The 56,371-nt window shown below is 70.4% G+C and carries 57 protein-coding genes (1 of these 57 cut by a window edge); 33 read left to right on the top strand and 24 right to left on the bottom strand.

The genetic code is table 11. The annotated features are described in order from the left end of the window. The first annotated feature begins 343 nt into the window (after positions 1-343). A complete protein-coding gene (upp, locus tag AB0H93_RS35925; protein WP_358579364.1) occupies positions 344-967 on the top strand; it encodes a uracil phosphoribosyltransferase in 624 nt (207 codons plus the stop codon). Between the two features lie 304 nt (positions 968-1,271). Next, positions 1,272-2,624 carry a glycoside hydrolase family 18 protein gene (locus AB0H93_RS35930; protein WP_358579366.1) on the top strand — a complete coding sequence of 451 codons (1,353 nt, stop codon included), beginning with the start codon at positions 1,272-1,274 and terminating at the stop codon, positions 2,622-2,624. Between the two features lie 92 nt (positions 2,625-2,716). Here AB0H93_RS35930 and AB0H93_RS35935 read toward each other — a convergent pair whose 3' ends face one another. Then, positions 2,717-3,307, bottom strand: coding sequence for a TetR/AcrR family transcriptional regulator (locus AB0H93_RS35935; RefSeq protein WP_358579368.1), 591 nt, complete (start codon positions 3,305-3,307; stop codon positions 2,717-2,719). Between the two features lie 53 nt (positions 3,308-3,360). Between AB0H93_RS35935 and AB0H93_RS35940 the strand changes: the two genes are divergently transcribed. Both AB0H93_RS35940 and AB0H93_RS35945 read left to right on the top strand, forming a co-directional pair. Further along, the gene (locus AB0H93_RS35940; protein WP_358579371.1) at positions 3,361-3,567 is read left to right on the top strand and encodes a type II toxin-antitoxin system VapB family antitoxin; all 207 of its coding nucleotides are present in this window, start codon (positions 3,361-3,363) and stop codon (positions 3,565-3,567) included. 14 nt (positions 3,568-3,581) lie between these two features. Further along, positions 3,582-3,962, top strand: coding sequence for a death-on-curing protein (locus AB0H93_RS35945; protein WP_358307401.1), 381 nt, complete (start codon positions 3,582-3,584; stop codon positions 3,960-3,962). 184 nt (positions 3,963-4,146) lie between these two features. Here AB0H93_RS35945 and AB0H93_RS35950 read toward each other — a convergent pair whose 3' ends face one another. The 5 genes from AB0H93_RS35950 to AB0H93_RS35970 form a co-directional block, all read right to left on the bottom strand. Further along, positions 4,147-4,482 carry a hypothetical protein gene (locus tag AB0H93_RS35950; protein WP_093266989.1) on the bottom strand — a complete coding sequence of 112 codons (336 nt, stop codon included), beginning with the start codon at positions 4,480-4,482 and terminating at the stop codon, positions 4,147-4,149. 375 nt (positions 4,483-4,857) lie between these two features. After that, entirely contained in the window at positions 4,858-5,310 is a 453-nt protein-coding gene (locus AB0H93_RS35955) for an NAD(P)H-dependent oxidoreductase (protein ID WP_093266990.1), read from the bottom strand. Positions 5,311-5,312: 2 nt separating this feature from the next. Beyond that, positions 5,313-6,944: a phospho-sugar mutase gene (locus AB0H93_RS35960; protein ID WP_358579373.1), complete on the bottom strand. Its 1,632-nt coding sequence runs from the start codon at positions 6,942-6,944 to the stop codon at positions 5,313-5,315. A 122-nt stretch (positions 6,945-7,066) separates the two neighbouring features. After that, positions 7,067-7,876, bottom strand: a complete 810-nt coding sequence (locus AB0H93_RS35965) for a purine-nucleoside phosphorylase (RefSeq protein WP_132485241.1) — start codon at positions 7,874-7,876, stop codon at positions 7,067-7,069. Between the two features lie 72 nt (positions 7,877-7,948). Beyond that, positions 7,949-9,637, bottom strand: coding sequence for a serine/threonine-protein kinase (locus AB0H93_RS35970; RefSeq protein WP_358579376.1), 1,689 nt, complete (start codon positions 9,635-9,637; stop codon positions 7,949-7,951). Positions 9,638-10,077: 440 nt separating this feature from the next. On the opposite strand from AB0H93_RS35970, the gene mbhE reads away from it, so the two are divergent. The 11 genes from mbhE to AB0H93_RS36025 all read left to right on the top strand — a co-directional run bounded on the left by mbhE (position 10,078) and on the right by AB0H93_RS36025 (position 20,470). Then, positions 10,078-12,456 (top strand): hydrogen gas-evolving membrane-bound hydrogenase subunit E, encoded by a 2,379-nt coding sequence (gene mbhE, locus AB0H93_RS35975; RefSeq protein WP_358579378.1) that lies wholly within the window; start codon positions 10,078-10,080, stop codon positions 12,454-12,456. Beyond that, complete coding sequence (locus AB0H93_RS35980; RefSeq protein ID WP_358579380.1) at positions 12,453-12,998, top strand: MnhB domain-containing protein; 546 nt, start codon at positions 12,453-12,455, stop codon at positions 12,996-12,998. Before mbhE ends, AB0H93_RS35980 begins: the two co-directional genes overlap by 4 nt. Next, complete coding sequence (locus AB0H93_RS35985) at positions 12,995-13,411, top strand: Na(+)/H(+) antiporter subunit C (RefSeq protein ID WP_358579383.1); 417 nt, start codon at positions 12,995-12,997, stop codon at positions 13,409-13,411. Before AB0H93_RS35980 ends, AB0H93_RS35985 begins: the two co-directional genes overlap by 4 nt. Continuing rightward, on the top strand, positions 13,408-14,943 hold the full coding sequence (locus tag AB0H93_RS35990) for a Na+/H+ antiporter subunit D (RefSeq protein WP_358579385.1): 1,536 nt from the start codon (positions 13,408-13,410) through the stop codon (positions 14,941-14,943). The genes AB0H93_RS35985 and AB0H93_RS35990 overlap by 4 nt, the downstream gene beginning before the upstream one ends. Beyond that, positions 14,936-15,487 carry a Na+/H+ antiporter subunit E gene (locus tag AB0H93_RS35995; protein ID WP_358579387.1) on the top strand — a complete coding sequence of 184 codons (552 nt, stop codon included), beginning with the start codon at positions 14,936-14,938 and terminating at the stop codon, positions 15,485-15,487. Before AB0H93_RS35990 ends, AB0H93_RS35995 begins: the two co-directional genes overlap by 8 nt. A gap of 2 nt (positions 15,488-15,489) precedes the next feature. Beyond that, positions 15,490-15,756, top strand: a complete 267-nt coding sequence (locus AB0H93_RS36000) for a monovalent cation/H+ antiporter complex subunit F (protein ID WP_132485253.1) — start codon at positions 15,490-15,492, stop codon at positions 15,754-15,756. Beyond that, entirely contained in the window at positions 15,753-16,100 is a 348-nt protein-coding gene (gene mnhG, locus AB0H93_RS36005; RefSeq protein WP_358579390.1) for a monovalent cation/H(+) antiporter subunit G, read from the top strand. Before AB0H93_RS36000 ends, mnhG begins: the two co-directional genes overlap by 4 nt. Positions 16,101-16,270: 170 nt before the next feature. Beyond that, entirely contained in the window at positions 16,271-16,534 is a 264-nt protein-coding gene (locus AB0H93_RS36010) for a hypothetical protein (protein WP_358579392.1), read from the top strand. Between the two features lie 486 nt (positions 16,535-17,020). Then, positions 17,021-18,271, top strand: a complete 1,251-nt coding sequence (locus AB0H93_RS36015) for a M20 family metallopeptidase (protein WP_358579394.1) — start codon at positions 17,021-17,023, stop codon at positions 18,269-18,271. Positions 18,272-18,429: 158 nt separating this feature from the next. Beyond that, the gene (locus AB0H93_RS36020) at positions 18,430-19,659 is read left to right on the top strand and encodes an amidohydrolase (RefSeq protein ID WP_358579396.1); all 1,230 of its coding nucleotides are present in this window, start codon (positions 18,430-18,432) and stop codon (positions 19,657-19,659) included. 142 nt (positions 19,660-19,801) lie between these two features. Continuing rightward, positions 19,802-20,470, top strand: a complete 669-nt coding sequence (locus tag AB0H93_RS36025; RefSeq protein ID WP_358579398.1) for a hypothetical protein — start codon at positions 19,802-19,804, stop codon at positions 20,468-20,470. Between the two features lie 11 nt (positions 20,471-20,481). Here the strand turns inward: AB0H93_RS36025 and AB0H93_RS36030 are convergent, their stop codons facing one another. Beyond that, entirely contained in the window at positions 20,482-21,957 is a 1,476-nt protein-coding gene (locus tag AB0H93_RS36030) for an FGGY-family carbohydrate kinase (protein WP_358579400.1), read from the bottom strand. 158 nt (positions 21,958-22,115) lie between these two features. Between AB0H93_RS36030 and AB0H93_RS36035 the strand changes: the two genes are divergently transcribed. Then, positions 22,116-22,829 (top strand): HAD family hydrolase, encoded by a 714-nt coding sequence (locus AB0H93_RS36035; RefSeq protein ID WP_132485263.1) that lies wholly within the window; start codon positions 22,116-22,118, stop codon positions 22,827-22,829. 34 nt (positions 22,830-22,863) lie between these two features. After that, entirely contained in the window at positions 22,864-24,306 is a 1,443-nt protein-coding gene (locus AB0H93_RS36040) for an FGGY family carbohydrate kinase (protein ID WP_358579403.1), read from the top strand. Here the strand turns inward: AB0H93_RS36040 and AB0H93_RS36045 are convergent, their stop codons facing one another. After that, positions 24,307-25,107, bottom strand: coding sequence for a nuclear transport factor 2 family protein (locus AB0H93_RS36045; protein WP_358579406.1), 801 nt, complete (start codon positions 25,105-25,107; stop codon positions 24,307-24,309). A gap of 64 nt (positions 25,108-25,171) precedes the next feature. Between AB0H93_RS36045 and AB0H93_RS36050 the strand changes: the two genes are divergently transcribed. After that, positions 25,172-26,149 (top strand): YafY family protein, encoded by a 978-nt coding sequence (locus AB0H93_RS36050; RefSeq protein ID WP_358579408.1) that lies wholly within the window; start codon positions 25,172-25,174, stop codon positions 26,147-26,149. Between the two features lie 10 nt (positions 26,150-26,159). On the opposite strand, the gene AB0H93_RS36055 is transcribed toward AB0H93_RS36050, so the two are convergent. Further along, on the bottom strand, positions 26,160-26,945 hold the full coding sequence (locus tag AB0H93_RS36055; protein WP_358579410.1) for a DeoR/GlpR family DNA-binding transcription regulator: 786 nt from the start codon (positions 26,943-26,945) through the stop codon (positions 26,160-26,162). Between the two features lie 80 nt (positions 26,946-27,025). Continuing rightward, a complete protein-coding gene (locus AB0H93_RS36060) occupies positions 27,026-27,478 on the bottom strand; it encodes a gamma-glutamylcyclotransferase (RefSeq protein ID WP_132485273.1) in 453 nt (150 codons plus the stop codon). 224 nt (positions 27,479-27,702) lie between these two features. On the opposite strand from AB0H93_RS36060, the gene AB0H93_RS36065 reads away from it, so the two are divergent. From AB0H93_RS36065 to AB0H93_RS36075, 3 genes are all read left to right on the top strand, one after another. Beyond that, entirely contained in the window at positions 27,703-29,106 is a 1,404-nt protein-coding gene (locus AB0H93_RS36065) for an NAD(P)H-quinone dehydrogenase (protein ID WP_358579412.1), read from the top strand. A 135-nt stretch (positions 29,107-29,241) separates the two neighbouring features. Beyond that, positions 29,242-29,640: a DUF393 domain-containing protein gene (locus AB0H93_RS36070; RefSeq protein WP_358389687.1), complete on the top strand. Its 399-nt coding sequence runs from the start codon at positions 29,242-29,244 to the stop codon at positions 29,638-29,640. Positions 29,641-29,875: 235 nt separating this feature from the next. After that, positions 29,876-30,904, top strand: coding sequence for a tetratricopeptide repeat protein (locus tag AB0H93_RS36075; RefSeq protein ID WP_358579415.1), 1,029 nt, complete (start codon positions 29,876-29,878; stop codon positions 30,902-30,904). Between the two features lie 47 nt (positions 30,905-30,951). On the opposite strand, the gene AB0H93_RS36080 is transcribed toward AB0H93_RS36075, so the two are convergent. Together AB0H93_RS36080 and AB0H93_RS36085 are read right to left on the bottom strand one after the other, a co-directional pair. Further along, on the bottom strand, positions 30,952-31,629 hold the full coding sequence (locus AB0H93_RS36080; RefSeq protein WP_358579417.1) for a flavin reductase family protein: 678 nt from the start codon (positions 31,627-31,629) through the stop codon (positions 30,952-30,954). Positions 31,630-31,680: 51 nt separating this feature from the next. Continuing rightward, positions 31,681-32,367 (bottom strand): MBL fold metallo-hydrolase, encoded by a 687-nt coding sequence (locus tag AB0H93_RS36085; RefSeq protein WP_358579420.1) that lies wholly within the window; start codon positions 32,365-32,367, stop codon positions 31,681-31,683. A 412-nt stretch (positions 32,368-32,779) separates the two neighbouring features. On the opposite strand from AB0H93_RS36085, the gene AB0H93_RS36090 reads away from it, so the two are divergent. From AB0H93_RS36090 to AB0H93_RS36135, 10 genes are all read left to right on the top strand, one after another. Continuing rightward, positions 32,780-33,964 carry a macrolide family glycosyltransferase gene (locus AB0H93_RS36090; RefSeq protein ID WP_358579422.1) on the top strand — a complete coding sequence of 395 codons (1,185 nt, stop codon included), beginning with the start codon at positions 32,780-32,782 and terminating at the stop codon, positions 33,962-33,964. A gap of 358 nt (positions 33,965-34,322) precedes the next feature. Beyond that, on the top strand, positions 34,323-35,648 hold the full coding sequence (locus AB0H93_RS36095; RefSeq protein ID WP_358579424.1) for an L-fuconate dehydratase: 1,326 nt from the start codon (positions 34,323-34,325) through the stop codon (positions 35,646-35,648). Further along, entirely contained in the window at positions 35,641-36,390 is a 750-nt protein-coding gene (locus AB0H93_RS36100) for an SDR family oxidoreductase (RefSeq protein WP_358579426.1), read from the top strand. The genes AB0H93_RS36095 and AB0H93_RS36100 overlap by 8 nt, the downstream gene beginning before the upstream one ends. Before the next feature lie 13 nt (positions 36,391-36,403). Next, on the top strand, positions 36,404-36,730 hold the full coding sequence (locus tag AB0H93_RS36105; RefSeq protein ID WP_358579428.1) for an L-rhamnose mutarotase: 327 nt from the start codon (positions 36,404-36,406) through the stop codon (positions 36,728-36,730). Then, the gene (locus AB0H93_RS36110; protein WP_358579430.1) at positions 36,727-37,716 is read left to right on the top strand and encodes an aldo/keto reductase; all 990 of its coding nucleotides are present in this window, start codon (positions 36,727-36,729) and stop codon (positions 37,714-37,716) included. The genes AB0H93_RS36105 and AB0H93_RS36110 overlap by 4 nt, the downstream gene beginning before the upstream one ends. Before the next feature lie 103 nt (positions 37,717-37,819). After that, entirely contained in the window at positions 37,820-38,653 is an 834-nt protein-coding gene (locus tag AB0H93_RS36115) for an NAD(P)H-binding protein (RefSeq protein ID WP_358579432.1), read from the top strand. 54 nt (positions 38,654-38,707) lie between these two features. Continuing rightward, positions 38,708-39,472: an arginase family protein gene (locus AB0H93_RS36120; RefSeq protein ID WP_358579434.1), complete on the top strand. Its 765-nt coding sequence runs from the start codon at positions 38,708-38,710 to the stop codon at positions 39,470-39,472. A 475-nt stretch (positions 39,473-39,947) separates the two neighbouring features. Continuing rightward, on the top strand, positions 39,948-40,400 hold the full coding sequence (locus tag AB0H93_RS36125; RefSeq protein ID WP_358579437.1) for a L,D-transpeptidase: 453 nt from the start codon (positions 39,948-39,950) through the stop codon (positions 40,398-40,400). A 667-nt stretch (positions 40,401-41,067) separates the two neighbouring features. Beyond that, a complete protein-coding gene (locus AB0H93_RS36130) occupies positions 41,068-41,868 on the top strand; it encodes a GNAT family N-acetyltransferase (protein WP_358579439.1) in 801 nt (266 codons plus the stop codon). Positions 41,869-41,990: 122 nt separating this feature from the next. Continuing rightward, positions 41,991-42,728 carry an AAA family ATPase gene (locus AB0H93_RS36135; RefSeq protein WP_358579442.1) on the top strand — a complete coding sequence of 246 codons (738 nt, stop codon included), beginning with the start codon at positions 41,991-41,993 and terminating at the stop codon, positions 42,726-42,728. A gap of 54 nt (positions 42,729-42,782) precedes the next feature. Here AB0H93_RS36135 and AB0H93_RS36140 read toward each other — a convergent pair whose 3' ends face one another. The 3 genes from AB0H93_RS36140 to AB0H93_RS36150 form a co-directional block, all read right to left on the bottom strand. Beyond that, a complete protein-coding gene (locus AB0H93_RS36140) occupies positions 42,783-43,232 on the bottom strand; it encodes a hypothetical protein (RefSeq protein ID WP_358579444.1) in 450 nt (149 codons plus the stop codon). Positions 43,233-43,434: 202 nt separating this feature from the next. Then, positions 43,435-44,940: a glycerol kinase GlpK gene (gene glpK, locus AB0H93_RS36145; protein WP_358579446.1), complete on the bottom strand. Its 1,506-nt coding sequence runs from the start codon at positions 44,938-44,940 to the stop codon at positions 43,435-43,437. Between the two features lie 31 nt (positions 44,941-44,971). Then, on the bottom strand, positions 44,972-45,718 hold the full coding sequence (locus AB0H93_RS36150) for an MIP/aquaporin family protein (protein ID WP_358579448.1): 747 nt from the start codon (positions 45,716-45,718) through the stop codon (positions 44,972-44,974). Positions 45,719-46,152: 434 nt separating this feature from the next. On the opposite strand from AB0H93_RS36150, the gene AB0H93_RS36155 reads away from it, so the two are divergent. Both AB0H93_RS36155 and glpD read left to right on the top strand, forming a co-directional pair. Beyond that, entirely contained in the window at positions 46,153-46,980 is an 828-nt protein-coding gene (locus tag AB0H93_RS36155; protein WP_358579450.1) for a DeoR/GlpR family DNA-binding transcription regulator, read from the top strand. Positions 46,981-47,086: 106 nt separating this feature from the next. Further along, a complete protein-coding gene (gene glpD / locus AB0H93_RS36160; RefSeq protein ID WP_358579512.1) occupies positions 47,087-48,814 on the top strand; it encodes a glycerol-3-phosphate dehydrogenase in 1,728 nt (575 codons plus the stop codon). Positions 48,815-48,865: 51 nt separating this feature from the next. On the opposite strand, the gene AB0H93_RS36165 is transcribed toward glpD, so the two are convergent. From AB0H93_RS36165 to AB0H93_RS36205, 9 genes are all read right to left on the bottom strand, one after another. After that, on the bottom strand, positions 48,866-49,663 hold the full coding sequence (locus AB0H93_RS36165) for an ESX secretion-associated protein EspG (protein WP_358579452.1): 798 nt from the start codon (positions 49,661-49,663) through the stop codon (positions 48,866-48,868). Beyond that, positions 49,660-50,520 carry a PPE domain-containing protein gene (locus AB0H93_RS36170; protein WP_358579454.1) on the bottom strand — a complete coding sequence of 287 codons (861 nt, stop codon included), beginning with the start codon at positions 50,518-50,520 and terminating at the stop codon, positions 49,660-49,662. The genes AB0H93_RS36165 and AB0H93_RS36170 overlap by 4 nt, the downstream gene beginning before the upstream one ends. A 5-nt stretch (positions 50,521-50,525) precedes the next feature. Then, the gene (locus AB0H93_RS36175; protein ID WP_093267047.1) at positions 50,526-50,900 is read right to left on the bottom strand and encodes a hypothetical protein; all 375 of its coding nucleotides are present in this window, start codon (positions 50,898-50,900) and stop codon (positions 50,526-50,528) included. Between the two features lie 317 nt (positions 50,901-51,217). After that, positions 51,218-51,880 carry a DUF3558 domain-containing protein gene (locus AB0H93_RS36180; protein WP_358579456.1) on the bottom strand — a complete coding sequence of 221 codons (663 nt, stop codon included), beginning with the start codon at positions 51,878-51,880 and terminating at the stop codon, positions 51,218-51,220. Then, positions 51,844-52,278, bottom strand: coding sequence for a DUF1707 domain-containing protein (locus tag AB0H93_RS36185; protein ID WP_358579458.1), 435 nt, complete (start codon positions 52,276-52,278; stop codon positions 51,844-51,846). Before AB0H93_RS36185 ends, AB0H93_RS36180 begins: the two co-directional genes overlap by 37 nt. Before the next feature lie 133 nt (positions 52,279-52,411). Then, complete coding sequence (locus AB0H93_RS36190) at positions 52,412-53,740, bottom strand: dicarboxylate/amino acid:cation symporter (RefSeq protein WP_358579460.1); 1,329 nt, start codon at positions 53,738-53,740, stop codon at positions 52,412-52,414. Between the two features lie 153 nt (positions 53,741-53,893). Beyond that, entirely contained in the window at positions 53,894-53,974 is an 81-nt protein-coding gene (locus AB0H93_RS36195; protein ID WP_350942021.1) for a putative leader peptide, read from the bottom strand. A gap of 88 nt (positions 53,975-54,062) precedes the next feature. Beyond that, positions 54,063-54,698, bottom strand: a complete 636-nt coding sequence (locus tag AB0H93_RS36200; RefSeq protein WP_358579463.1) for a nucleoside triphosphate pyrophosphatase — start codon at positions 54,696-54,698, stop codon at positions 54,063-54,065. A 161-nt stretch (positions 54,699-54,859) separates the two neighbouring features. Then, positions 54,860-56,371: the 3' portion of a Xaa-Pro dipeptidyl-peptidase gene (locus AB0H93_RS36205; RefSeq protein ID WP_358579514.1), read on the bottom strand. 345 nt of this gene lie beyond the right edge of the window; only the last 1,512 of its 1,857 coding nucleotides appear in the window; its start codon lies beyond the right edge, outside the window; it ends in the stop codon at positions 54,860-54,862.

Below are 56,371 nucleotides of genomic sequence, written 5' to 3' on the forward strand. Positions count from 1 at the left end.
GGCTCTGCGGAAGATGATCTTGTGGTGAGACCTCTTCTACCAGGACCCCACGCCCACACCTCTTCACCCCCCCCAGCACACACCACCTCACGACCCCAGCCCCCAGCCCACTGAGATCACCTCATTGAAATTGCGGGAGTTGTCCACATCCCCCGGTGTGTCGGGTCACGACGCACTGGCGACTGTGGACAACCCGCAAGTTCCATTGAAATCGAACCTTCGATTTCAATGGAACTTGCGGGAGTGTCGGAGGGCTGCCGCCCGGCTGCGGCCGTGCGACCGGCGACACGTTGTTGAGCAGCGGCAACGTGCTTCGCGATGCGGGCGGTTACTGTTGTCGGTCATGGACGTTCGGGTCGTGGACCACCCCCTCGTGAAGGCAAGGCTGTCCACAATGCGCGATGCGCGCACCAACAGCGCCGCGTTCCGCGCCGCGCTGCAAGAGCTCACGCTGATGCTCATCTACGAGGCGACGCGGGACGCCGAGGTCGCGGTGGAGCCGATCCACACCCCGGTGGCGCGCACCAACGGCTACCGGCTGGCGAACCCGCCGCTGCTGGTGCCGGTGCTGCGGGCGGGGCTCGGCATGGCCGACCAGGCGCACCGGCTGATCCCCGAGGCGCAGATGGGCTTCGTCGGCCTGGCCAGGGACGAGGCGACGCTGCAGCCCACGCCGTACCTCGAATCGCTGCCCGCCGACCTGTCCGGCCGCCCGGTGCTGGTGCTGGACCCGATGCTGGCCACCGGCGGCTCGATGGTGCACACGATCAGCCTGCTGACCGACCGCGGCGCCACCGATGTCACGGCGATCTGCACGCTGGCCGCCCCGGAGGGCGTGCGCCGGCTGGAGGAGTCCGGCCTGCCGGTGCGGGTGGTGACCGCGAGCGTGGACGAGCGCCTCAACGAGTCTGGATTCATCGTCCCCGGCCTCGGCGACGCGGGGGACCGCGAATACGGCGCGGTGTAGCTCCACCGGAGCCGGACGCCTCCCGAATTCGCCTGGAATTGCAACGATCTTCGCCGGGTCGCAGCGGGGAAATTCCCGATTTTGCCTGAAAACGGGAGTCCCGCCGCGGCCCGGTTCGTCGTGTTGACCACCGGTTCTACCTGGACATGTGCGGGGTGCGCGGGCACCCCGGCGACGCCTCGGGCTCCTGCGTGAACTGCCCGCAGCAGCGTTATTGGGCCGAACAGGCGCTACCTGGTCTAGACCTGACCCGAATATGGTCTATACCACATTGAGCGATCCCCCCGATGACGCAGGAGTCGCCATGTCCGTTCGACGACGCAGCTTCCCGTTCCGACTGCCGGTGCTGCTCGCCTCGATCCTCGCCCTGGGGCTGCCCGCGCTGGCCGCCCCGGCCGGGGCCTCCGACACCCCGGCCGACCCCGAACCCCAGGCCGCCGCCCGCAAGGTCGGCTACTTCACCCAGTGGTCGATCTACGACCGCAACTACTTCGTCAAGAACCTCGACACCTCCGGCGCCGCCGGTCAGCTGACCCACCTCAACTACGCCTTCGGCAACCTCGACGCTGGCGGCAAGTGCTTCCAGATCAACCAGGCAGGCGAAGGCGACGCCTGGGCCGACTACCAGCGCCGCTTCACCGCCGAGCAGACCGTCAACGGCACGGCCGACGCCTACGACCAGCCGCTGGCGGGCAACCTCAACCAGCTCAAGCAGCTCAAGGCGAAGCACCCCGGGCTGAAGGTCTACATCTCCTTCGGCGGCTGGACCTGGTCGAAGAACTTCCACGCGGCCGCGGCGACCCCCGAATCCCGTGCCGCGCACGTCAAGTCCTGCATCGACATGTGGATCCGCGGCAACCTGCCGAAGATCGGCGAGCCGCAGGGCGGGGACGGCGTCGCCGCGGGCATCTTCGACGGCGTCGACCTCGACTGGGAGTGGCCCGCCTCCGAGGGTGGCCCCGGCAACGTCGTCGACCCGGCCGACAAGCAGAACTACACCGCGCTGCTGCAGGAATGGCGCACCCAGCTCGACGCCGCCGGCCAGGAGCTCGGCAAGACCTACGACATCAGCGCGTTCCTGCCCGCCGACCCGAAGAAGATCGAGGCCGGCTACGAGGTGCCGAAGGTCTTCGACCTGCTCACGTTCGGCACGATCCAGGGCTACGACCTGCACGGCGCCTACGAGCCGACGACGAACCACCAGTCGGCGATCTACAGCCCGGAGGGCGACCCGTCGCCGGAGAAGTGGAGCATCGACCAGACGATCAACGCCTGGCGCACCGCCGGGGCGCCGAACGACAAGATGGTGCTCGGCGTGCCCTTCTACGGCCGCGGCTGGACCGGCGTGCAGAACCAGAACAACGGCCTGTTCCAGACCTCGACCGGTCCCGCCCCGGCCAAGTACGAGGCGGGCATCGAGGACTACAAGCTGCTCAAGGCCAAGGCCGGTTCGTTCGCCCTGCACCGCGACGAGAAGGCCGGTCACGCCTGGATCTACGACGGAACCACGTTCTGGACCTTCGACGACGCGACCGAGATCACCCGCAAGGTCGAGTACCTCAAGCAGCAGGGCCTCGGCGGCGCGATGGTGTGGTCGATGGACGGCGACACGCCTGAAGGCGAGCTGATGACCGCCATCCACAAGGCCCTCGGCTGAGGGGTTCCCCGAAGCAGTCGTGGGTGGTCATGGCCGCCAGTCAAGGCCGCGCACGACGCGCTGGCCCCGAGGAAACCCCCCGTCGCTCGGGGTCAGCGCCTCCAACCCGCGAAACCGTTGCGCAGCGCCCGCTCATAGCGGGCGCTGCCTTCGTCTCCGGCCGGTGCCGAACCGCTCAGCTCCAGCGAGACCAGGCCGTGCACCAGCGCCCACGCGGCGAAGACGACCTCCGCCGGATCGGCGTCGATCAGCTCCCCGGCCTCGATGCCCTTGGCGATCGCCTCACGCAGCGGCTCGATGCTGCGCAGCGCCTGCTCCCACGCCTGCTCGTCGGGCGTGAAGTCGGGTACCGCGTGCCCGAACATGATCGAGTAGAAGTGCCGGTTGGTCAGTGCGCTGTCCCGGTAGGCGTGGCCCAGCGCGGTCAGGTCCTGCGCCGCATCTCCGGTGCGCGACACCCGCTCCATCCGGTCGCACAGCCGCTGGAAGCCCTCCACGTACAGCTCGCGGACCAGCCCCGGCTTGCCGCCGAACAGCGAGTACACCGCGGTGGTCGAGGTGCCCACGTCCGCGGCGAGGCGCCGCAGGCTCAGCCCCTCCGGGCCGTGCGCGGACAGCAGCTCGCCGGCCCGGTCCAGCAGGCGGGTGCGGAGGGCTTCGTCGTGCGCTCGCGGTCTCGCCATTGACCGAAAGTAGCGCCTTTATCGGGTGGTATCAGCGCGATACCATCTACCGCATGGCCATGACCTTGCGTCTGACCGAGGAAGAGAACCGGCGGCTCGCCGAGCTGGCGGCGGTCGAGGGGCGGTCCAAGCAGGAGGTCGTGCGCAGTGCGCTGGCCGAACGCTGGGCGCGCCAGCAGAAGGAGCAGCAGCTGGACGACGTGATGCAGCGCGTTCTGCCGCGATACCGGGGATTGTTGGACAAGCTCGGCCCTTCATGATCGACTATTGAGCGGTGACCGTATATCTCGACACGTCCGATCTGCTCCTGCTCGCGACCGCGGTTTCCGACGGCGACCTGCTGGTGCGGGACAGCGGATTGCTTGACGCGGCGGCGTACCGGCCGCGCGCGGAGGTCCTCGGGGTGCCGGCGTACGAGACCCTGTGGCTGAAGTCGGCGGCGCTGCTGGATTCGATCGTGCGCACCCGGCCGCTGGCCGGCGGCAACTGGCGGCTGGCCTGGGTGGCCGCGGTGGCGATGTGCGACGTGAACGGCTGGTGGGTGGAGGCCGACGACGACGAGGCGCTGGTGCTGGTGCGCGAGGTCGGCCGCGACCAGCGGGAGCTCCCCGAGGTGGCGGATCACCTGGAGCGCTGGGCCAAGCCCAAGATCTGACCCGCCCGCGCCGCAACCCTTGGTGTGCGGGGAGATTCGCGGCGGCGGACCCGGAACGGCGATGGCCCGCCCGGGAGTCCGGGCGGGCCATCGCGCTCAATTCGTTCGGGCTTCGGCCGAGGTCGTTGTTCAGGCACTTGCTCGCGGTGGTCGGCCGACCACGCGGGAGTGCCGCTACCAGGCCCTAGCCGACGGCTCCGCTCTCGAGCTTCCTCATGGCAATCGGTGCGCCTGCCAGATCCTCTTCGTTGCAGAGCAACTTGAGGTCGTAGTAGGGCGAACCTTCGCGATCGTCGTAGTCCAGGTGGACTGCGATGACATCGATGGGTTCACCCAGCCAGTTCTGGGCCTCGCGAAGCCATTGGGCGGACCGCTCCAAGGCGGCTGGTAGGTCGTCGTCGCGGAACTCGACAGGTCGGTACGGAACGCCCTGAACCTGATCCTGTGGACCGGAGGGCTGTGGGAGATCCACGGAGACGCCGGAGTCGTCGAGTTCGAGTCGGATCGCTTCCTCACTCACTGTCGCAGGGTAACCCCTCCGGCGGTCCAAATGCTGCCGGAGGGCCTGCTCAGTTCGCTCGGATCGGGCTGCTGAGCTGGTCGGACCGGTCGGCCGACTACCATGCGCAAGGTGCGGGGCGCCCTGGGCATCGCACGTTGATGAGGGAAGGCGGGCTTTGCCCAGGGCGCCCAGCTGCCGTCAAGGGGCGCGCCCCGACGACACGATCAGGTTACTCCGGTCGTGTCGACCAAGATCAACTGGGGTTGGTCGCGGAGCACGCCGTTTTCGCGCGAAACCGTCACCTCCCACGCGTGGCGAGTGCTGTTTTGGCGCGAAAACGCTGCTCGGCCACCCCGGCTGAGCGTCACCCTCCGCGATGGGCGGATACGCCGTTCAGGGCATCAGTCCGGCCGCGACGGTCGCCCCGAGCTCCCAGCACGCCTCCAGTGCGTCCTTGTCCGGCTGGCCGAGCACGGTGACCGGTTCCGCGACCTGCTGCCACGACAGGCCGGTCGTGATCGACCGGATCGCGCGCAGCGCGCCCTCCACGCCCTCGTTGCCGTGCACGTAGCAGCCGTACGGCCGGCCGATCGTCGAATCCAGGCACGGGTAGTAGATCGTGTCGAAGAAGTGCTTGAGCGCGCCGCTGATGTAGCCGAGGTTCGCCGGCGTGCCGAGCAGGTAACCGTCGGCTTCCAGGACGTCGCTGGCCGTGGCGCTCAACGCCGGTCGCCGCACCACTTCGACGCCCTCGATCTCGTCGGTCGTGGCGCCCGCGACGACCTTCTCGAACATCGCCTGCATGCCCGGCGACGGCGTGTGGTGCACGATCAGCAGCCTCGGCATCGTCAGTCCTCCCGCACCAGGTCGGAAACCGCCTGCTTCAGCGCGTCGAGCCGGTCCGCGGCCCGCTGCTTCGCCGCCGCCAGCGGGAGTTCGCCGGCGTGCTCGACGACCTGCAGGTAGCACTTGAGCTTGGGTTCGGTGCCGGACGGGCGGATGACGACCCGGAGCCCGCCCGCGCCGGTGATCACCAGCGCATCGGTGTCCGGCAACAGGTCCTCGACGTCCACAGTGGTCGCCGCGAGGCTGGCCGGCGGCCGCTCGCGGAGCCGCCGCATGATGCGCGGGATCACGCCCAGGTCCGTGACGCGCACGGAAACCTGGCCGGTCTGATGCACGCCGTGCTTCGCGGACAGCGCGTCGAGCAGCTCCGGCAGGCCGCTCCCGGACGCCTTCAGGGTGGCGGCCAGGTCGCTGCCCAGGACGGCGGTGGAGATGCCGTCCTTGTCGCGCACGGCATCCGGGTCGACGCAATGCCCGAGCGCCTCCTCGTAGGCGTAGACCAGGCCGGTTCCGGCGCCGTCGCCGGCGCGCACGAGCCACTTGAAGCCGGTCAGCGTCTCGTCGTAGCGGACGCCGAACTCCGCGGCGATCGAACGCAGCATGGTCGCGGACACGATCGTCGTCGCCACCAGCGGATCGGCCGACCTATCCACAGTGGACAAGATGTGCTGGGCGAGCAGGACGCCGGTCTCGTCGCCGCGCAGCATCCGCCAGGCACCGTCCTCCCGGACGCCGAGCGCGCACCGGTCGGCGTCCGGGTCGAGCGCGATCGCCAGGTCCGCGCCGATCTCGGCGGCCAGCGCCAGCAGCTCGTCGGTCGCCCCCGGTTCCTCCGGGTTCGGGAAGCCGACGGTGGGGAAGTCCGGGTCCGGTTTCTCCTGGGACGCAACGAGATGCACGTCGTCGAAACCGGCGCGATGCAGCGCCTGCCGCAGCGTCTTCGCGCCGACGCCGTGCAACGCGGTCGCCGCGATCCGCAGCGTTCGCGCGTTGCCGCGCGGCAGCGTCGCAACCCGCGCGAGGTAGTCATCCAGGGCGGAGTCGTGGATCGACCAGCTTTCCTTGCGCGGCACCGCGTTCGCCGCCGGAGTCGCGGCGATCGCCGCCTCGATCTCGGTGTCGACGGGGCTCACCAGGTGGATGCCGCCCCGCAGGTACAGCTTGTACCCGTTGTCCTGCGGCGGATTGTGCGAAGCGGTGATCTGGATGCCCGCGACGGCGTCCAGCGCGCGTGCGGCGTGCGCCAGCACCGGCGTCGGCAGCGGCTCGGGCAGCATCCGCACGTCGAAACCGGCGGCCGCCAGCACCCCGGCGGCGTCGGTGGCGAAGTCCTCCGAGCCGTGCCGCGCATCGCGGCCGACCACGACGACACCGCCGCCGTGACCGCGCTCGGTCAACCAGGCCGCCACACCGGCGGTCGTGCGCACGACCACGGCGCGGTTCATCCCGTTCGAGCCCGCGCGCACCGCCGCGCGCAGGCCGGCGGTGCCGAACTGCGGCATGCCGGACATCCGGTCCGCGAGCTCCGGGTCGTCGGCGTCGAGCAGCGCCTGCAGCTCGGCCTGGGTCCGCGGGTCCACGTCGCCGGCGATCCACTGCCGGGCGGCCTCGCGCGGCTGCGCGTCGAGCGTCACTTCGCCTCCTGAGCTCCGTCGCGTCGTGAGCGGTTTTCGTCGCTGCAGCAACCGAAACCGCTCACGACCACAATCATCACGCCGACTTCAGCAGCTGGCCACGCGCGAGGCAAGAGCCGCGCTCACGCCGCCTCGACCAGCGAACGCAGCAGCTTGCCCATCCGGCTGGCCGAGGCGCGACCGGCGTCCAGGACCTCCTGGTGGTTCAGCGGCTGCCCGCTCAACCCGGCGGCCAGGTTCGTCACCAGCGACAGCCCGAACACCTCGGCGCCCTCGGCGCGGGCCGCGATGGCCTCCAGCACGGTCGACATCCCGACCAGGTCGACGCCGAGCCCGCGCAGCATCCGGATCTCCGCCGGCGTCTCGAAGTGCGGGCCCGGCAGGCCGGCGTACACGCCTTCCTCCAGCGAGGGATCGATGCTGCGGGCCAGTTCCCGCAGCCGCGGCGAGTACAGATCGGTGAGGTCCACGAAGTTCGCGCCGACCAGCGGCGACCGCGCGGTCATGTTGACGTGGTCGCTGATCAGCACGGGCTGACCGACCTGCATGCCCTCGCGGATCCCGCCGGCGGCGTTGGTGAGCACGACCGTCCGGCAGCCGGCGGCGATCGCGGTCCGCACGCCGTGCGCCACCGGATCGATGCCCTTGCCCTCGTACAGGTGCGTCCGCCCGAGCATGACCATCGCCCGCTTGTCGCCCACCTGCAACGACCAGATCTTGCCGCTGTGCCCGATCGCGCCCGGCGCGGCGAAGCCCGGCAGGTCGGACATGCTCAGCTCGGTGGTGGGCCGGCCGATCTCCTCGGCGGCGGGTTGCCAGCCGGAACCGAGCACGACGACCAGGTCGTGGCGGTCGGTGCCGGTGATCTCGGCGAGCTTGGCGGCGGCCGCCTGCGCAGCGGCGGAAGGATCGGAAGCAGTCGTAGAGGTCACGGCCGCGCAGCTTAGTCCGTACCAGGCCAGGACGAAGCCCGTTCAACACCGCGCGAGCACGTGGAACCACGGCTAGCTGGTCTGCAGGCTGCCCTGGATCTGGTCGAGTTCGCCGTTCGGCGCGTGGCTGCCCGGCACGGTCACCCGCACGATCCACAGGTCGTTGCCGTGGCGGCTCAGTTCCGCCGCGGTGCTGAGCTGCCGCTCCGGGGCCAGCTGGCTGAACTTGGACTTCTCGACCGTCGTGTACGCCAGCCGCTGCCGGTTGCTGCCGTCGGGGGAGCTGGACTGGACGGTCACCTCGTGATCCTGGCCCGCACCGGACTTCCGCAGCTCGTTCTCGTAGTCCGAGAACTCGTAGCCGGCGCCGAAGAAGCTGCCGTAGCGCTGGACGGCGATCTCGGTGGCGCCGTCCGGGGACACGAAGGACACGACCGCGCTGTTGGCGAAGTCGTTGCGCTCGCTGATGAACAGCCGCCAACCGGGATCGCTCGGAGCCATGATGGTGAACTCGCCGCCGCTCGGCGCGGCGGTGTGCTTCGCGACGTTACTGTGCTCGGCCAGGTTCAGGTGCACCGCCGGCGGTGCGGGCTCGACCCCCGGGCTCGCTTCCGGCAGCACCGGCTTGCCCGCGATCAACCGGGTCGCGGCGAATCCGCCGGCCAGCGCGGCGGCGAAGAGCACGACCGCGGCGACGCCGAGCGCGAGCACCGCCAGCGGCGACCTGCGGCGCGGCTGCGGCGGCGGCTCCTTCAACGCGAACGGTGGCAGGCCGGGATTGCTGGCCAGGGGAGCCGAATCCGGCGCGGTTGCGGGCTTCGGCGCCGGCGGGGGCGACACCTGGTGCCGCACCTTCACCGTCGGCGCGTCCGGGTCCAGCAGCATCGAGAAGGGGCGGACGCCGGGCTCGGGCAGCAGGCGCTGGATCCGGCGGCGAGCCTCGGTCAGCGGCATCCGCTGCGACGGGTCCTTGACCATCAGGCCGCGGATGATGTCGCCGATCGGGCCGGGCCGGGTGGCCACCGGCACGGGGCCGCGCACCACCTCGGTCACGGTGGCCAGCGGGTCGTTGCTGACGTCGTAGGGCGTGCGCCCCTCGGCCGCGGCGAACATCGTCGCGCCGAGCCCCCACAGGTCGGCGGCGGCGGTCACGCCCTGGCCCGCGGCGACCTCCGGGGCGATGAACGCCGGGGTGCCGAGCAGGATGCCGGTGCTGGTGAGGGTGTGCTCGGCGATGTTGCGGGAGATCCCGAAGTCGCTGACCTTGATCCGGCCGTCGTCGCCGATCAGCACGTTCCCGGGCTTGACGTCGCGGTGCACGATGCCCGCCCGGTGCGCGGCCTCCAGCCCGGAGGCGACGCCGTCGGCGATCACCGCCAGCTGGTGGTCGTCGAGAGCACCGTGCTTGCTGAGGATCGCGGCGAGGCTCTGCGACGGTACGAGCTCCATGACCACGAACGGCTCGCCGTCCTCGCGCGCCACGTCGTAGAGCGTCACGACGTTGGGATGCGACAGGACGGCGATGGCGCGGGCCTCCCGGAGCGCGCGCTCGCGCAACTCGGCGGCCTCCTCGTCCGGCATCCCCGGCGGGAGTTTGACCTCCTTGACCGCCACCTGCCGCCGCAGCAGCTCGTCCGTGCCGGACCACACGGTGCCCATCGCACCGCCGCCGAGCTTGCTGTCCAAGCGGTACCGGTTCCCGATCAACCGCCCGGCGCCGGCCAGGGTGTTGGGTTCGTAGCTATCCGTGGGCACGGCCATATTTTCCATGGTCGACGGCGCGGCATTGGCGGAACCGGTGAGGATCGTTGCTCAGCTGCGATGATTACCGGACTCGCCGAGACGATCACCCGCGGTATTCGTATCGGCGTTACGAAAAGTGAACAATCCCACGCCGACGGTCGCCCCGGCGGCACCCCCGATGCCGCCAAAGGTCATTTCGTCGCAACGAAAAACGGCCTCCCATCGGCCAATATGCCGTCTGGAGCTGACTGGCCCGAACTCGTGCGTTTCGGATAAGTTGGGCTCCGATCGGACCTCGCTGTACATCGGTGGCCCGAGCCTTCCTCAAGCCGATACGCGCAGCGGTTGCACTGCCGCGACGTCGATCGTCGCGGTGCGCCTGCGTAAACGGTGACGAACAATCCCGGTGGTCGGGAGTCGGCGGGTCCGGGTGACCGCGATCAATCGTCGTCGAGGAGGTGCCCTTGCTCGCGTTCGTCATCGTGCACCTGCTGGTTGCTCTGGCGCTCCCGTTCCTCGCGCGGCGCAGCACCCGAGCCGCGTTCCTGACCGCGGCCGTCCCACCGGCCGCAGCGCTGGTCTGGGTGCTGGCGCAGGCGCAACCGGTGCTGACCGGGCAGGTGATCACCGAGACGGTCGCGTGGGCGCCGCTGATCGGGCTGGAGCTCAGCTTCCGGCTGGACGCGCTCGGGCTGCTGATGACGGTGCTGGTCGCCGGCATCGGCTCGCTGGTGCTGATCTACTCCGACGCGTATTTCAGCCGCGGCGGGGGCGACGCGCGGCGGTCCGCGCCGCTGCTGCTGGCCTTCGCCGGCGCGATGCTGGGGCTGGTCTTCGCCGACGACCTGATCACCGTCTACGTCTTCTGGGAACTGACCACGATCTGCTCGTTCCTGCTGGTCGGGCAGGCCGGGATCAGCCGCGAGTCGCGGCGGTCCGCGCTGCAGGCCCTGATGATCACCAGCCTGGGCGGACTGGTGATGCTGCTGGGCTTCGTCGTGCTCGGCGAGTCCGCGGGCACCTACCGGATCTCCGAGCTGATCGCGAACCCGCCCGGCGGCACGCCGGTCGCGGTGGCCGCGGTGCTGATCCTGGTCGGCGCGTTCACCAAGTCCGCGCAGGTGCCGTTCCACAACTGGTTGCCCGCCGCGATGGTGGCGCCGACGCCGATCAGCGCCTACCTGCACGCCGCGTCGATGGTCAAGGCCGGTGTGTTCCTGGTGGCCCGGCTGGGACCGGTGTTCGCGGGCGTGCCGCAGTGGTGGCTGCCGACCGTGGTGTTCGGCCTGGCCACCATGCTGATGGGTGGCTGGCGGGCGCTGCACGAGTACGACCTGAAGAAGCTGCTCGCCTACGGCACGGTCAGCCAGCTCGGCTTCCTGATGGTGCTGCTCGGCACCGGCACCTACACCGCGGCGGTCGCCGGGACCGCGATGCTGCTGGCCCACGGCCTGTTCAAGGCGACGTTGTTCCTGGTCGTCGGCATCATCGACCACCAGGCCGGCACCCGCGACATCCGGGAGCTGTCCGGTCTGGGCCGCCGGATGCCGTGGCTGGCGATGATCGCCACGCTGGGCGCGGCGTCGATGGCGGGGCTGCCGCCGATGCTCGGCTTCGTCGGCAAGGAGGCGGCGTTCAGCGCCTACCTCGGCGGTTCCGGCCCGGAACCACTGGTGGACGCGGTGCTGGTGGTCGGCTCGATGCTGACCGTCGCCTACAGCCTGCGGCTGCTGTGGGGCGCCTTCGCGGACAAGCGCGACATCGCGCCGACCGAGCCCAAACCGGCCAGTCCCGAGGCGCTGCTGCCCGCCGCGCTGCCCGCCGCCGCGGGCGCCCTCCTGGGCCTCAGCTACTCGGTCGTCGACAAGCTGACCAGCGCTTACGCCAGCTCCTTCCCGGCAGGGGCCGACCCGTACCACCTGGGGATCTGGCACGGCTGGACGCTGCCGCTGCTGCTGTCGGCGGTCGCCGTGACCGGCGGTGTCGCGCTGCACCTCGCGCGCACCCGCCTCACCGCGCTGCGCAACCGGCTGCCGCGGCCGCTGGACGCCCAGCGCGGGTACGAGCGGATCATGGCGCTGCTGGAGCGGGTCGCGGTCGGCGTCACCGGGCGCCTGCAGGTCGGTTCGCTGCCGACCTACCTCGGCATCATCCTGCTGACCGTGCTGGCGATCCCCGGCACGGCGCTGGTGATGCGGGCCAGCGTGCCGGAAGACCTGCGCGCCTACGACAACCTCCTGCAGCTGCCGCTGGCGATCGTGGTGATCGTCGCGGCGGTCGCCGTGCTGCGCTCGCGGCGGCGGTTGACCGCGGTGCTGCTGGTCGGCGTCGTCGGCTACGGCATCGGTGGGCTGTTCATCGTGGACGGCGGCCCGGACCTGGCGCTGGCGCAGTTCCTCGTCGAGACGCTGACGCTGGTGGCATTCGTGTTCGTGCTCCGCCGGCTGCCGGTGCGCTTCACGCAGAGCGAAACCCCGACCACGAAGGCGCTGCGGCTGCCCAAGGCGATCATCGCGGGCGCGGCCGGCGTGTTCATCTCGCTGGCCGCGGTCATCTTCAGCGCGGCCCGCCAGGCACCCCCGGAGGCCAGCGCCGAGTTCATCGCGAACTCCGAGAAGGGCGCCGGCGCGACCAACGTGGTCAACGCGATCATCGTCGACTTCCGCGCCTTCGACACCGTCGGCGAGATCGCGGTGCTCGCGGTCGCGGCGACCGGCGTCGCCAGCCTGATCCTGGCGTCCCGGCACGAACGCCGGAAGCGCAGCACCCGCGCGGCGACCATGCCGCAGATCAAGACCCCGACCCTGGCCAAGCAGCAGGAGGAGGTGCGCGAATGACCTCGCCGACGAAGCCAAAACCGGCCTGGACCGCCTGGGACGCCCCGAGCGAGCGGTGGCTGCTCTCCGGTTTCCCCCGCGAGGGGATGCAGCGGACCGTGCTGCTGGAGCTGGCGTCCCGGATCATCTTCCCGACGGTGCTGGTGCTGTCGATCTACCTGCTGTTCGCCGGGCACGACCGGGCCGGCGGCGGGTTCAGCGGCGGCCTGGTCGCCGGGCAGGCGTTCGTGCTGCGCTACCTGGCCGGTGGCCGGATGGACGACAGCGCCATCGTCTCGATGCGCCCGCCGGTGCTCATCGGCATCGGCCTGACCATCGCGACCACCTCCGCGTTCCTGCCGCTGCTGTTCGGCGGGCAGATCCTGGAGACCGCGATCTACAAGTTCGCGGTGCCGCTGCTCGGCGAGATCAAGTTCGTCACCAGCGTCCTGCTGGACACCGGGGTGTACGTCCTGATCGTCGGCGTGGTGCTGGACCTGCTGCGGACCCTGGGCGCGGGTATCGAAGCCGACGTCGAGGCGGCGGCCAGGGGGCAGCGATGACCATCAACCTGACCATGGCGGTCGTGCTCGCCGTGCTGTACTCGGTCGGCTTCTACCTGCTGATGCAGCGCTCGCTGATGCGGATCCTGCTGGGCATCGTGATCCTCGGCCACGGCTCGAACCTGCTGCTGCAGACCGCCGGCGGCCCGCCCGCCGGCGCCGCGATGATCGGCACCACGCCGCTGGACGAGATGGCCGATCCGCTGCCGCAGGCGATGGCGCTCACCGCGATCGTGATCACCTTCGCGCTGACCACCTTCCTGCTGGCGCTGGCGTACCGGTCGTGGACGCTGCTCGGCCACGACGAGGTCCGCGACGACGTGGAGGACCGGCGCATCCAGCGGATGGAACGCCGCCTGGCGGAATCCGAAGACGACAGCACCGAGGAACTGGCGAAGGAGGCCACGCAGTGACGGTCCTGGTGGCCCTGCCCGTTCTGCTTCCGCTGGCCGCTGCCGGGCTGTCGTTGGCGCTGGGCCGGTTCGCCGACATCCAGCGCGCTCTCGGACTCGTCGTCCTCGGCGGGATCATCGCCGACGCCGCGGTGCTGCTGTACGTCGCGGACCGCTACGGCCCGGTGGTGCTGCAGATGGGCGCCTGGCCGGCGCCGTTCGGCATCACCCTGGTCGCGGACCGGCTCTCGGCGCTGCTGCTGGTGGTCTCGTCGGTGGTGACGTTCGCGGTGCTGATCTACTCGATCGGCCAGCGCATCACCGACTACGGCAGGCAGCGCTCCAGCACCACGTTCCACCCGATGTACCTGGTGCTGTGCGCGGGCGTGTCGCTGGCGTACCTCACCGGCGACCTGTTCAACCTGTTCGTCGCGTTCGAGATCATGCTGAGCTCGTCGTACGTGCTGATCACCCGGCGCACGACGGCCACCCGCATCCGCGCGGGCATGACCTACACGATCGTCAGCCTGGCGTCGTCGCTGCTGTTCATCACGATGATCGCGCTGGTGTACGCCTCCACCGGCACGGTCAACCTGGCCGACCTCGGCGAGAAGGTGCACCAGCTGCCGGACGGGCTGCAGATCGCCCTCGCGCTGCTGGTGGTGATCGTCTTCGGCGTGAAGGCGGCGATGGTGCCGCTGCACTTCTGGCTGCCGGACAGCTACCCGACGGCGCCCGCGCCGGTCACCGCGGTGTTCGCCGGCCTGCTGACCAAGGTCGGCATCTACGCGCTGATCCGCACCCAGACGCTGGTCTTCAGCCATTCCGAGAGCTGGAACCTGATGCTGGGCATCGCGCTGATCACCATGATCGTCGGCGCGCTGGGCGCGCTGGCCCAGAACGACCTCAACCGGCTGCTGTCCTTCCTGCTGGTCAGCCACATCGGGTACATGCTGTTCGGCCTCGGCGTCTACGACGTGATCGGGCTGACCGGGGTGATCCTCTACGTGGTGCACCACATCACCGTGCAGGCCACGTTGTTCCTGGTCAGCGGGTTGATCACGCGGCACACCGGCACGGTGGCGCTGACCAGGATGGGCGGGCTGGCCAAGGCGGCGCCGCTGATCGCGGTGCTGTTCGCGTTGCCCGCGCTGAGCCTGGCCGGGGTGCCGCCGTTCTCCGGCTTCGTCGCGAAGCTGGCGCTGCTGCAGGCCGGTGTCGGCGCGGGCACCTGGACCGCCTACGCGGTCACCGGCGGCGCGGTGCTGACCAGCCTGCTCACCCTGTACGCCATGGCGCGGGTGTGGACCCGGGCGTTCTGGGGCCAGGTCAAGGCGCCGGAGCCGGACCCGGATCCCACCGATGAACTGGTCGTCGGCACGGCCACGTCGAACCGCCCGATGGTCGTCGCGACCGGCGTGCTGGTGGCGGCGAGCGTGGTGATCGCCCTGGTCGCGGGGCCGCTGGCCGACGTCAGCGGCCGGGCCGCGACGGACCTGATGCACGGCGAGACCTATCGGACCGCGGTGCTGGGAGGTGCTGCCGGTGAGTGAGCAGGCGATCGGCCGCCGCCGGCGGCTGCTGCAGCGGCTGCCGCTGGTGGCCTGGCTGACCCTGGTCTGGGTGATGCTGTGGGGCACCTTCGACCTGGGCACGCTGTTCTTCGGCCTGGTGGTGGCGCTGCTGGTGTCCACCACGTTCCCGCTGCCGCCGATCAACACCAACATCGTGGTGCGCCCGCTGCGGCTGCTGCAGCTCGTCGCCTACCTTGCGTGGGACCTGGTGAGCTCCACGGCGCGGGTGTCCTGGCAGGCGTTGACCCGCGGGCCGAACGCGAAAGCGGGCATCGTCGCGGTCACGCTGCAGACCGACTCCGACCACATCACCGCGATGGTCGCCAACGCGGTGTCGCTGGCGCCCGGCAAGTTCGTCCTGCAGATCGACCGGGTCAACCGGATCTGCTACGTCTACGCGCTCGGCATGCGTGCCGAGGACGTCGAGTCGGTGCGGCGCGAGGTGCTGGCCCTGGAGCGGCGGGTGGTGCAGGCGGTCGGCTCGGCGAACGAGGTGGCGCTGGTGAGCGGACAGGAGGGGTGAGCATGGCCTGGGTCTTCGCGGTCACCTTCGGCCTGCTGTGCGTGGCCGGCCTGCTGGTGGTCGTCCGGTTGCTGCGCGGCCGCACCACCCTGGACCGGATCGTGGCGGTCGACGTGTTCGTCACCCTGATCGTCGCCGGGACCTGCGTCGGCATGGGCTGGCTGGGCGACGGCTCGAACATCGCGTTGCTGGCCGCGTTCGCGCTGCTCGCGTTCATCGGTTCGATCAGCGCGGCGCGGTTGATCGAGAAGAAGGAGCCGTACCGATGAGCTGGTTGGACGTGTTCTCCGCGGTGTGCCTGATCGGCGGCGCGTTGTCCTGCCTGCTCGGCGCGATCGGGTTGCTGAGCTTCCCGGACGTGACGGCGCGGCTGCAGGCGGCCACCAAGCCGCAGACCCTCGGGCTGATCCTGATCCTGATCGGCACTGCGGTGCAGCTCGACTTCGTCTACGCCTCGGGGCTGATCCTGGTCGGCCTGTTCCAGATGCTCACCGCGCCGGTGCTGGCGCAGCTGGTGGGCCGGGCGGCGTACCGCGCGGACAGCATGGACCGGGATTCGCTGGTGGTGGACGAGCTCGGCGACCGCATCGAGCGGGAGCGCCGGGTTCGCTGACCCGTTCGGCACTGCGCCGATCCGGCACAAGTCGCGCATGGCTAGTCACTCTCGGCGTCTAATATGATCAAATGGACCTGCACGAGTGACCACGCAAGAGTTACCGCTGACGTGTGATCAACGAACGCGGCGTAGGAGGGTGTGGAGCCATCATGTGGCGGACCGGCCGCGTGTTAGCTGGCCTTGCGATCGCGTTGTTCCTCTTGGTGGCGCCACCCGCGCTGGCGGCGGGCGAGACCGCACCGCCCGGCGCCCCGGTCGTCGTGCTGGCCCAAGATCCGGGCCAGCAGCCGGTGCCGCCCGCTCAGCCGCCGGCCTACGACAAGCAGCGCCTCGCCATCGGCGCCGGCGGAGTGGTGTTGATCGCACTGGTGCTGTTATCCCGCAAGGCGCGCAAGAAGCCGGTCTTGTTCGTCACGTGGAAGAAGAAGTAGTCGCCGATAAAACCGGCAGGGTGGTCGGTTTTTACGAGATTATTTCGGTGCTAATTCTCGCCATGGACTAGACCTGACGCCGAACCTGTGGGATTTTCACAACTGACTGAGTGCGCGGACCACATCCCCCGCCTGGGTAACGATGGGTCCAGCGCGCCTGCGACGGGGTAGTAGCCCCCCACTGACGTGGGCCGGCACCGGGAAGCCCCCCGACCGGTGCCGGCCCACACCTTTCCTGGTACGGCCTGCGCGGCAGGTACTCCTCGACTTCCGGATGCAGTCACGCTGTGGTGTCGTGATGTCGGCTTCGTCGCCCGGTTTATCAATCGAAAGTGTGAGGAATAGGTTAGTCGGCTCCGGTCGATCTCCAATTTCTTCGGTTCCGCCGAATCCGAACCACCCGTTCGTCGCAGTGTGACGACCGGTGGGCTCCCGGCCTCGCGCCAGGCCCGCACCGGCGATCCGGATGATGCAGGATGAGCGCAAATGAGTACAGCTCCACGCCCCGCCGCCGATCGTTCTGCCGCAGCGCGCGCCCACTGCCGCGACCGGGTGCGGCACCACGAAGCGGAGCTGGTCGAGCTCTCCCGGAGCATCCACGCCGAGCCGGAGCTCGCGTTCGCCGAACACCGCAGCGCCGCCAAGGTCGCGGACCTGCTCGCCCGGCACGGCTTCGCCGTCCGAACCCCGGTCGCCGGCCTCGACACCGCGCTCGTCGCCGAGTGGGGCAGCGGCGAACTGGTGGTCGGCATCTGCGCGGAGTACGACGCGCTGCCGGAGGTCGGCCACGCCTGCGGGCACAACGTCATCGCTGCGGCCGGAGTCGGTGCCGCGCTCGCGCTGGCGGGGATCGCCGACGACCTCGGGATCACGGTGCGGCTGATCGGCACCCCGGCCGAGGAGACCGGCGGCGGCAAGGTGCTGATGCTGGAGCGCGGCGTCTTCGACGGCGTCGCGATGGCGATGATGGTGCACCCCGGCCCGGAAGAGGTCTGCCGGCCGACCTCGCTGGCCATCACCGATCTCGAGGTCCGCTACACCGGCCGCGCGGCGCACGCCGCCGCGGCCCCGGAACTCGGCGTCAACGCGGCCGACGCGTTGACGGTCGCGCAGGTCGCCGTCGGCCTGCTCCGCCAGCACCTCGAGCCCCGGCAAATGGTGCACGGTATCGTTACCGCAGGTGGCGCGGCGCCGAACATCGTTCCCGCGCACACTGCGGCGGTCTACAACCTGCGTGCTGCCGAAGCGCGCTCCCTGCAGCGCCTGGAGAACCGTATTCGGGCCTGTTTCGAGGCGGGCGCGACGGCGACCGGATGTGAGCACGAAGTCGTGCAGATCTCTCCGGTGTACGCGGAGCTGAACCCCGACGGCTGGCTGTCGGAGGTGTACGGCCGCGCGATCACCGAGCTCGGGCGTGAACCGCTCGACCGGGGCGAAGAGCAGGGCCCGGTAATCGGCAGCACCGACATGGGCAACGTGACCCAGGCCTTGCCCGCGATCCATCCGATGATCGCGGTGGACTGCGGCGACGCGGTCAACCACCAGGCGGAATTCGCTGCGGCCTGCGCGACACCGACCGCGGATCGCGCGGTGCTCGACGCAGCGTTGGCGATGGCCTGGACCGCAGTGGCCGCTGCTTTGGACGGCGCGCAACGCGATCGCCTGCTGGCGGCCGCGCGCGACCGGTCGGCTCGGAGTTCGTCGGAACAGATCTGCACGTCGGGAGGCGTGGCGTGACCGTGGTGGATTCTCGTGGCCCGGAACCGGGTCAGTCCCCGAACGGCGGTTCGGCGGTGGAAGACGTGGATTGGGAAGCGGCGGAGCGTTCCGCCGTGGCCCAGGGCACTCTAGTGGCGGCAGGTGCGGACGGGCCGAGTGCGCCCATCGGCAGCACCATGTCCAGCGTGGGGTCCGGTGCGGAATCCGCCGTGGTCGACCTCGGCGCTGGTCGTGGACCATCCTGGCTGGATGCCTGGCTGGACGCCAACGCGCATCGAGTGGTGGCCTGGCGGCGGCACATCCACGCCTACCCGGAGCTCTCCCGCGCCGAGCACGAGACCACCGCGTTCCTCGCCGAGCGGCTCACCCGGGCGGGCCTGCGCCCGCGGATGCTGCCGGTGGGCACCGGCCTGGTCTGCGACATCGGGGAGGCGCGGCCCGGCCAGCGAACCGTGGCGCTGCGGGCCGACATCGACGCGTTGCCGCTGAGCGAAACCACCGGACTGCCCTATGCCTCCACAGTGGACGGCGTCGCGCACGCCTGCGGGCACGACGCGCACACCACGGTCGCGCTGGGCGCCACGCTGGCGCTGGCCGCCGCGCCGAGCCTGCCGGGCCGGGTGCGGGTGGTCTTCCAGCCGGCCGAAGAGGTGATGCCCGGCGGCGCCCTGGACGTGCTGGCCGCCGGTGCCCTCGACGACGTGGACCGGATCTTCGGGCTGCACTGCGACCCGCGGCTGCTGGTGGGGCAGGTCGGAACCCGGGTCGGGGCGATCACGTCCGCGGCCGACCTGCTGGAGCTCCGGCTGACCTCGCCGGGCGGGCACACCTCGCGCCCGCACCTGACCGCGGACCTGGTGCACGCGCTGGGCACCGTCATCACGGGTCTGCCGACGCTGCTGTCACGCCGCGTCGATCCGCGCACCGGAACGGTCCTGACCTGGGGCGCGGTGCACGCGGGCGAGGCGCCGAACGCCATTCCGCAGGACGGCGTGCTGACCGGGACGTTGCGCACGGGCGACCGCGACACCTGGGCGAAGCTGGAGCCGCTGGTGCACGAGCTCGTGCACAACCTGCTGTCGCCGCTGGGCGTCGGGTTCGACCTGCAGCACCGCCGCGGCGTGCCGCCGGTGGTGAACGACGCGGAGAGCACCGAGCTGCTGCGGGCCGGGATCGCGGCTGGCCTCGGCGAGGACGCCCTGGCCAGCACCCCGCAGTCGTCCGGCGGCGAGGACTTCGGCTGGTACCTGGAACACGTGCCGGGCTCGTTCGCGAGGCTGGGCGTCTACTCCGGGGTGGGCCGGGTCAAGGACCTGCACCAGCCGACGTTCGCGCTGGACGAGCGGGCCCTGTTCGTGGGCATCCGAGCGATGGTGAACACCGCCCTGATCAGCCTGGAGCGCTGAGATCGCGGCCGTCCGGCGGGCACTGTCAGCCGGACGGCCGGACCAGCAGCCTCCCGCACGCGGTTCGCGGCTGAGTCCACCCGAATGAGGTGTATCCGCTCGCTGCTGTATCTGTTCGCGGGGTTCCCGCCTCTTTAATGGCATGACCGCGAACATCATCTCTCCCGAAATGCGGCCGCCGGTGGCCGTCGAATCCGACGTGCCGGGCGGCTGGCCGAAGTCCTCGCTGCACGGTGCCATGACCCGCCGCGACGCGGAGCAGGCGCTCGGTCGTGCGGAGGTTGCGGCCGGACTGGCCGCAGGCGACTGGGTGGAGCCTTGGTACGGGGTCGTCGTCCCGGCCACCCGCGTCCACGACCCGCTGACCCGTGCGGCGGCCGCGCTGCTGCGGGCCGGGCCGCACGCCGTGCTGTCCGGCGCCACCGCAGTGGCGATGCACGGCTGCGATTTCGCCGCCGACGGCGTGGTGCACGTGACCATTCCCTACGACCGAGAGCTCCGGTCCCAGCCGGATCTCGTCATTCACCAGGCCTGGGTCAGGGAGTGCGACGTCGTCGAGCTCGACGGGCTACGCACCCAGGCGCTGGACGTCGCCATCTGCGAACTGCTGTGCACCGGCGAGCAGCGGTCGGCGCTGGACTGCCTGGAGCAGGCGCTCGCCCAGCTCGGTGAAGCCGCCGAGCGCTTCCGGGCGCTCGTCGCCGAACGGCTCACCCGGCGCAGGGATCGCCGGGGCACCCGGCGAGCCACGGCCCTGCTCCAACTCGCGTGGTCCAGGCCTCGCGGCGTGCTGGTCGGAGGTGCGCGATGAGCAGCCGAACGTCAGTCCGCGTGCCGGAACCAACCGGCGGCCTGCGCGGATTCGCGCACCTCGACGAACCGGGCGTATGCGTCGTCGTACAGCGCGCGGTTGCTCTCGATCGGCCGCAACGGTTCCGACGTGCCGACCAGCTCGCGGGCGACGTCGGTGATGTCGCGGCCCGCCAGCAATGCGTGCGCGGTCACCGCCGCGCCCCGCGCCCCGGCCTGCTCGTCGGTGGTGCGCACGACCGGCAGGCCGGTGACGTCCGCGATCACCTGGCGCCACAGCGGGTTCGCCGACCCACCGCCGGTGAGCCGCAGCTCGGTGGGCTGCGCGGTGCTGGCGACCAGGCAGTCCCGGATCACCATGGCCAGCCCCTCCAGGCAGGCCCGGGCGATCTCGGCGGGGCCGTGCTCCAGGCTCAGGCCCTGCAGGCTGCCGCGCGCGGCCGGGTCGTAGAAGGGCGCGCGCTCACCGCCGAGCGAGAGGTACGGCAGCATCAGCAGGTCCTTGCTGCCCGGCTCGGCCTGTTCGGCGAGCTCGGTGAGGTTCTCCGGGTTGGGCAGGCCGAGCATCCGGCAGGCCCATTCGACGACCTCGGTCCCGGCGAGCGTGGCGCTGGCGAGCATCCAGCGGCCGGGCATCGGCGTGCGCAGCGACATGCCGACGGGAGCGCGCTCCAACCGGGGCTCGTCGCTGATCACCTCGGTGCAGATCGTGGTGCCGAGGATGGTGCAGGCCTGTCCGGGCTCGGTCACGCCCGCGCCGATCGCGGTGGAGATCACGTCGTAGGCGCCCAGCACGACCGGCGTGCCTTCCGGAACGCCGAGCCGCTCGGCCGCGGACCGCTGCAACGGCGCGATCCGCTGCGCGCCGTCGACGGCGTCGGGCAGCAGCCGCTGCGCCCAGTCCAGGCCGAGTTCGCTGAGCACCGCGTCGGAGTAGAGCCCGGTCCGCGCGTCGAGGAACGGGTTGGAGGCCTCCGAGACGTCCCAGGCCAGGCGCCCGGTCAGGCAGTTGAACAGCCAGCCGCCGCAGGTCAGCACCTTCGCGGCGGTGGCGATCCGGTCCGGTTGGTGCTCGGCGAGCCAGCTGAGCTGCGCGTGCGGCAGCCCGGCGAAGCCGACCGAGCCGTTGATCTTGAACAGCTCGGCGAGCAGCCCGGAGTCGGCCCAGTTCGCGGCGATCGCCGAGGCGCGCGCGTCGTTCCACAGCAGCGCGGGACCGGTCGGTCGGCCGGCCTCGTCGACGAGCCAGCAGCCGTCGCCCTGCGCGGTGATCGCCAGCGCGGCGACCTCGGCGCGGAGCTCGCGGACGAGTTCGGCGACGGTGTCGGCGACGGCCGACCAGACCTCGGGCATGTCCTGTTCGGCCCAGCCGGGCCGGGGGCGCTCGACCCGGGTCGGGCGGCGGACGACCGCGAGCTCGGTGCCGTCCGAGGCGTAGGCGACGCTCTTCACCACCGAGGTGCCGGCGTCGATGCCGATGGTGATCACGGGCGTGTCCTCCTGATCCCGCGTGCCTGGTCGATCCGGTCGGCCCGACCCGAGAACATCACAACATTTGGTGTTAAAAATTTCAAGATAAGTGTTATGTTTGCGATGGGATGTGACACCAAGGTCCCGGTTGCGGACCACGACCGGAAGGACGCCACGTGCCGCCTCAACCCAGCCCCGGCTCGGAGAACGACCGCATCGACCTCGTGCTGCTCGACGTCGGCGGCCCCATCTACGACGACAAGGCCTACCGCGACGCGCTGCTGCGCGCCGCACGAGAGCTGGCGGCCGAAGACGGCCGGAGCGTTGACGAAGCCGAGTTCCAGCAGGTCTACGACGAACGCCGCCAAGCCCAGGGCGGGTCCCTGCGCACCGCGGTCGCCGAGCGGTTCCTGACCGCGCAGGACCGGCAGCGGCTGTCCGACCGCGCCGAGCGCTACTGGGAGTACCCGCCGTCGGCGCTGCACGCCGACGTGCTCCCGACGCTGCGCGAGCTCGCCGGTCGCTACAAACTCGCGGTCGTGGCGAACCAGCGAGCGGTCGTCGTGGACGCGCTCCGCCGGGACGGCGTGGCCGACTTCATCGACATCTGGGCGGTTTCGGAGGTCGTCGGCGCGGAGAAGCCGGACCCGCGGATCTTCCAGCACGCGCTGCGGGAGGCCGGCGTCGAGCCGAAGAACGCGGTGCACGTCGGCAACCGGCTCGACACCGACGTGCGCGGCGCGCACCGGGTCGGGCTGCGCACGGTTTGGGTGGTGCGCGGCGAAGCGCCGCCGGAGCCCACGCCGGAGCAGCTCGCCGAGCCCGATGTGGCGGTGTTCTCGCTGGCCGAGCTGCCCACCGCGCTGGAACGCCTGCAGGGGGCCGAATGAGCGAACAACTCTCGAAACCGCTGGAGGCTTGCCGATGACCGAGCTCGTCGCGGGCGTCGACGTCGCGACCGCCAACGTCCGGGTGCAGATCCACGATCCGGCGGGCTCGGTGATCGCCGCGGCGTCCCGACGGCTGCCGCAGCCGGTGCGATCACCGGGTGGGCGCTCCGAGCAGGACGCGACCACCTGGTGGCCCGCGGTGCGCGACAGCCTTGCCGAGTGCACGGCCGCTTTGGGCTCGCGCAGCAGCGAAATCCGCTCGCTGGCGATCTCGGCGACGTCGGGCACGGTCGTTCCGGTCGACGGTGACGGCGAGCCGCTCACGGCGGCGCTGATGTACGACGACCGGCGTGCCGATGCGGAAGCCCGGATCGCCACCGAGGTGGGTGCGAGCCGCTGGCGGCGCACCGGCATCACGCCGTCTGCGGGCTCCGGCCTGGCCCGGATCGGTTGGCTGGCGCGACACCTCCCGGACGGCACGGCGCGGGTGTGCCACACGCCCGACGTCATCGCCTGGAAGCTCGTCGGGCATCCGGTCGCCACCGATTCCAGCCACGCGCTGAAGAGCGGCTACGACGCGGTCGACGGCGAATGGGCCACCGAGGCGTTCGACGCCTTGGACGTGCCGGATGAGCTGCTTCCGGAGGTCGTGCGCCCGACGGCGGTGCTGGGCACCGTCGATGCGAACGCCGCAGCGCAGACCGGACTCCCGGTCGGCTGCGAGGTGCGTGCCGGGATGACCGACGGTTGCGCCGGGCAGCTGGCCTGCGGAGCGGTCGACGTCGGGCAGTTCGTGACGGTCCTTGGCACCACCCTGGTGCTCAAGGGAGTCTCCAAGAAGCTCGTGCACGATCCGGCCGGCGCGGTGTACAGCCACCTGCACCCGGACGGGATGTGGCTGCCCGGCGGCGCGGCGAACATCGGCGGCTCGGCACTGTCCGATGTGGACCCGGCGGAGCTGTCGAGCCTGGACGCGGCGGCGACCGAGCGCGGACCGGCGAGCGTGGTCGGCTACCCGCTGCGCGGCGAGGGGGAGCGGTTCCCGTTCCTCGCCGCGAACGCCACGCGGTTCACGCTCGGCACGCCCGTTGACCAGGTCGACGAGTACCGCTCCCGCCTCGAAGGCGTCGCCTTCTGCGAGCGGCTCGCGCTGGAGCGGCTGGCCGAGCTCGGCGCGCCGGCAGAGGGCGCTGTGCGCACCGCCGGTGGCGGAGCCCGCAGCATCGCCTGGTGTCAGATCAGGGCGTCGGTGCTGGACAAGCCGGTGCTGCGTGTCCAAGGCGCGGGCACGGCGTTGGGCGCTGCGCTGCTGGCGGCCAGCGGTTCGATCTACCCGAACCTGAGCGCTGCGGCGACGGCGATGGTGCCCGGTGGCGAACTAGTCGAGCCGGTGCGCGCAGAAGTCCGGCAGTTGGACGACAGCTATCGGCGCTTCCTCGGCGAGCTCCGCGACCGGGGCTGGGTCCCCGCGGCCTGATCAGGAGCCGGAGAGGGCCTCCGCGACCGTGAGGCTGTCCTCGTAGACGGCGTAGCGCGTGATCAGGCCGTCCTCGACGACCAGGTGCAGCGCGCAGAGCGCGGTGTACGGCTTGCCGGTGGCCTTGACCGTCTGGCGGATGTCGCCGAGCACGACCGCCTCGTTGCCGTCCACGAGGACCCGCGGCGCGGGTCCGCCCGCCTCACCGGGCACGTGGAACTCGGCGATCGCGCGGAAGTGGTCGGCGACGTCGGCCCGGGTCGAGCGGGGCCGGATCCAGGGCACCGCAGGATGACCGCCGGCCGGCCAGTCCAGCACCCAGTCGACCTGCTCGGCGAACAGCTCGGCGATCCGGTCCGGATCGCCCTCTCCGAGTCGGCGGAGGAAATCCTTCGCAATGGCACGGGTCAGCGCGCTTCCGCGTGCGATCGGCTCGGGGAACTGGTAATCGGACCGGATCCGCTCGTCCTCGTCGAGGACGGCGAAGATGCGCGCGGTCCAGGCGATGTCCCCACCGCCGGCCGGGACCATGTGGGCGGTGAAGGTGAGCATGTCGTGATGCCAGGTCGCGTCGTCAGCGGCCCGGAAGACGAACCCGCCGTCCCGCACGAACTCGTTGTGGGCTTCGGCGACGCGGACTTCGAGCGCGTCATGCCCGCGGTACTCCATCACCTTGCCGACGCCGACGCCGTCCTCGGCCCACAGGGCGACGACGGCTCTGCGTCGGGCCACCGGGTCCGGTTCGTTCCACACGGCGACGAAACGGTCGACGAACTGGTCGATGTCGAAATCGATGTCCATGGGCCGAAGGCTAACCACGCTTCCCTGACGACTTCTGTCAGTGGATCTCGGCAGACTTCCGGTCATGCGCGCGAGTCGCCTGCTGTCGATCCTGCTGCTGCTCCAGACCCGGGGACGGGTGACGGCGCAGGAGTTGGCCGATGAACTGGAAATATCGGTGCGCACCGTCTACCGCGACGTGGAATCCCTCAGCGCGGCAGGCGTTCCGCTGTACGGCGAGCCGGGGCATGACGGCGGGTACCGGCTGCTCGATGGCTTCCGCACCCGGCTGACCGGATTGACCACCGACGAGGCCGAATCGCTGTTCCTGACCGGGCTACCCGCGGCCGCGGCCGAACTCGGGCTGGGCACCGTCGTGGCCGCGACCCAGCTCAAGCTCATGGCGGCCTTGCCCGCGGAGCTGCGCGATCGCGCCGAGCGGATCACCGGAAGGTTCCATCTGGACGCGCCGGCGTGGTACCGAGGCGCGGACCGCACGCCGCACCTGACCGAGGTCGCCGACGCGGTCTGGAACAACCGAGCGGTGCGGATGCGCTACCTGCGCTGGGCCGAACCGCACGAGACGACCCGGATCGCGCACCCGTACGGGCTGGTCCTGAAGGCGGGCCGTTGGTACCTCGTGGCCGGGGCGGCCGGGCGGATCCGCACCTACCGCATCTCCCGGATCATCGACCTGCACGTCCTCGACGAGCGCTTCTCCCGGCCGGCCGGCTTCGACCTGGCCACCCACTGGCAGGCGTACCTGGAGCAGTTCGATGCGCGACGCCACCGGGGTGAAGCGACGATCAGGCTTTCCCCGCACGCCCTCGACCGGCTGCCGAACCTGGTGGAGCCGGCCGTGGCACGAGCGGCACGGCGAACCGCGGAAGCCCCCGACGCCGACGGCTGGACCGAGGTGACCATCCCGATCGAGTCCGTCGGCCAAGCCCTCCCGGAGCTGCTCAAACTCGGTGCCGACGCCGAAATCCTCGCCCCGGCCGAGCTCCGGGAACGGCTCACCACGACGCTCGACGCCCTGAACCGCATCTACGGCACGGCATGAACACCGGTGATCAGCCGTCGGCGATCTCCAGCGCCACGCCCGCCGCCCGCAGCTCGTCGCGCAGCGGTGCCGGGGTTCCCGCGTCGACCACGACGACGTCGAACTCGGTCAGCGGCGCGAGCTCGTGCACGGCGCGCCGGTCGAACTTGGAGTGGTCCAGCAGCAGCACGCGCTTGCCGGTGGTCTCCATGAGGGCGCGCTTGACCTGGATCGTCTCCTGCGAGCGGTGCAGGCAGTGCCCGTCGACGACCGCGGTGGTCGACATGAACAGCACGTCGGAGCGCATCGTGCGGGCCATGCCCGCGGTGTGCAGGCCGAGGAACGCGTCGTAGGACGGCTGGTAGTCGCCGCCGAGCCCGATCAGGTGCAGCCCCGGCTCGCCGCTGAGCAGGTTGATCACGGACAGGAAGTTCGTCACGACGGTCAGCGGACACAGCGGCGCCAACTGCTCCGCGACCGCGAGCGCGCTGGTGCTGTCGTCGAGCGCGACGACCTGACCGGGGGAAACGTGCCGGATGGCGTGCTTCGCGATGCGCGCCTTCTCGTCGGCCGCGTCGGCGATCCGGGCCCGCACCGAGGTCTCCAGCAGCGCGGTCGGCGTCGACGTCGCACCGCCGCGAACCTTGCGCAGCCAGCCCTGCTGTTCGAGGACGTCCAGGTCGCGGTGGATGGTCATCCCGCTGACCCCGTGCTCGGCCGCCAGCGCCTCGATGCGGACGAACCCGCTGGCCAGCACCTCTTGGCGGATCTGCTCGCGCCGGTCCTGCTGGTTGACCGGCGTGCCTGCGTCGGCCATGGACCCCCTCACCTCGCGCGTGCAACCGGAGTGATTATCACACGAGAGACGTGATATTCGGTCCGGATGTCACGCGGGGTTCAGGGGCCGACGTTGTGGCACGGGCGTTTGCGCAGCTTCTCGACGTAGTCCTCGGGCGCCCCAGCCGCTTCGGCCGCATCGGCCATCACGCCGAGGTAGCGCGCCGACGGCAGCCCGCCCTCGTAGGCGTCCAGCACGTACAGCCAGGCCAGCGCCGATCCGTCCAGCGTCTGCACCCGCAGCCGTAGCTTCTTGTGCATGCCGAGCTCGGCGCCTTCCCAGTTGTCGAGCTGCTGCTCGTCCTCCGGGCTGACGTCGTAGAGCACCGTGAAAACCTGGGAGCCCGGCTGCTCGACGATCGTGGCGAGGGCCCCTTCCCAGCCGTAGTCCTCGCCGCCGAAGGTCAGCCGCCAGTCCACCAGCCAGCCCGTTCCCGCCATCGGGGAATGCGGGGCGCGCTTCATCATCTGGGCCGGGTCCATGTTGGACCCGTACGCGGCGTACAGAGGCACGCCCAACAGGGTAGCGATCGACAGCCCGGGTGGCGGAGCGGACTACGTCACGAATGTGGGTGGGGGTCCCGGCCCGGGCGTTCCGCGCGGCCCCGTCCGGAACGCCGGGAGTGGTCTGCGCCACGATGGTCAACTCGCGCGGCACCACCCGAAATGCCTGGACTCGTCGCAGCGTACGGTGAGTTCGGCGCCCACAAGGCAGGCGGACCGAGGAGGAGCGCGAAGTGACCCGCATCGTGATCATGGGAGGCGGCCCCGCGGGCTACGAGGCGGCGCTGGTCGCGGCTTCGAACGGGGCGGATGTCACGCTGGTCGAGCCGGAGGGCCTCGGCGGTGCGTGCGTGCTCTACGACTGCGTCCCGTCGAAGACCTTCATCGCGTCCGCCGGCGCGCGCTCCGCGTTCCGGGACGCCCGTGAGCTGGGCATCCGCACCAAGACCGAGGACTCCGACGTCGACGTCGCGGTGGTGCACGGCCGGGTCAAGGGCCTGGCGCTCGCGCAGTCCGCCGACATCCGCTCCAGGGTCCGCCGCGAAGGCGTGAAGATCCTGCCGGGCCGCGCGCGGTTCACCAACCCGACCAAGGGCATGGCCGTCCACCACATCGGGGTCGATCTCGCCGACGGCAGCTTCGAAGAGCTGCCTGCCGACGTCGTGCTGATCGCCACCGGCGCCACGCCCCGGATCCTCAAGGACGCCGAGCCCGACGGGGAGCGGATCCTGACCTGGCGGCAGCTCTACGACCTGCCCGAACTGCCCGAGCACCTGGCCGTGATCGGCTCCGGTGTGACCGGTGTGGAGTTCGCCTCCGCCTACACCGAGATGGGCGTCAAGGTCACCATGATCTCCAGCCGCGACCGGGTGCTGCCGCACGAGGACGCGGACGCCGCGGCGGTGCTGGAAGAGGTGTTCGCCGAGCGCGGCACCGAGGTCGTCAAGCACGCCCGGGCCGAGAAGGTGGAGCGCACCGACTCCGGGGTGCTGATCCATCTCGCCGACGGGCGGCAGGTCGAGGCCAGCCACGCGCTGATGACCGTCGGCTCGGTGCCCAACACCACCGACATCGGCCTGGAGCGGGTGGGGATCGAGCCCGGCCGCGGCGGCTACATCCCGGTCGACCGGGTGTCGCGGACCTGCGTGCCCGGCGTCTACGCGGCCGGCGACTGCACCGGTCTGCTGCTGCTGGCCTCGGTGGCGGGCATGCAGGGCCGCATCGCGATGTGGCACGCGCTCGGCGAGGGCGTCACGCCGATCAAGCTCAAGACCGTCGCGGCGAACGTCTTCACGCACCCGGAGATCGCCACCGTCGGCATCAGCCAGCAGGCGATCGATTCCGGGGACGTGCCCGCGCGGACCGTGACGATGCCGCTGGCGACCAACCCGCGGGCGAAGATGGAGGGCCTGCGGCGCGGCTTCCTCAAGGTCTTCTGCCGGCCGCAGACCGGTGTGGTGGTGGGCGGCGTCGTGGTGGCGCCGAACGCCAGCGAGCTGATCCTGCCGATCGCACTCGCGGTGCAGAACCAGGTGACCGTCGACAACCTGGCGAACACCTTCTCGGTGTACCCGTCGCTGTCGGGTTCGCTGACCGAGGCCGGCCGCCTGCTGATGCGCCACGACGACCTGGACTGACCCGCGCCGATCGGCCGATCCGCCGGCCCGAACGCCGGCGCAAGCCTCGCGAGGCGGTTCACCGTGTTGCCAACCGCCTGGCCGCGTCCACTGTTGGAGGCGGCTGGCGGACCGGCGGAAAGGGGCGTGCGCGGCATGGCAGACCTGCCAGTGCTGATCTACGACGGCGACTGCGGATTCTGCACGCGCAGCGTGCGGCTCGCGGAGCGGCTGCCGGTGCGCATGCGCATCCTGCCGTGGCAGGAGGCAGATCTCGCCGCACTGCGGACCACATCGGACCGGGCCCGGCACGAGGTGCTGTGGGTAGCCAGGTCGGGCCGCGTGTTCGGCGGCGCGGCCGCGGTCGCGGAGCTGCTCAAGAACTGCCGCACGCCGTGGCCGGTGCTCGGTCTGCTCATGTCCGCCCCGGTGCTGCGGCTGCTGGCGGAGTGGGCATACCGATGGGTCGCGGCGAACCGATACCGGCTGCCGGGCGCCACCCCGGCCTGCCAACTGCCGCCTGCGGAGCGTCCGGGCCATTCGGCTCGTTCCTGACCGCCGCCGACCTCGGCCAAAAGTACTAGAAGCACTGCCTCCTTCCTGGCCGATCGGTTGACCCGGGCTGCCAATTCGGCCGAGCCGCCGACCCCTCGCGACGCAATAGCTTTGAAGTCGTTCGGGGGTTCGGAGTGGCCCGCCCTCCGCTTCAGGGGATCGGCGGAGGGCGTGGCCGCAAATCAACTTGGTGCGTCTTGAGCACCAACGCGGTGGAAAGGCCAGGTGGCTCGAGATGTACGGCAAGGCATTCGCTCCGGAGTACCAGGGGAAGCTCCGGGACATGTCGGTGAACGCGGCCCTCGGGGATGTGCTGGCGGCGGCGCTGGAGCGCGAGTCCCAGGCGGCGGAGGAGGGCGTCGGCCTGGCGCTCGCCCAGGCGCGGCTGGCGGTCGCGGAGGCGTACCGGCGCCTCGGCCGGCTCGACGAGGCGGATGCGGCGTGGCGGGCGAGCTATCGGACGGCCCGCAGCGCGGGGGAGCGGGGCGCGATGGCGTGGGCGCTATGGAGCGGCGGCACCCTGGCCCGCCAGCGCGGACAGATGGCGGCCGCGGTGCGTTGGCTCAGCTACGCACGGGACCTCGCGAAGCAGTCCGGTGAACTGATCGCGTACGGCTACTCGGTCGCCGGGATCGCCGAAACGCTGCGGATCCGCGGGGACTACGAGGAAGCACGCGAGCTGCATGTGCAGCTGCTGGCCGAGGCCCGCAAGCGGGGCGAGTGCCGGCACACGGTGTGGGCGCTGGAGGGCCTGGCCCAGCTCGACCGCAACGCGGGCGACCTGGCCTCCGCGTGGGAGCGGTTCGCGGAGGCCGCCGAGATCGCGGAGGAAGGCGGGGACGAGCGCGGCCTGGCCTGGGCCCTGAGGGGGATGGCGGACGTCATGTCGTTGCGCGGGGAGCACGACGAGGCGCTGCAGCTGTTGTCGCGAGCCGAGAGGATCTGCCGCCGGATGGACCTGGCCAGCGCGCTGGCCTACAACCGCAAGATGCGTGGCAACGTCCTCTTCCGCGCGTGCTGGTACGGGGAGGCCGCACGCACGTACCGGGACGCGAAGCAGATGTTCCAGTCCATCAACGAACCGCGCGGCGCCGCGTTGGCCGAGCTGGGCCTGTTGAAGAGCCTCGACAAGCTGGGGCGGCCGCGTCCCGCCACCGAGCACGACCTGTGCGCCTTGCGGGACCGGTTGGACAGCCGGGAACTGCGGCACACCAGGCGAATGGTGGAGGAGGCGATCAGCGAAATGGCAGAGATCGCAGCCTGAGCAAGCGCCTTCGGCGCGCATCCGCTCGAGCCCGGTCGAACACCGGCTTACACCGACGCTGTCGCTTCCCTAGGGCGCGGGGTCTGGGAACGAAAGCTGTGACCTAGTTCCCGGCCGAGCCCGAAGTAGTGGCGGAAGTTGTAGATCAGGGGACTCCACGCCGTCGGGTCGATGTGGTTCGTGCCGGCAACGACGATGCGCGGATCGCAGTGCACCCGCAGAACCCGCGCCTCGATGATGCGGAAGCTTCCGGTGGCATCGGCTCGAACCCGTGTCGCGCGGGCCTCCAGCTGAACCGGGCACTCGGCGACGCGGGGCGGGCGCACCAGTTCCGAGGGCTCCGGGCGCAGCCCGGCGGCACCGAACTTGTCCGGTTCGAAGCGGAACACGCCGCGCTTCTGGTCCGGGACAGGGTTCCGGCCGGTCAGGGGCGCGAGGCGTTCAACCGCGGGCCACTGCTCGGGCGACGGGAAGTTGATCACGAGGTCGGGTCGGGCTTCGAGGTTGGACGCGGTGTGGGAGCCGTCGCCCAACCCGAGGACCATCACGTCGCCGAGGGCCCAGGCGGACGACATCGGCGCGAGGTTCGCGGTGCCGTCGGAGTTCTCGGTCGACAGCAACGCCACCGGCGTTCCGAAGTACAGGACGCTCGGCGCGATGGTCACGTGGTCGACATCGGCACCGCTGCCGGTTCGGATGTCATTGCTGGGCGACGTGGTTTCCATAGGTGGAACGGTAGGGAGGTGTTGCTTCGGTGAGGAGCGAAGTGTTGTGGACTACGCCGTGAGTTGCTTCGCCGCCGCGCGAAGTCCGGCGCCGGCATTGCCGGTGATCGGCTCCCCGTGGCCGAAGCAGGCGACCTCGGTGTCGAGTTCCGCGGCGCGGTGGAACGACTCGATGGTTCGCGCGCGATCAACGTTGAACGTGCCGAGCATCAGCCGACCGACGTTGGCGATGGTGTCTCCGGTGAAGAGAATTCGGCTCTTTGACAAGTAAACAGCGATGCTTCCATCGGTGTGCCCCGGGATGGAGAGAACCCGTGCGCCACCACCGAAGTCCAGCACGTCGCCGTCGGCGAGCTCCTGGTCGACCGGGCAGGGCGGCGGAGACGGGAGAGTCGGGGCGATGCTCTCGAAGAGGGGACGTTCCCAGTCGAGCAGCACCGGATCGGCCTGCTTCCGCTCGCCGCGCACGACGGGCGCGTCCGCGCCGTGGGCCAGCACGGGCGCGCCGGTCGCGGCACGGAGTTCGGCCGCGGAACCGGTGTGGTCCTCGTGCCCGTGGGTGATGACGATCCGGTCGAGCTCGGCGTCCAGTTCGGCCAGCAGCCCGGTGATGGCCGGGCCGGACCCGGCGATCCCGGTGTCGATGAGGGTTGCCGAGCGGCCCTCGCGCAACAGGTACGCCTGCCCGAACTCGAGCTGCAGGAAGTACAGGTTCGGCACCACTTCGGTCACGTCCATGCCGTCAACGTAAGTCACTGCTGGGTCGACTCCCGCTGTTTTCGTTGCGGGCGAACAGGTTTGAAGCGCGACCAGGGGTGCAGCACCTGTGCTGCGAAAATCGGCGCGACATCGGTCGGGGCCGTCCCTTATGCTCGGCGCATGGCCCACGTGCAGTACTACCTCTGATCAGGACGCCGCGACGGCGGCGGTCCCCGGGCGGCTACCCCGCCTGATTCCACCGCACTTCGGTGCGCATCATTCCCAGTCCGCGAATTCACCGCTCGCAACCTCCGAGCGCTGACCGCTGGTGTCCGGTCGTCAGCGCTCAGGTGTTCGTTGCGAGGCGGTTGCATGCGACCGGTGCGGCGATCCGATTACCTTTCGCGCTCCTCGCTGCGGCGAGGGCGTTCCTGATCAGGAGTAGAACAAGATGGCCGACACGGCTCAGAACAGCTACCGCACCAGGCCCGCGCACATCGCGTTCATGTCGATTCCGGCGCACGGGCACGTGAACCCGGGCCTCGGGCTGGTCGCCGAACTGGTGGCCCGCGGGCACCGCGTCACGTACGCGACGACCGATGACTTCGCGACGCAGGTGGCGGAGGCCGGCGCGACGCCGGTCCGCTACACCTCGATGCTGCCGGGCCCATCGGCGGAGACGCAGGAATGGCCGGAAGAACAGGTCGCGGCCCAGGAGATGTTCCTCGAAGAGATGATGGCCGTGGTGCCGCAGCTCGAACAGGCGTACGCGGCCGACCGGCCGGACCTCATCGTGTACGACATCGCGGCCTTCCATGCGCTCGTGCTGTCGGAGAAGTGGCAGGTGCCCCGCCTCCAGCTGTCTCCGACCCACGTGTACTTCGAGGGTGTTGAGGAGACCTTCGGCATTGAGCTGTCGCCGGAGGCCCTCGCGGTGCGGGCGAAGTACGACGAGTACTTCGCCCAGCAGGGCACCGGACTGGTCTTCCACGACGTGGAGGCGTCGAACCGCTGCGTCGTGACCATTCCCCGCTCCTTCCAGTACTTCGGGGAACGGGTCGTGGATTCCTACACCTTCGTGGGGCCGATGCTGACCGAGCGCGCGTTCCAGGGCGATTGGCAGGCTCCGGACTCCCGTCCGGTGCTCGTGATCTCCCTGGGCTCGGCCTACAACGGCCGGGTGGAGTTCTACCGCAAGTGCATGCGCGCGTTCGCCGACCTCGACTGGCACGTGGTGATGTCGGTGGGGCGGTCGACCGATCCGGCGGAACTCGGCGAGATTCCGCCGAATTTCGACGTGCGCCAATGGATTCCGCAGTTGCGGGTGTTGTCGCAGGCGAGCGCGTTCATCACGCACGCGGGCATGGGCGGCACCATGGAGGGCCTCTACCACGAGGTGCCGCTGATCGCGGTTCCGCAGGCGGCCGACCAGTTCTTGAACGCGGCCAGGATCGAAGAGCTCCAGCTGGGCACGCAGGTCGACTGCGAGTCGGTGACCCCGGAGCAGCTGCGGGCCGCTTTGGAGCAGGTCACCTCGAGTGAGGTGATCCGGCTGCGGTTGAAGGAGATGCGGCGGGAAATCCTGGAATCCGGCGGCCTGCGGCGGGCCGCCGAAGTCGCCGAGTCCCTGCTCTGACGAGAGCGGTCGAGGTGGGCTGCCGGGCCATCGGGCAGCCCACCATCCGCCGCCGGGCGACGAGCCAGGGTGGTGTCGCGTTCCGCGAAGCCCGCTCCCGGTGTCGAGCCGCTGCTCGGTCTCGGCCGGGCAATGCAAGCCCGCAATCCCGCAGCACGTTCACGGCGGGGGCTCCCGGCGGCCCAGTCCTTCTGCGAGTGGTCCACCTGCGGGTGAAACCGGCGATCGGTCCTCCTCGCCGACCCGGTACCGCACGCCGGGCGCGAAGTGAATCTTGGAATTCGCTGTTCCGGTAGCTATACCTGAGGGCACGCGTTGCCGGGAGGAGCGCGGACGTGCCCGAAACGAGGTGGACGTGATGACTGGGACGATCAGGGGGATTCGGACCTACGACATCCGGTTCCCCACCTCCCGCGAGCTGGACGGTTCGGACGCGATGAACCCGGACCCGGACTACTCGGCGTCCTACGTCGTGATCGACACCGATGCGCCGGACGAGGTCGAGGGGCACGGCTTCGCCTTCACCATCGGCCGCGGCAACGACGTGCAGACCGCCGCGATCAAGGCCCTGGAACCGGCCCTGATCGGCCGGGACCTCCAGCACACCCTGGACGACCTCGGCGGCATGTGGCGAGAGCTGGTGCACGATTCCCAGCTGCGCTGGCTGGGCCCGGAGAAGGGCGTGGTGCACATGGCGATCGCCGCCGTGATCAACGCCCTGTGGGACCTGAAGGCCAAGAGGGCCGGCAAGCCGCTGTGGCAGCTGCTCGCCGAGCTGACGCCGGAACAGCTGGTCGACCTCGTCGACTTCCGGTATCTCAGCGATGCCCTGACCCCGGACGAAGCGCTGGACATCCTGCGCCGGGCCGAGCCGGGGCGCGCCGCCCGTGCGGCGGAGCTCCGCGAAGGCGGTTACCCGGCGTACACCACGACGCCGGGATGGCTCGGATACTCCGACGAGAAGCTGCGCAGGCTCTGCCGGGAGGCGGTCGACCTGGGGTTCCGGCAGCTGAAGCTCAAGGTCGGTGCGGACCTCGCGGACGACGTCCGCCGGATGCGGATCGCCCGCGAGGAGGTCGGTCCGGACATCCGTATCGCCGTCGACGCCAACCAGCGCTGGGACGTGGGGGCCGCGATCGACTGGATCCGGGAACTCGCGCCGTTCGACCCGTGGTGGGTGGAGGAGCCGACCAGCCCGGACGACGTGCTCGGCCACGCGGCCATCGCGCAGGCGGTCGCCCCGGTCCGGGTCGCCACCGGCGAGCACGTGGCGAACCGGGTGGTGTTCAAGCAGCTGTTGCAGGCGAACGCCCTGTCCTACCTGCAACTGGACGCCGCGCGGGTGGCCGGTGTCAACGAGAACGTGGCGATCTTGTTGCTCGCGGCGAAGTTCGGGGTGCCGGTGTGCCCGCACGCGGGCGGGGTGGGCCTGTGCGAGCTGGTGCAGCACCTGGCCATGTTCGACTTCGTCGCGGTGTCGGGGTCGATGGATGACCGGGTCATCGAGTACGTCGATCACCTGCACGAGCACTTCGTCGATCCGGTGACGATCCGCGGCGGCAACTACCTGGCACCGGACCGCCCCGGGTTCTCCGCACAGCTGCGACCGGAAACGCTGGTCGAGTACGCGTATCCCGACGGCCCGGTGTGGACGTCGAACGGGAGGGGACGGATGCATGAGTGAATTCGCCGGACGGACCGCCGTCGTCACCGGGGCCGGTTCGGGCATCGGGCTGGCGGTTGCCACCGAGCTGGCCGCGCGCGGAGCCTCCGTCGCCGCCCTGGACCTCGATCCCTCCGGCGCGCCGGCGGACGTGCTGGGGTTGCGCTGCGACGTGACGGACGAGGAGTCGGTGTCCGCCGCCGTCGAGCAGGTCGTGCAGCGGCTCGGCGGCGTGGACGTCCTGGTCAACAACGCCGGAATCGGTGCCCAGGGCACCGTCGAGGCCAATGCCTACGACGAGTGGAACCGGGTCTTCGACGTCAACGTCCTGGGCATCGTGCGCACGACCCGGGCATGCCTGCCGCACCTGCGCCGGTCCTCGGCCGCGGCGATCGTGAACACCTGCTCGATCGCGGCCACCGCAGGACTGCCCAACCGGGCGCTCTACAGCGCGAGCAAGGGGGCGGTGCTGTCGCTGACCATGGCGATGGCCGCCGACCACGTGGCGGAGGGAATCCGCGTCAACTGCATCAACCCGGGCACCGTCGACACCCCGTGGGTGCGCCGGCTGCTCGAGGCGGCCGACGATCCGGAGGTGGAGCTGCGCGCGTTGCAGGCCCGCCAGCCCACCGGCCGGCTCGTGTCGGCGGCCGAGGTCGCGGGGGCCGTCGCCTACCTCGCCGGTCCGGCGGCCGGGGCGACCACCGGCACGGCGCTCGCCGTGGACGGCGGGATGCAGGGCCTGCGCCTGCGGAAGAGCTGAGGGGAAGCCGGAGATGCAGCGAATCGCCTTGCACACCAAGCTGAAACCCGGCAAGGAAGCGGAGTACGAGCAGGTGCACGCGGTGATCCCGGCGGACCTGGATGCGGCTCTCCGCGCCGCGGGCGTGCACAGCTGGCGGATCTGGCGCGACGGCCAGGACCTGTTCCACGTCGTGGAGGTCGAGGACTACCAGGCGATGCGGCATGCGCTGCGCGACCACCCGGCGAACGTCGCCTGGCAGGCCACGATGTCCGAGCTGCTGGCCGTCGAGGACGATTACTCGGGCACCGACACCGGCCTGACGCAGGTGTGGGAGCTGCCCGGGAGCGGGGGCGCATGAAGTCCGTTCGGCTGGGCGGATCGGCGGTTTCGGTCTCGGCGCTCGGATTCGGCGGCGCGGTGATCGGCAACCTCTACCGCGCGGTGGACGAGGACACCGCGTTCGGAGCGGTGGATGCGGCGTGGCGTGCGGGCATCCGCTTCTTCGACACCGCCCCGCACTACGGGCTCGGGCTGGCCGAGCGCCGACTCGGCCGGGCCCTCGCCGGGCGGCCGCGCGACGAGTTGGTCGTGTCGACCAAGGTCGGCAGGCTGCTCGTGCCCGATCCGCGCGGCTCGGCGCGGCGGGACGACGCGGGCTTCGACGTTCCCGCCGACCACCGGAGGGTGTGGGACTTCAGCGCGGACGGGGTGCGGCGTTCGCTGGATGCCAGCCTGCACCGGCTCGGCCTGGACCGGATCGACGTCGTGCTGATCCACGACCCGGACGACCACTGGGAACAGGCCGTCGGCGGGGCGTACCCGGCCCTGCACGAGCTCCGGTCGCAGGGCGTGATCGGTGCGATCGGCGTCGGCATGAACCAGTGGCGGATGCTGGAGCGGTTCGCCGCCGAAACCGACGTCGATGCGGTGATGCTGGCGGGCCGGTACACCTTGCTCGAACAGTCCGCAGTGGACACCATGCTGCCGACGTGCCTCCGGCGCAACGTATCGGTGCTCGCGGCCGGCGTCTTCAACGGCGGGGTGCTGGCCACCGACGAGCCCGGCCCGGAAGCGATGTACGACTACGCCCCGGCCGCGCCGGAGGTGCGGGATCGCGTGGCGCGGATGGCCGAGGTGATCCACCGGCACGGCGCGAGCGTGCCGCAGGTCGCGATGGCTTTCGTCGCTTCGCACCCGGCGGTCGCGAGCGTCGTGGTGGGCGCTCGAACCGCGTCGGAGGTCCGTGGCAACGCCGAACTGTTCGGCCGCGCGGTCCCGGCCGAGCTCTGGGGCGACCTGATCGCGGAGGGCCTGCTGCGCTCCGATTCGGTGCTTCCGGTTTGACGACACCGGGCTGATGCGAATTCCGGGTTATTCATTTGACCTCGAGCGCGGTGGAGGTTCTAGCTTGGGAAGTGATCATCGAACGCTCTGAGGGGATTTCTTCATGACCGTGTTGGTAACCGGTGCGACGGGGAATGTAGGGCGGCGCGTGGTGGATCGCCTGCTGGCCGCTGGGACTCAGGTGCGGGCGTTGACCAGGCGCCCTGAATCGGCCGGGCTGCCGAGTGATGTCGAGGTGTTCCAGGGCGACCTCGCCGATTCGGATGCGCTGGCGAAGGCGCTGGCCGGGGTCGACAGCGTGTTCCTGTTCCCGGTGCCCGAAGGGATCGAGGCGTTCGTCGAGCGGGCGAAGGCGGCCGGTGTCCGTCGTGTCGTCGTGTTGTCGTCGAAGGCGGTGGAGTTCGCCGACGGCAACGCGATCGGCGAGCGGCACCGGGTGATCGAGGAAGCCGTGGAAGCAGGCGGCTTCGAGTGGACGTTCCTGCGACCCGGCGCGTTCGCGACCAACACCCTCGCCTGGGCCGGCTCGATCCGCGCCGAAGGAGTCGTCCGCGAGCCGTTCGTCGATGCCCAGCAGACGCCGATCCACGAGGACGACATCGCGGCGGTGGCGGAGACCGCCTTGCTGGAGGACGGGCACGCCGGAGCGGCCTACGCGCTGAGCGGGCCGGAGGCGCTCACGGTGCGCGAGCAGGTGCAGGCGATCAGCGCCGCGATCGGCCGCGAGATCGGGCTTGAGGAGCAGACGCTGGAGCAGGCCCGCGCGCACATGGTCGCCGAAGGCGTGCCGGAAGCCATCGTCGACGCACTGCTCTCCTACGGGGCGCGGAACGTCGAGAACGCGGAGCCGCCGGTGCGGACGGTTGAGCAGGTGACCGGACGCCCGGCACGCACGTTCGCCCAGTGGGCGGTCGACCACGCGGACGACTTCCGTTGATGCGGCCCGGAAAACCGGTCGCCGATGGAGTTCCGGAACGCCTAATCTCCTGATATGGCGATTGTTTCGGTTCCTTACCACCTCGACGAGCGGTTGCCGGAGCCCGGCCTCCCGCTGCCATCCTCCGCCACGACGGTGGAGATACCGCTGCCGGACGGCGACGTGTGGCAGCGCCTCGGCGCGCTGTACTCCGTTGCCGTCGACGAGGTTGCCCGGGTCGCCGGCCGAGGCGAGGTGCCGACCGTGGTCTCCGGGGACTGCATGGTGTCGCTCGCCGTGCTCGCCGGACTGCAGCGGGCGGGAACCGACGCGGCGATCGTCTGGTTCGACGCGCACGGCGACGTGCAGACCGTCGAGACCACGGAATCCGGTTACGTGGGCGGGATGCCGCTGCGGATAGCGGTCGGCTACCGCCCCGAGCTGATCGCGGACCGGCTCGGGCTCCGCCCGCTGCCGGAGGACCGTGCGCTGCTGGTGGACGCCCGGGACCTGGACGAGGCGGAGGTCGAGTACCTGGCGACCTCGGACATCGCGCGGTGCGAGGTCGATGAGATCACCGAGGACGTCCTGCCGGACGGGCCGCTGCTCCTGCACATCGACGTGGACGTGATCGACACCGCCGAGTTGCCCGGCATGAGCTTCCCGGTCGGCGGTGGGCCGTCGCGTTCGGCGGTGCTCAACGCGATCCGGCGGATCATGGCCACCGGGAGGGTCCGGGCATTCGACGTCGCCTGCACCTGGCGGCCCGACGAACAGCACGGCGAAGCCAGGGCGCGAGTCCTGGCAGACCTGTTGGCGGCGAGCGAAGCGCCGCACTAGGTCTTTCGCCGGAACAGCAACGATCTTCGCCCGAGCGCGGCCAGCCGCACCCGGGAGAGCCACACCGCCACGTCGCGACGCGTCGCCCCTCGACCGGCGCGCGGCGGTGCCATGAGCCGGGTGGTGCGTTCGGCACGCACCACCCGGCCGCAAACCCATCCGGCAGGGCAGCCGCGAACCGGGGTCTCGGTGCGGTCGCCGTCGGCCCGGATACGGCCCGCCGACCGTTGATTTCTCACTCCGGGTGTTCGGTCGCTTACTGCCTGCTCATCGGCCATTTGGCCCCGGAGTGGGATTCGTCACTCGGTCCCGATACGCTGTTTTCCCAGCGGAGAAGGGCAATCGGACATCACACGCGCCCATCTCGGATTTGCTGCCAGGCGTGGCGCGACCATTCAGCGGTTCCGGACGCCGCACGGGAATGTGGCACCGTCGATGCGAGCACAGCGATGCGCACGCAGATGTGAGGAGGAAGATGAACAGCAGGAAAGCGTCCGCGCTGGCCGTGGCGGCTCTGGTCGCGGGCGGCGTGCTGACCGGCGGGGTGGCCACCGCGCAGGCCGCGGGCGGCAGTCCGAGCCCTTGCCGGGCGAGCGCCAAGGCGTGCGTGAGCCTGTCGACCAACCAGGCCTGGCTCCAGAAGGACGGAAGCACCAGCTACGGCCCGGTGCCGATCACCAGCGGCAAGCCGGGTTCGGAGACCCCGACGGGCATCCACCGGGTGCAGTGGAAGGACGCCGACCACCGCAGCCGGGAGTTCAACAACGCGCCGATGCCGAACTCGGTGTTCTTCACCCAGACCGGCGTCGCGTTCCACGAGGGCAGCCTCCGGGCCAAGTCCAACGGCTGCGTGCACCTGTCGACAACGGCGGCGAAGCGGTTCTTCGACTACCTGAACCCGGGCGACGAGGTCCAGGTCGTCCCCTGACGGCCCGCATCCGCGGCATCCTGCCGAGCGAACGCCTCTGAAAGTCCGTTGTGGACAAGAAGCGTCGCCCACTGCGGAGGAACGTGAAGGTTCCGGGGGCAGGGCTCCCTCCATCGATCCGAAGGATGGGCAGGTTCGGGCAGCGGCGGTGAACCGGTCACGGTCCACGCTGTGGTGGACCGGCTCAACCAGCTCGTCCTGCCGCACTGAGTCGATCGTGCTTACGTCTCCGACCCCCGCTTCCCGGTGCGACTCTCCAGCAAGAATCAGCTGAATGCGCCGGGACGCGGGTGTTCCTGAGAAACCGCACTGCGGGCGGCCGCTGCTCGCCGCGAGGGTGGCTTGCGCTGCTGCAGCGTCCGCCGAACTTCCCTTCGCCCTTTCGCATGATCTCCGACTGCCGAAGCGCACTGCGCGCTCTGGAACAGGCCGCCCAGCCGAATAACTGGGTTCCAACGGATCTGCTCGCGAAGAACCCCTGCTACCAGGGAAGACTTCCCCGGTCTTCGCAGAGGTCGCGAGCGTTCGACCGCCGTCACCACCCCGGCCGGACGAGTTCGGGCGCACGCGTGTGATCGCGGGTGCGCCCTATGATCCACAGGGCCGCCAGAAGTCGCGTACCGAACCGGCTTGCTCCCTGCGCGCTTGACGAATTTGAGGAGCCTCGGTGACGGACCTCGCGGACTCGATCGAATCGATGGAACAGCTCGCGGTGGTCTGGCGCGACATGGTGCTCGACCGTGATCCGGGTGCCGATGTGAGAGACCTCCCGGGCATCGCCGTTCGCTGGGCCGACTGCCGGTTCCTCTTCTGGAACTGCATCACGTTGACCGAAGTCGGCGCGGACGCGGAACTCGTCGGGCAACGACTGGGCCAGGCAGCGGACATCATGCGCTCGAAGCAGTACCCGGGCTTCCTGTGGATCTTCGAGGGCCTCCTCGCCGATGACGCACGCGCGGCGCTGAGTGAAGTAGCCGAGCGAGTGGGCCTGGAGCACGCCTTCCCCGGAACCGGCATGGCCGGAGATCTGCTCCCCATTCCCGAGCCCAGCCACCCCGACCTGACATTCGTGCGCGTGACCACCGACGAACAGCTGCGCACCTACGCAGATCTCAACTCGCGTGCCTACGGATTCCCCTTGGAGGACGGCCGCGACGGGCTCGTCGGCTCGACGCTGTGGAAGAACCAGGTGCACGCCTACCTGGGCCTGCGAGACGGCGTGCCGGTGACGTGCGCTGCAGCCGTGGAAGCAGCAGGCCGTCTCTTCGTCGTGCTCGTCGCCACCGCCCCGGAGTGGGAGCGCAGGGGATACGGCGAGGCGGTGACGCGGAAGGCGCTGCACGAGGGCGGCCGGGCCACCGGACTGACCCGCACCACCCTGCACGCGACCGTCGCCGGGGCACCTGTGTACCCGCGGATCGGCTTCAACCCGAACTCGCCGATGCACTTCTACAGCCTGAAGAACTGATCCCAGCCGCGGTGCGACGCCGCGCCTTGCGTTCCGGACATGTGCGATCCTCGGCGAAGCCCAAGTGCGCCAGGCAGGCTCGGGGCTGTGTACCTGTTTACGACGGTCGATAGGAAAGTCTGATGCTCGTCCGCCGCGTCTACATCCCCGAAACGCAACGCCCGGAGTCGTTGGACACCTGGCCGTACACGGTGCCGTGCGTCGCAGAACTCGCCGAGCGCGGCCTGACCTTCACCGCACCGGTGACCATGCTCGTCGGCGAGAACGGGTCCGGGAAGTCGACGTTGGTCGAGGCGATCGCGGAGGGCTTCAAGCTCGATTCGCACGGCGGACGGGCCGGCCGCAAGTACGTCAACGACCGGCCCAGGACTCCGCTCGGGGACGTGCTCAAGCTGGAGACCACCCCGATCGGTAGCCGGATGCTGACCGGGCCGAGGTCGCGGCGCAAGGGTTTCTTCCTGCGCGCCGAGACCGCGTTCGGGCTGCTGAACACCGTGAGCGGCGTGTACGGCTATTGGGATGAGGACACCTCGACCATGTCCCACGGCGAGGGGTTCCTGACGGTGTTCGGGGCGATGTTCCAGGACCGCGGGTTCTACGTCATGGACGAGCCCGAGGCCGCGCTGTCCTTCGAGTCCTGCCTGAAGCTGGTCGGGTTGATGCACGAGCTCGGCAACTCCGGCGCGCAGATCGTCTGCGCGACGCACTCGCCGATCCTGGCCGCCACGCCCGGCGCGGACATCATCGAGGTGGGCGAGCACGGAACCCGCCGCGTGAAGTGGAACGAGCTCGACCTGGTCGACCACTGGCGCCGGTACCTGGCCGATCCCGGCCTCTACCTGCGGCACATCACCGAATGACCCGGCACCCCGACGAATGTGGGGCGCGTCGCTGCCGGAGAGCATCCGCCGGAATCATGGCCGTCCGAGGACCGGGTAGGCGCGCTCGATCGCCGCGAGCGCAGTGACCATGCCTGGGATGTCCGTCTGGTCCAGCCCGGCGATGGTGAACGACAGGCTGTTGCCCGACCCCATGTCATCGTCGAGCTCTCCTGCCACGGACAACGAGCCGTTCGGCAGGCACCGCACTGTCAGCGCGATCCAGTTCTCCATCGAAACGAGCACCGCCTCGCCGCGCAACCGTCGGTCCAGCCGCTCCAGCCCGAGCCGGAACTCCCGGAGCTCATCGACTCGCAGCGCAGCGCCGATCTGGACCGTGCACCCGCCCAGCCGGGCCGAAACGGGACTGACCAGCCAGTTGCCGTCCCAGTAGTCGTCGCACTCGGGGTGCATCCTGCCCAGCACCCGGACGGCCAGGTGATCACCTTCGGCTCGTCCGACGACCAGCTCGGGACGTTCGGTCACGCCGAAGATCCTGCCACCGCCGCGCCGCAGGCGGGAAAGCTTTCCAGACGCGCACCTTCGAGGACGAAGTCGTCCCCACGGCTGGCGAAGGAACGCTCGCACTGCGGCGGCGTGACCCGTCACCAAGCTCATCTGCAAGGTGCCGGTCACGCCGCCGCGGTGCTGCTCGCCCGAAAGCGCCTGTCCTACTGCCGAGAAGGGCTCACTCGACCCAGTCGAAGGTCTTGGTGACCGCCTTCTGCCACTGGTGGTACTGCTTTTCGCGGAGTTCCGCCGGCATCGCCGGATCCCACTGCTTGTCCTTGGCCCAGTTCGAGCGGATGTCCTCCTCGCTGGACCAGAAGCCGACCGCGAGACCCGCCGCGTAGGCCGCGCCGAGCGCCGTGGTCTCGGCGACCACCGGGCGGATCACCGGGACGCCGAGGATGTCGGCCTGGAACTGCATCAGCAGTTCGTTCTGCACCATGCCGCCGTCGACCTTCAGCGACTTCAGCGGGACGCCGGAGTCGGCGTTCATCGCCTCGATCACCTCGCGGGTCTGGAACGCCGTCGCTTCCAGCACCGCGCGGGCCAGGTGGCCGCGGTTGACGTAGCGGGTGAGGCCGACGATCGCGCCGCGCGCGTCGGAGCGCCAGTGCGGGGCGAACAGCCCGGAGAACGCGGGCACGAAGTACGCGCCGCCGTTGTCGTCGACGGAGCGCGCGAGCTGCTCGATCTCCGGGGCCGTGCCGATGATGCCCAGGTTGTCCCGCAGCCACTGCACCAAGGAGCCGGTGACGGCGATGGAACCTTCCAGGCAGTAGACCGTTTCCCGGCTTCCGATCTTGTAGCCGACCGTGGTCAGCAGGCCGTTCTCGCTGATCACGCGCTCCGTGCCGGTGTTGAGCAGCACGAAGTTGCCGGTGCCGTAGGTGTTCTTGGCTTCGCCGGGCGACAGGCACGCCTGCCCGAAGGTCGCGGCCTGCTGATCGCCGAGGATGCCGGAGATCGGGATTCCCGCGAACACGCCGCGCTCCCGGAACTTGCCGTACACCTCCGACGAGGACCGGATCTCGGGCAGCATCGCCATCGGCACGCCGATCTCGGCGCAGATGTCGGCGTCCCACTCGAGCCGTTCCAGGTCCATCAGCAGCGTGCGGGACGCGTTGGTCGGGTCGGTGATGTGCAGGCCGCCGTCCGGGCCACCGGTGCAGTTCCACAGCACCCAGGTGTCCATGTTGCCGAACAGCAGCTCGCCCTTCTCGGCGCGCTCCCGGGCACCGTCCACATTGTCCAGGATCCACTTCACCTTGGGACCGGAGAAGTAGGTGGCCAGCGGCAGGCCGGTCTTGCTCTGGTACCGGTTCTGACCGCCCTCGCCGGCGGCCAGCTCGCCGACGATCTCGTCGGTGCGCGTGTCCTGCCAGACGATCGCGTTGTAGACCGGCTTGCCGGTGGCCTTCTCCCACACCACGGTGGTTTCTCGCTGGTTGGTGATGCCGCAGGCCGCGATGTCCGAGGACACCAGGTCGACCTTGGCCAGCGCGCCCGCGCAGACCTGCCGGGTGTTGGCCCAGATCTCGTTCGGGTCGTGCTCGACCCAGCCTGCCTTCGGGAAGATCTGCCGGTGTTCAATCTGGTCGACCGAAACGACCCGGCCGGAGTGGTCGAAGATCATGCACCGCGTCGAGGTGGTTCCCTGGTCGATGGCGGCGACGTACGAGGACATCTCGTTCTACCTTCCTAAGTGGACCGTTCGGTCAGCTGATGGGGAGGGCCAGGGCCAGCAGACCGGCCAGCACACCGCCGATGATCGGGCCCGCGATCGGAATCCAGGAGTAGCCCCAGTCGGCCGAGCCCTTGCCGCGGATCGGCAGGATCGCGTAGGCGATGCGCGGCCCGAGGTCGCGAGCCGGGTTGATGGCGTACCCGGTCGGGCCGCCGAGCGAGTTGCCGATGCCGATCACGATGAAGGCGACCGCGGCGTAGCCGAGCGCGGAGTTGCCGAACGACGGCACGCCGGGAGTTTCACCGACACCCGCCTGCGGGCTGAGGATGATCCAGAAGACCAGCACGAACGTGCCGATGATCTCGGTGACGAGGTTCCACGGAGCGTTCGGCACGGTCGGGCTGGTGGAGAAGATTCCGAGCGTGTTGGCCGGGTCGTCGTGGGTGTCGAACTGCAGCTTGTAGGCGGCCCAGCACAGGATCGCGCCCAGCGTGCCGCCGACGAGTTGCGCTGCGATGTAGACCGGGACCTCGGACCACGGCGTCTGGCCGTTCACCGCGAGCCCGAGGGTCACTGCCGGGTTGATGTGCGCGTTGGACGGCGCGGCGACGCTCGCGCCCGCGAAAACCGCGAAGCCCCAACCGAAGTTGACGAGCAGGAATCCGCCTTCGTAGCCGCGGTTCTTGCGCAGCACGGTGTTTGCGACGACACCGCAACCTAGCAGGGTGAGAATCGCCGTCCCCATCATCTCCCAGAGGAAGATCTCACCAAAGCTCATGCTGCCGTTCCCCTCTTAATGCCGCCGTTGGCAAAGGCGGGTTCGCTGACTGTCCGAGATGGAATGGATCGGGACGGTACTGCCGCATAGCAACACGTGTCCATGCCTGCCGCCACTCGTGGCAACAGGTTGGTCTGAACCGCCTAGTCCCACGTCTCGGCTGGTAGTAGCGGATGCCCGAACCGTCGATCGGTGATCTCGATCGACCGGTGGCGCGGGCCCGGTGGACGGCCCGCGACGGGGGCGTACCCCGGGCATCGTTGCGCATGGCAAGTCACATTAGACTTGTGAAAACAAACGTTGCAAGACGGTTCCGATGGTGTTTTTATCGAACTAGGTGATGACACCGCGCCTGCTCGGCGGTCGCGCCAGGCTGGTGTCAGCCGCGCACCGGTCGGCCGGAGCGCGATGACCAGGGATTTTGGAGGACGACGATGTCCGCTCGACGCCCGTCCGGGAAACAGCAGGACCGGCGGCGCAAGATCACCGAGCTGGTCATGGCGGAGGGCACCATGCGGATCGACGACCTCGTCGAGACCGTCGGCGCCAGCGCGATGACGGTGTACCGCGATCTCGCCGACCTGGAGTCCCAGGGCTTGGTGCATCGCAACCGCGGTTATGTCTCGGCGGCCTCGTCACTGCTCTACGAGGCCGCGTCGGAATACCGGTTGCAGCAGAACACCTCGGAGAAGGAGGAGATCGCGCAGGCCGCGGCGGAACTGATCGAGCCGGGGCAGGCGCTGGTGCTCGACGACTCGACGACCGGCGTGTACCTGGCCCGGCTGCTGCCGGAACGCGCGCCGCTGACCGTCGTCACCAACCACCGCGGGGTGTTCGGCGAACTGGCCGGCGCGTCGGGCATCAGCCTGATCTGCGTGGGCGGCGACTACCTGCCGTGGGCCGACGCGTTCGTCGGCGGGATGGCGTTGGACGCGCTGCGGAACCTGCGCGTCGATCTGGCGATCATGTCGGTCTCCGCCGTGACCGACGGGATTTGCTGCTACCCGCAACAGGAAATGGTGCAGATCAAGAAAGCCATGCTGGCCTCGGCGCGGCGTCGCGTGCTCTACGTCGACCACACCAAGTTCCGGCGGCGGGCGCTGCACGCGGTCGCTCCGGTCGAGGACTTCGACGTCGTGATCGTGGATTCGCAGACGACGAGCGCCGATATCGAGGTGCTGCGCGACCGCGGCGCGCGGGTCGAGCAGGCGGGAAATGCGCGGAGTGCCGTGCCGAGCACGAAGGGTGCAGGTCGGGCATGATGACCACCGCAGGACGGACTGGCGCCGAGTCCGGTTCCGCGTCGGCGGGGTGGTCAGCGGTGGGACGCGATTCGAGCGAGGAGGACGCCTGGTGTCCAAGGACAAAATCGAAATCGACAGCCGGTTGAAGGGCACGTTGGGCCCGGCGGAGCGGGCGGAGAACTGGCGTCGGCTCGGTTCCGACGAGTTCGACGTGGTGGTGATCGGCGGTGGCGTGGTCGGCGCGGGCGCGGCGCTGGACGCGGCGACCCGCGGGCTGCGGGTGGCGCTGGTGGAGGCGCGCGACCTGGCGGCCGGCACCTCCAGCCGTTCCAGCAAGCTGTTCCACGGTGGACTCCGCTACCTGGAGCAGCTGGAGTTCTCGCTGGTTCGCGAGGCGCTTCGGGAGCGCGAGCTGATGCTCACCCGGATCGCGCCGCACCTGGTGAAGCCGGTCCCCTTCCTGTACCCGCTGACCCGCCGGATCTGGGAGCGCCCCTACACCGCCGCGGGCCTCTTCCTCTACGACACGATGGGCGGCGCCCGCTCCGTACCGGGGCAGAAGCACCTTTCCCGCGCGGGCGCGCTGCGGATGGTGCCGGCGCTGAAGCGCAACGCGATGATCGGCGGGATCCGCTACTACGACGCCCAGGCCGACGACGCCCGGCACACCATGATGGTGGCCCGCACCGCCGCCCGCTACGGCGCCGTGATCACGACGTCCACCCAGGTCACCGGTTTCCTGCGGGAGGCCGACCGGGTCGCCGGCGTCCGGGTGCGCGACGTGGAGTCCGGTGACGAGGTCGAGGTCCGCGCGCAGGCCGTGATCAACGCGACCGGCGTCTGGACCGACGAGCTGCAGAAGCTCTCCGGCGGGCGCGGCCGGTTCCGGGTCCGCTCCAGCAAGGGCGTGCACATCGTGGTGCCCCGCGACCGGATCGTCGCCGAGGCCGGGATGATCCTGCGCACCGAGAAGTCGGTGCTGTTCGTCATCCCGTGGGGAAACCACTGGATCGTCGGCACCACCGACACCGACTGGCACCTCGACCTGGCGCACCCGGCGGCCACCAAGGCCGACATCGACTACCTGCTGGAACACGTCAACTCGGTGCTGGCGACGCCGCTGACCCACGACGACATCGAAGGCGTGTACGCGGGACTGCGGCCGCTGCTGGCCGGCGAGAGCGAGGAAACCTCGAAGCTGTCCCGGGAACACGCGGTCGCACGCGTCGCGCCCGGGCTGGTGGCGATCGCCGGCGGCAAGTACACGACGTACCGGGTCATGGCGGCCGACGCCGTCGACGCCATCGCGCCGGACGTCACCGGGCGGATGGCGTCGTCGATCACCGACCGGGTCCCGCTGCTCGGTGCCGACGGGTACCACGCGCTGGTCAACCAGGCCGATCAGCTGGCCGCCGCGCATGGCTTGCACCCGTACCGCATCCGGCACCTGCTGGACCGCTTCGGTTCGGAGATCCACGACGTGCTCGCCCTCGGCGACGACCGGCCCGAGTTGCTCAAGCCGATTCCGGCGGCGCCGAACTACCTGCAGGCCGAGGTGGTTTACGCGTGCAGCCACGAAGGCGCGCTGCACCTGGAGGACGTGCTGACCCGGCGCACCCGGATCTCCATCGAGTACGCGCACCGCGGCGTGGACTGCGCGGAACCGGTCGCGCGGCTGATGGGGGAGGTGCTCGGCTGGGACGACGCGCGCGTCGCCCGCGAGGTCGAGGTCTACACGAAGCGGGTCGAGGCGGAGCGGGATTCGCAGACGCAGCCCGACGACCAGGCGGCCGACGCGAAGCGTTCGGCGGCACCGGAAGCGCGCGAGCGCATCATCGAACCAGTGGTGTGAGGACGTATTCGGCTCGGTGAGTCCCTTGGGGTGCTTGTCATCCCGAGGGACTCACTGGTTTTCGGACACCTCGGCGAGCAGTTCCTCGACGTGGCCGATCAGGCGCCGGGTGTCGACCGGCGCGACGGTGCTCCACACGTCGCCGGACGGCGATTCCCGCCGCAGCTGGGCATAACGGCCGTGCGCGGTGTCGAAGAATCCGATGACGTGGTCGGCGCGGATGCGGCGGCCGTACCGGTCCCGGGCCGCGGTGCCGAACTGCCCGCGCGCCTCGACCCCGGCCACCATGCTCATCAGGGTTTCGGCGTCGTCCGGGCGGATTCCTCGGCGCTGCAACGCGTTCTGCAGCCGCTCGACGTTGTCGCCGGCCTCCTCGGCGGCGCCGTCGAGATCACTGCTGGGCACGGACACCGAACGGCCCGGGCCGGGCGGCAGCGTCGGCAGCACCGAAAGCGCTTCGCGCGGCAGCCCGGTCGCCGCCGCGGCCCGCAGGCTCAGGGCTTCCTGGTCCTTGACGACCAGCGCCGCTCGTTCGGTTTCGGCGTCGGACGCCGCGAGCACCCGCACGCTGCGACCCATCCAGATCCGCCCGTCGACCTCGCGGCCGGGGCGCGCCAGCAGCCGCAACATCCATTCGAGCTCGGGATCGAGTTCGGTCGGGCGGCCGAGGTCGCGGGCGCCCAGCGATCGCCACGCCGATTCCACCAGCTTCGCGCGCTCGGTGTGGGTGCGACCGGGCGACGGGACCTTCAACACCAGCGGCATGGTGTCCAACTCGAGGTGCTCGGTGAGCACGTCGAACTCCAGCGCCGACAGGGTCAGCTGCCGGCCGGTGTCGGTGACCGTCATTGGCCGGGCTCGCCGCCGATCACCGGGCGGGACAGGGTCTGCGGTTCGTCGAAGAACCCGCCCGGGCGGCCGACCTGCTCGGTCACCTTCCGGTCCACCACCTCGTCGCGGTCCTTGCGGCCGCGCTTGCCGGCCGCACGGCCGTCACCGCCGCGCACCGGCCCACCGCCGCCACCCGGCCGTCCCGACCGCTGCTCGGGGAGCCGGCTGGAAAGCGTCGGCTGCGTCGTCGCGATCCGCGTCGCGGGCGCGGAGGTGCTGCCCCAGCTGATGGTCACGTTCTGCTGCCCGCTCGGTGTCCCGGAACCACCGGTGACCGGGGCGTCGACCACCACCTGCGGCGGCTGGGTGAACGACGCCAGCGACGTGGTGTTGGCCTGCGTCGACGCCTCGTACGTGCGCATCACGTCGAAGGCCCGCTGCTCGGCGGCGTTCTGCTCGGCCTCCTGCAGCTCGTAGTCGGTCTGCCCGCCGAAGAGGTGCGTCAGCACCGTTTCCGCGGTGCTCGGTTCTTCGGTGGTCACCTGCACCGGCGGCGGCATGTCCTGGCGGGCCTTGCTGATGAACTCCGCCTGCTGCTCGGCCCGCTCCCGCATCACGGTGGTGGCCTGCTGGGCTTGGGCCGCCCAGTTGCCCAGCGGACGCACGCCGCCGTGCGCGCTGTCCGCGGCGATGCCCTGCCAGCCGGCCATCGCCGACGACAGGGCGGACGCCAGCCCGGCGTCGATGTCGCCGAGCGCGCGGGCGAGTTCGCTCCAGCGGCGCACGCTGTCGATCGAGCCGTTCGCGCCGGGACCCTCGTGGATCTGCGCGAACAGCTCGGGGTGGCGGTATCCCTGCCAACGGTGGTCGCTCATCGGGATCAGCAACCCCCGCCGATGCCGTACGCGCTGTCGCCGTCGATCCGCTCGTACTGGCGGTTGGCGAGCCGCAGCGATTCGGCGGCCGCCTGCAGCTGGTCGCGGTAGCCGCACAGCGCGGTCAGCGCGTCCTCGCCGCCGCCGACGGAGCGCCGGTTGAACTCCTCGGCGGCGTCGGCGCTGATCGGATCGCCGGCCCAGGGCCGGATGCGCAGTTCGGTGATGGCGTGCTCGATCTGCAGGCCGACCGCGTCGAGCGATTCCTGCAGCGCGTTCACCAGCCTCGGGATGGAGGCTGGCTCGACTTGCACCGAGCCACCCGACATCCCGGGCAGGGCGCTGGTCGAGCTGTCGCCCCACGGAGCAGTGAGCGGCACGTTTTCCCCTCCCACAGGTAAGGGCCCGGGTTGGCGGGTGCAAGGCCCTTGTGCCCGAACGCCCGGGCGGATGCAGGGCGGCGGGGCCCTGACCGGGTGTTCGCGGGCACCCGGCGGTTGCGGGGGCCCGAGCGCTCAAGCTACTAAACGTCCGCCGAACACTGTAGTCAGTGAACATCACGCTGGGGAGTGCTCCAAACGCGGTGAGTATCGCTCATCCGGTTGCAGAGCGTGAACATCGCAGGACGTGGCGCGGTTTCGCGGGCCTCGTGGCGGCCGAAGACGTGATGTTGCCGACCCGAGCGGAGGAGCCGCGGCTACTGGGGCGCTGTCTGCCGGGGCTTGGTCGTCTGGGGCGGCGCGGACGTTTCCGGCGCGGCCAGGCTCGCGAGGGCGTCCTCGGCGACCCGCTGGGCGCCGGCGCAGAGCTGGTCGACCGGCGGCGGCGGTTGGCCGCCGTCGTCGCGGTAGAGGACGTCGAGGTGCTGGAGCTCGGCGACGTCCACCGCGACGTTGCAGGACAGGTCCAGCCCCGGGGTCTTGATCACCAGCGCCGGGAAGCCGCCGATCACCACCGGCGAGGCCTCCACCTGCGCGGTGTCGTCGGTCCACACCCCCATGCTCTCTGTGGTGATCAGCGCCAGCCGGGCGCCGACCTTGGCCGTGGTGTTGCGGTAGCTGCAGGTCGCCGCGTCGCCGAAGCCCGCCTCGGAACCCGGCAGCGGCTCCCGGTCGAAGCCGAGCTGGCTGCGCTGGTCGTCGGTGAGCAGCTCGCACGGGTCCACGCCGTCGAGGGCGAGCTCGAACGGGCGTGGCGGCAACGGCGGGGGAGCGCTCGTCGTGGGCATCGGTGGCGGCAGCGGGGCCCTGGTCTCCGACGTCGGCTCCGACTGCCACAGGCCGCACCCGGCGAGGGTGAGCGAGCCGGCGGCGAGCAAAGCGCTCAGCCGCCACGCCCCGGGGATCCGCGAGCTGTGCATGGCCTCACCGTAACGAAACGTGGCCGGTCGTGACGGTGGGCGGCGATCAGCGGGAGCAGCAGGATCAGGGCGAACTGCCGCGCGACCACCAGCAGGAAGACGACCAGGACGACGGCGCAGACGGCCAGCGCGATCTTCCCGGCCGCTGGTGGCGGCGCCGCGGCGCGGATCGCCGGGGCGACCGGGCGCGGCGGTTCGCTGGGCCGCGGCTCGGGCAGGTCGTCGAACAGCGGGGTCAGCTCGGAGCGGAACCGGGCGGCCGCGACCAGGCGGCAGCGCTCGTCGTACTCGGTGACGTCGAGGCGCCCGGCGGAGAAGTGCTCGCCGAGCAGCCGCATGGCGTCCTCCCGCTCGGGGTCGCCGATCCGGAGGTCCTTGCCCCGTCGACCGTTGTCCACGCCTCCATCCTACGTTCGGCGGACCTCCGGTCGGGGCGGTCGGGACCGGATTCCGGGCCGCGTGAAAACTCCGCCAACAATGCGGAAATCCGGCGTTCAACGAGGTGAACGCCGGATTCCCGGTAGTGCTGCGTCAGGCCTTGACGAGGTTGTCGTCGTCGATCAGCGGGGTGCTCGGCTTGGCGAGGACCTCGTCGTCGAGCAGGCCCTCGCTGCGGGCGACCACGACCGGGACCACGATCTGGCCCGCGACGTTGGTGGCGGTGCGCGCCATGTCCATGATCGGGTCGACCGCGTAGGCGATGGCGATGCCGGTGGCCACGACCTCGGGCGGGAAGCCCAGCGCGCCGACGGTCAGCGTCAGCATGGTGAACCAGCCGGTGACGCCGGCCGTGGCGATCGAGCCGAACACCGCGACGGCGATGATCGTCAGGTACTGCACCGGGCCGAGCTGGATGCCGAAGAGGTTCGCGATGAACATCGAGCCGACGGCCGGGTAGATCGCGGCGCAGCCGTCCATCTTGGTGGTGGTGGCCAGCGGCACCGCGAAGTTCGCGTAGGACGCCGGCACGCCGAGGTCCTGGGTGGTCTGCCGGGTCAGCGGCAGGCTCGCCCCGGAGGACCGGGAGACGAACGCGAACTGCAGCACGTTCCAGGACTTGGCGAAGAACTTGACCGGGCTGACCTTGGCCACGAACGCCAGCAGCAGCGGGTACACCGCGAACAGCACCAGCGCGCAGGCCACGTAGGTCGAGCCGATCAGCTTCAGCAGCGGCACGAAGAACTCGTTGCCGTAGGTGGCGACCGCGTTGCCGATCAGGCCGAGGGTGCCCAGCGGGGCGAGCCGGATGATCCAGCCGAGGACTCGCTGGATGACCTCGAAGGCGGCCTTGTTGAAGTCGACGAACGGCGCGGCCTTCTCGCCCAGGCTGTAGGTCGCGGCGCCGATGATCAGCGCGACGAACACCACCTGCAGCGTCTCGCCCTCGGCGAACGCGCTGATCAGGTTGCTCGGCACCAGCCCGGTGATCAGGTCCAGCCAGGAGCCTTGCGTCTTCTCGCCGATGGAGGCCAGCTTGTCCGGGTCGGGCTCGATGACCAGGCCCTTGCCGGGCTGGAACAGCCCGCCGATCAGCAGGCCGATCACCACGGCGATCAGCGAGGTGATGCCGAACCACAGGGCCGTCTTGCCGCCGAGCCGGGCCGCGGTCCGGCCGCCGCCGACGCCGCGCAGGCTGTTGATGCCCACCACGATCGCCGTGAAGATCAGCGGCAGTACGGTGAAGGTGAGCAGCTTGGTGAAGGTGCTGCCGATGGTCTTCAGCGTGGTGACGAGCCATTCCGCGTCGGTCTGCTTGGCGACCCAGCCGAGCAGCGCGCCGAGCACGAGGGAGGCGATCACCGCCACGGCGAAGACCTTGGGGTTGAAGCGCAGGCGTGATCGGCCGGCGGAGGTGGACACAGGGATCTCCCGAGGTGTCGAAGGATGGATTCGGAGGTGGCGGCGGTTCCGGGCTCGTTCGCGCAGCGGCGCTGGACTCGCGCTGTGCGCGTGGTCTTCAGGAGGCGGTTTCGCTTGCCGGGGGCAGCCGCTATCGCGGCGCCGAGCGTCCGATCAAAGACAGACGGAGCTGGCCTGCCGTCGCAGATCGACGTGCAGGCGCGAAGTCAGGTACAGCCGTCGGAGGGTTCCCATCGCGAATATTTGTAACCAGGCGCGCGGCGAAACCCATCCGTGGGTAACCGAATTGTGTTCGTATTCACTCAGATGCGGAGATCTGGTGTCACTTGGTGATCGGCGTGTTCCACAACGTCACGACGCTGACGCCGATCTCGGCCAGCAGCTTGCGGGTCAGCGGCAGGCTGATGCCGAGCACGCTCGACGGGTCGCCGTCGACGCCTTCGATGAACCAGCCGCCGAAGCCTTCGAGCGTGAAACCGCCCGCCACGTGCAGCGGCTCGTCGGTCGCCAGGTAGGCGTCGAGCTCGGCCTCGGTGGGCGTGCCGAACCGCACGGTGGTGCTGAGATGCCCCTTCGTGCGCGCGCTGATCTCGCCGTCCCGCAGCCGGACGACGGCGTGCCCGGTCAGCAGTTGCCCGTCATTCCCGGCGTTGTGCGCCCACCGCTTCGCGGCGGCCTCGCGGGTGCCGGGCTTGCCGACGATCTCGCCGTCCGCCATCAGCAGCATCGAGTCGCACCCGACGATCACTGCGTCCGGTTCGGCCGCGGCGATGTCGGCGACCACGGCCTCGGCCTTCGCCTGCGCCAGCGCGGTGACCAGCTCGGCCGGGCTGGGGTCGGGCAGGGCGGCGGTGACCGCGTCCTCGTCGACGCCGGAGACCTGCACCAACGGCTCGATCCCGGCGGAGCGGAGCACGGACAGGCGGGCGGGCGATGCGGAAGCAAGCACGAAGCGCACGCCCCGATGTTAGTGCCGCGCCGGGAGGCGCCGGGCCCGCGGCCGGGATCGCCGGCCAGCGGGGGCTGAACGTGATCGAAGTGTCTACATAGGACTCTTCGGGCGTGCTGGGGCCGTGGGCCTCGGGCATGGCAGCCCGGAAGGCCCACGGCCCCGTCAGGTCAGTCGCGGTTGAGCTGGACGTCCGGCCGCGCCGGGGCGCGGTCCGGGCGGACCTGCGGCGACCTGTTCTCCGCCGCGTCGACTCCGGCGGACGTCACGGCCGGCAGGCCGCCGACCACCGGCAGGGTCACCGAGGTCTGCGCCAGGTCCAGCCCGATCTGGCCGGGCTGCCGGGGCGCGACGATGAACGCGCTGTCCGTGCCGCCGATGATCAGCGCCAGCTGGTGGCCGGCTGGGACCACGTGATCGGTGGTGGCCAGGCGGAACGTCATGGTGTACGGCTTGCCCGGCTCCAGCGGCCGCTCCGCCGACAGCGACTCGTGGTTGGCCAGGTCGGCCCAGCCGCGCGCGATGATCTCGAAGTCCACGTCGGTGGTGGTGGCTTCGGTGTCCTTGTAGCAGGCGTCGTCGCCGGGACGGCTTTCGCCCCAGCACGATTCCGTCTGCAGCGTGCGGATTCCCTCGCCCTGGCCCAGGTAGTCGCGGGTGGTCGCGGGGCCGTAGTCGACGAGCATCGCGGACAGGTGCGCCGTCGGCGTGCTCGGCACGGCCGTCACGGTGACCGACCCGGTCCCGGCCAGGCGCAGGTCACCGCCCAGCGGGGCGGTGCTGAACAGCGTGCGGGCGGGGGACTGCTGATCGGGCCGGGCGGCCCAGTCGTACTCGTCCAGCGAGGGATCGTCGGTGAACGAGGCCGTCCCGCCGGGCGCCGGTTCCGTGCCGAGCCCGTCCTCGCGCGGGTGCAGCGTCGTGGCCTGTGCCTGCTCGCTGGACCAGCCGGGTTCGTCGGCCCAGGTGTCGGGGGCGCGTTCGATGCTGGCGGCCGGTTCCTCGGTGATCCCGTTGTCGATGCCGAGCAGGAAGTGGTCGAACCAGCGGTGCAGGGTGTCGACCCACTCGGCGCGGCGGAAGTCGAACGGGTCGACGTGTCCGGTCTGGCTCAGCCACAGCTTGCGCGGCACGTCCTTGGCGGCCAGCGCGTTCCACCACTGCCCGAGGTGAACGGTCTTGACGTTCAGGTCGCCCAGGCCGTGCACGGCGAAGACGCTCGCGGTGACCCGGTCCGCGTTCGGCACGTAGTCCCGCTCGGTCCACAGTGGAGTCGCGTCGCCGTTGGCCGGGGCGCCGGCGACCAGTTCCTGCTTGGCCTGGCGGCAGTCGGGGCGGCCGCCCTCCTCGACGTTCTGGGCGAGGCCGACCGGGTCGAACCCGAAGGACACGCCGTCGGAGCGGTAGTAGTCGTACCAGGAGCTGATCGCGCCGATCGGGACGATGGTGCGCAGGCCCTCGACCCCGGTGGCGGCGACGCCGTTGGCGATCGTGCCGTCGTAGGACTTGCCGATCATGCCGACGTCGCCGGTGGACCAGCCGGCGCCGACCGGGTTCCCGCCGGTCGCCGCGTCGAAGCCGGTCGCGCGGCCGTTCAGCCAGTCGATCACGGCCTTCGCGGAGGTGATGTCCGACGGCCCGCCGATGTCCACGCAGCCCTCGGAGCGGTTGGTGCCCGAGAG

This window comes from Saccharopolyspora sp. NPDC050642, assembly GCF_040654735.1.
GTDB classification, from domain to species: Bacteria; Actinomycetota; Actinomycetes; order Mycobacteriales; family Pseudonocardiaceae; genus Saccharopolyspora; species Saccharopolyspora elongata.

Bases quoted from the DNA above. Each gene is read 5' to 3' on its own strand.
- AB0H93_RS36025 (WP_358579398.1), top strand. From the start codon at position 19,802: ATGACCGCGAACATCATCTCTCCCGAAATGCGGCCGCCGGTGGCCGTC.
- AB0H93_RS36105 (WP_358579428.1), top strand. From the start codon at position 36,404: ATGCAGCGAATCGCCTTGCACACCAAGCTGAAACCCGGCAAGGAAGCG.
- AB0H93_RS36100 (WP_358579426.1), top strand. From the start codon at position 35,641: ATGAGTGAATTCGCCGGACGGACCGCCGTCGTCACCGGGGCCGGTTCG.
- AB0H93_RS36080 (WP_358579417.1), bottom strand. From the start codon at position 31,629: ATGGAAACCACGTCGCCCAGCAATGACATCCGAACCGGCAGCGGTGCC.
- AB0H93_RS36040 (WP_358579403.1), top strand. From the start codon at position 22,864: ATGACCGAGCTCGTCGCGGGCGTCGACGTCGCGACCGCCAACGTCCGG.
- AB0H93_RS36125 (WP_358579437.1), top strand. From the start codon at position 39,948: ATGAACAGCAGGAAAGCGTCCGCGCTGGCCGTGGCGGCTCTGGTCGCG.
- AB0H93_RS36170 (WP_358579454.1), bottom strand. From the start codon at position 50,520: ATGAGCGACCACCGTTGGCAGGGATACCGCCACCCCGAGCTGTTCGCG.
- AB0H93_RS36115 (WP_358579432.1), top strand. From the start codon at position 37,820: ATGACCGTGTTGGTAACCGGTGCGACGGGGAATGTAGGGCGGCGCGTG.
- AB0H93_RS35970 (WP_358579376.1), bottom strand. From the start codon at position 9,637: ATGGCCGTGCCCACGGATAGCTACGAACCCAACACCCTGGCCGGCGCC.
- AB0H93_RS36155 (WP_358579450.1), top strand. From the start codon at position 46,153: ATGTCCGCTCGACGCCCGTCCGGGAAACAGCAGGACCGGCGGCGCAAG.
- AB0H93_RS36150 (WP_358579448.1), bottom strand. From the start codon at position 45,718: ATGAGCTTTGGTGAGATCTTCCTCTGGGAGATGATGGGGACGGCGATT.
- AB0H93_RS36050 (WP_358579408.1), top strand. From the start codon at position 25,172: ATGCGCGCGAGTCGCCTGCTGTCGATCCTGCTGCTGCTCCAGACCCGG.
- AB0H93_RS36070 (WP_358389687.1), top strand. From the start codon at position 29,242: ATGGCAGACCTGCCAGTGCTGATCTACGACGGCGACTGCGGATTCTGC.
- AB0H93_RS36095 (WP_358579424.1), top strand. From the start codon at position 34,323: ATGACTGGGACGATCAGGGGGATTCGGACCTACGACATCCGGTTCCCC.
- AB0H93_RS36000 (WP_132485253.1), top strand. From the start codon at position 15,490: ATGGCCTGGGTCTTCGCGGTCACCTTCGGCCTGCTGTGCGTGGCCGGC.
- AB0H93_RS36135 (WP_358579442.1), top strand. From the start codon at position 41,991: ATGCTCGTCCGCCGCGTCTACATCCCCGAAACGCAACGCCCGGAGTCG.
- AB0H93_RS35940 (WP_358579371.1), top strand. From the start codon at position 3,361: ATGGCCATGACCTTGCGTCTGACCGAGGAAGAGAACCGGCGGCTCGCC.
- AB0H93_RS36020 (WP_358579396.1), top strand. From the start codon at position 18,430: ATGTCCAGCGTGGGGTCCGGTGCGGAATCCGCCGTGGTCGACCTCGGC.
- AB0H93_RS36120 (WP_358579434.1), top strand. From the start codon at position 38,708: ATGGCGATTGTTTCGGTTCCTTACCACCTCGACGAGCGGTTGCCGGAG.
- AB0H93_RS36195 (WP_350942021.1), bottom strand. From the start codon at position 53,974: ATGGGAACCCTCCGACGGCTGTACCTGACTTCGCGCCTGCACGTCGAT.
- mnhG (WP_358579390.1), top strand. From the start codon at position 15,753: ATGAGCTGGTTGGACGTGTTCTCCGCGGTGTGCCTGATCGGCGGCGCG.
- AB0H93_RS36165 (WP_358579452.1), bottom strand. From the start codon at position 49,663: ATGACGGTCACCGACACCGGCCGGCAGCTGACCCTGTCGGCGCTGGAG.
- AB0H93_RS35985 (WP_358579383.1), top strand. From the start codon at position 12,995: ATGACCATCAACCTGACCATGGCGGTCGTGCTCGCCGTGCTGTACTCG.
- AB0H93_RS36015 (WP_358579394.1), top strand. From the start codon at position 17,021: ATGAGTACAGCTCCACGCCCCGCCGCCGATCGTTCTGCCGCAGCGCGC.
- upp (WP_358579364.1), top strand. From the start codon at position 344: ATGGACGTTCGGGTCGTGGACCACCCCCTCGTGAAGGCAAGGCTGTCC.
- AB0H93_RS36075 (WP_358579415.1), top strand. From the start codon at position 29,876: ATGTACGGCAAGGCATTCGCTCCGGAGTACCAGGGGAAGCTCCGGGAC.
- AB0H93_RS36085 (WP_358579420.1), bottom strand. From the start codon at position 32,367: ATGGACGTGACCGAAGTGGTGCCGAACCTGTACTTCCTGCAGCTCGAG.
- AB0H93_RS36180 (WP_358579456.1), bottom strand. From the start codon at position 51,880: ATGCACAGCTCGCGGATCCCCGGGGCGTGGCGGCTGAGCGCTTTGCTC.
- AB0H93_RS35980 (WP_358579380.1), top strand. From the start codon at position 12,453: ATGACCTCGCCGACGAAGCCAAAACCGGCCTGGACCGCCTGGGACGCC.
- AB0H93_RS35955 (WP_093266990.1), bottom strand. From the start codon at position 5,310: ATGCCGAGGCTGCTGATCGTGCACCACACGCCGTCGCCGGGCATGCAG.
- AB0H93_RS35935 (WP_358579368.1), bottom strand. From the start codon at position 3,307: ATGGCGAGACCGCGAGCGCACGACGAAGCCCTCCGCACCCGCCTGCTG.
- AB0H93_RS35930 (WP_358579366.1), top strand. From the start codon at position 1,272: ATGTCCGTTCGACGACGCAGCTTCCCGTTCCGACTGCCGGTGCTGCTC.
- AB0H93_RS36090 (WP_358579422.1), top strand. From the start codon at position 32,780: ATGGCCGACACGGCTCAGAACAGCTACCGCACCAGGCCCGCGCACATC.
- AB0H93_RS36055 (WP_358579410.1), bottom strand. From the start codon at position 26,945: ATGGCCGACGCAGGCACGCCGGTCAACCAGCAGGACCGGCGCGAGCAG.
- glpK (WP_358579446.1), bottom strand. From the start codon at position 44,940: ATGTCCTCGTACGTCGCCGCCATCGACCAGGGAACCACCTCGACGCGG.
- AB0H93_RS36110 (WP_358579430.1), top strand. From the start codon at position 36,727: ATGAAGTCCGTTCGGCTGGGCGGATCGGCGGTTTCGGTCTCGGCGCTC.
- AB0H93_RS36045 (WP_358579406.1), bottom strand. From the start codon at position 25,107: ATGGACATCGATTTCGACATCGACCAGTTCGTCGACCGTTTCGTCGCC.